Raw genomic sequence first — 57,671 nt, 5'->3', positions numbered from 1 at the left:
TCACATTGCCGCGCACGTCGAGCTCTGGATCGAGCTGCGGCTCCTGTGGCAGATAGCCCACGCGCGCCCCCTCGGCGACGAAGCCCTCGCCGGTGAACTCCTTGTCCGTGCCGGCCATGATGCGCAGCAGAGTCGATTTGCCGGCGCCGTTGACGCCGAGCACGCCGATCTTGGCGTCCGGGTAGAAGGAGAGATTGACGTTGTCGAGGACCTTCTTGCCGCCCGGATAGGTCTTGGTGAGACCTTGCATATGATAGATGAACTGCCGCGCCATGGGTGATCCGGTCCTGTTGGAGAAAGAAACTGGGCGCGATGTTTAGCGCCTTTTGGGCGGAAGTGAAAACCGGCAATTTGGGCCGGGCCGCCGCCGCCGCGGAAGCTCCGTAGGGGGCCGGAAGTTGACAGCGACGGGGCTTTTCCGTCAGAGCTTGCCCGTCTCCAACGAGAGCGGCCTCATGCGCGTCTTCGTGACCGGCACAGCCGGATTCATCGGCTTCCATCTCGCAAGGAAACTGCTCGAGCGCGGCCACAGCGTCGACGGCTTCGACGGGATGACCCCTTATTACGATGTGACGCTGAAAGAGGCGCGCCACGCCGCGCTGGCGCGTTCCCCCGGCTTTCGGCCCCATATCGCCATGCTCGAGGATATGGAGGCGCTGACCCGCGCCGTCACGGCGGCGGAACCCGAGGTCATCGTTCATCTCGCCGCGCAGGCCGGCGTTCGCTACAGCCTCGAGAATCCGCGCGCCTATGTCGACGCCAATCTCGTCGGCGGCTTCAATATTCTCGAGGTCGCGCGGATGCGGGGCGTCGCGCATCTGCTGATGGCGTCCACCAGCTCCGTCTATGGCGGCAATCAGGATGTGCCCTTTCTGGAGAGCGAGCGCGCCGATTTTCCCCTCACTCTATACGCCGCCACGAAAAAGGCCAATGAGGCCATGGCGCATTCCTATGCGCATCTATGGGCCATTCCGACGACCATGTTCCGCTTCTTCACCGTCTACGGCCCCTGGGGCCGGCCGGATATGGCGCTGTTCAAATTCGTCGACGCCATCGAGAAGGGCCGGCCGATCGACATCTACAATCACGGCGAGATGCAGCGCGATTTCACCTATGTCGGCGATCTCGTCGAGGCGATCACGCGCCTCGTGGACCGGGCGCCGGCGATCGGCGCCGACGCATCGGTCTCGCCGGTCGCGCCTTTCCGCGTCGTCAACATCGGGCGCGGCGAGCCGATCGGCCTGCTCGATTTCATCGAGGCGATCGAGCGCAAATTGGGCAAGACCGCGATCCGCAACTACCTCGAGATGCAGAAGGGCGACGCCCCCCGCACTTTCGCCGATTGCTCGCTGCTCGAGCAGCTCACCGGCTATCGGCCGCAAACCTCTGTGGAGGAAGGGGTTTCGGCTTTTGTCGACTGGTATCGCGACTATTATGGCGCCGCCTGACGGCGGAGCCGTGAGCAATCCTTAACCATCTGTCTGAGACAAGACCGCAACCGCCGCGCGGAGGCGATTCGCCTCGAAGGCGCGGCCGCCGGCCCCGTTTCGGAGAACGTTCCATGGCCTTGGCTTGCACTTCGGGTCTCGACACCGGCTTCGTCGAGCTCGGCTATGCGAAAGTGGCGGCGCTCGGCGTCGTGCAGGGCATTACCGAGCTGCTCCCGATCTCCTCCACCGCGCATATGCGCATCGTGCCCGCCCTGCTCGGCTGGAAGGATCCGGGCTCGGCCTTCTCGGCCGCCATGCAGCTCGCCGCGCTCGCCGCCGTGGTCAGCTATTTCTGGCAGGATATTCGCGCGCTGGCCTTCGGCTCCGTTCGCGCTGCGCTGCGGCGCGATTTCAGCGACTGGAGCTTCCGCTTCGTCGTCTGGATCGCCCTCGCCACGATCCCCATCGGCCTCGCCGGCGTGGCTTTGTCAAGCGTTCTCAACACTTGCGGCTCGCCGCTGCGCTCGCTGCCGGTCATCGGCATCTCCTGCATCGTCATGGCGGCGCTGCTCGCCATCGCCGAGCTCTATTGCAACCACACCCGCACGCTGGACCATGTGAGCCTGAAGGATGCGCTGGTCGTCGGCTTCGCCCAGGTGGGCGCGCTGGTGCCGGGCGTCTCGCGCTCCGGCTCCACCTTGACCGCGGCCCTGTTCCTGGACCTCAAGCGCGAGCAGGCGGCGCAATTCTCCTTCCTGCTCGGCCTGCCGGCCATCACTTTGGCGGGCCTCAAGGAGCTCTACGAGCTGCACAAGGCCCATCTCGACGGCCATGGCTGGTCGGTGCTGGCGGTCGGCCTCGTCGTCGCCTCCATTTCGGCCTTCGCGGCGATATGGGGGCTGATGCGCTTTCTGGAGCGTTTCTCCACATGGCCCTTCGTCGCCTACCGGGCCTTCATCGGCGTCGTTCTGCTCGCCGGAGCCGCCACCGGCCTGCTGTCCTGAGCGGCGAGGGACGGGGCGCCGATTCGGTCGTTTCGGCGCCGCGATCTTTTATTTTTGTTCGCTTTGTCGACGCCCGGCTCTTGCCCAAACAGGCCCTCGGGACCTAACATCGGAACCATGGTCGAGACCGCCACCCTCATTCGCCATGCTGGACCCGGCGACGCCGAGGCGATCACGCATGTGCACGACGCCTCCTGGCGGGACGCCTATCGCGGCGTCATCCCGGGCGGGGAGCTCGAGCGCATGATCGCCCGTCGCGGGCCGCAATGGTGGGCGCGGGCGATCGTGCGGGGCAGCGGCATTCTGGTGCTGGAATTCGACCAGGACGTCGTCGGCTATGTCACCTATGGGCGCAATCGCGTGCCCTCCATGCCCTATTCGGGCGAGATCTTCGAGATCTATCTTCTGCCCGAATATCAGGGCCTCGGCTTCGGCCGTCGCCTGTTCAACGCCGCGCGGCAAGAGCTCGCCGCGCATGGCTATCTCTCCACCATCGTCTGGGCCTTGGCCGATAACGACAAGGCTCTCGCCTTTTATCGGCGGCTCGGCGGCCTCACCGTCCGCCGCGCGGAGGAGCGCTTCGGCGACGACATGCTGGCGCGCGTCGCCTTCGGATTCGTCTCCGCGCCCGTCCGCTGACTTATCCCCACCCCCAGGAGCTGCTAGATGCGTCTCGACGCCATTGAAATCGGCGCGAATCCTCCATTCGAAGTCAATGTCGTGATCGAAGTGCCGCTCGGCGGCGAGCCGATCAAATATGAGCTCGACAAAGCCTCTGGAACGCTCGTCGTCGACCGTTTCCTCTATACGTCGATGCGCTATCCCGGCAATTACGGCTTCATTCCGCACACTCTGTCGGAAGACGGCGACCCCTGCGACGTGCTGGTCGCCAACACGCGGCCGATCGCGCCCGGCGCGCTGATCGCGGTGCGGCCGATCGGCGTGCTCTACATGCGCGACGAGGCCGGCGGCGACGAGAAGATCATCGCGGTCCCCGCGCCCAAGCTGACCAAGCGCTACGACAAAGTGGAGAACTACACAGACCTGCCCGACATCACGACGCGGCAGATCGAGCATTTCTTCGCCCATTATAAGGACCTCGAGCCCGGCAAATGGGTCGAGGCGGCCGGCTGGGGCGACGCGGACGCGGCCCGCAAGATCATCAACGAGGCGATCGAGCGGGCGAAAAAGGCCGAGTAGCAGAGAGCGAATAGAGAGTAGCGAGCAGCAAAAAACCATTCGCTACTCGCTATTTCGCTATTCGCTCACCCCTTCGGCGCCGGCGGCGTGCGCGAGATCACGCCCTTCCGCATCGCCTCCGGCCGATCCTTCTTCGGCACGAGGCCGGTTTCCGAAGCCGTATAGCGGCGCGCCGATTCGATGAGATCGTCCACATCGGCGGCATTGTCGAAATCGCCCAGCACATAGGTCCATTTGCCGCGGGCGGCCATGGCGACCGTGCAGGGGCGCGAGCAGACGCCGAGGCACTCCACCGGCTCGGCCGCCACGATTGCGCGATCCTCCGCGGACAGGCGCGCGTCGAAAGCCTCGAGCAGCGCCTTGCCCGGACGCGCCTCGGGATCGTCCTTGGCTCGGCAGACAGTGCACACATAGACAGTCGTTTTCGGGACAGTCGTTTCCGGCTGGCTCACATGACCTCCTTCACCGCCGCTCCGGCGGCTCACATTTTGGGCGGCTCATATTTGCATTGGGCCCCGCCGCCGGCCTTTTGCGCGATCTCGTCCGGGTCGATCGTGCAGTCGAGCGCGGAGACCGCAGCATAAATCGTTCCGGCGGCGCCTTCGGGCGGCGCGCCGACCTCGAGCAGCGTCGCGAAGATTTCATGCGCGAGGCGGCCGGCGACCCGGACCTTCTTGTCGCCGAAGGTCAATTCGCACGCGTGCTGCGTGATGTCCACATTGCTCGCGCGGCAGCTGATCGCGTCGACGGCGACCTCTATGGTCTTGCCCTTGGGAAAAGCGATTTTCGCATGGCCGTCGGCGAGCGCCGCCAGCGCCGTCTTCTCCTTCGGCGTGACGCCCGGCGCATATTTGCCGACGAGCGCGGCGAGCGACAAGGCGCCGGCTCCATCCGTCGTGGCGGCGCCGGCGAACGCCGCGCCATTGGCCGCGAGAACAAAAAGGGCCGTCGAGAAAATCCGTTTCATGCGCAATTCCTCCGTCTCGGCGCGTCGCGCGCGAGTGGTGGAGGATCATCGCGCGCCCCGCCGAAATCAAGGCGAGGACGCAACAGAAGTCAGGCGAGCGCGCCGCGGCTCTCGATCAGATCGCGCCGCTCGGAGGGCAGGCAAGGCTCGCGCTCGCCGCCACAACATTCGCTGGAGAGGCGCGCGACATTCTCGATCGACACATCGCGCGTCTCCGTGCGGACGCCGATCTCACGCAGCTTGGCGAAAGCGCGCGACAGCGTCTCCTGCTTGACGCCGAGCCGCGCGGCGATGAGGCGCTTGTCATAAGGCAAGCGCACGCTGCAGCTTTCGGCGTTCGGCGGACATAGCGACAAGAGAAAACGCGCCAGCCTCTGCTCGGCGGTCTGCCCTTTGAGCGATTCGATCTCGCCGATGAGGCCGCTCAATTTGCGCGCCGCTTCTTCGATCACCGCCGATGCGAGCGCGGGAGATTCGCGCAGCATGAAACGAAAGCGCGGCGCCGAGAGCTTCATGAGATGGGCCTGGCCGATCGCTTCCGCGCCGACGCGATAGCTTTCGCCGTCCGGCGTCAACGCCTCATAGAGACTCTCGCCGACATTGCAGATATTGATGAGAGTCTCGTCGCCGCAGACGGCGGTGCGCGTCAGCTTCACGAATCCGTCGAGCACGATCGCCACATGAAGCGCATGGTCGCCTTGACGAAAAATCGTCTGTCCGTCTTCGAATTGTTCTAATTTGGCGTCGCGCGTGAGCCGCTGCATCGACTGTGCGTCGACAGTCGCAAACATCGGCACGTCTCGTAGAGACGGCGGCTCCAGCATCAGCGCGCTCCCGCGGTCGCCGACGATGTTCAGCGCAAATCGGCGCTTGTCCGTCGGTCATTGCGAGCAATCTATCGTGAAGCTTCCCCTCGGGAAAGCGGTCGTTCTGGACAGGAGGTCGCACGCGGCGCGCGCCGCAGACCAACGCCCGCCGCATAAAAACGGCGATCTGCTTTGAATTTCTAGCGTTTTCGCAAATCGCGCGGCGCTGTGCGGCCAATCGCGCGCGCTTTGTCTCGGCAATATTGCGCAGCGGCGGAGCGCCGCGAAATTCAATCGCCTAAGTATTTTCAGCAGCTAATCATGATATTTTTTTCGGCGCATCGCGTTCGAGCAGGAAGATCGCCTGCGCGCCGAACAGATTCCACACCCACCAAGGCGCGTTCACGCGGATCGGCGCGCCGGCGTGATCGAGCGCGACGCCGCGCTCTATATGCGCGCCGAGCGCTTCGACGAGATCGACGAAATCTCTTATCGTGCAAAGATGTATGTTCGGCGTGTCGTACCAGGCGTGCGACAGCGTCGAGGTCTGCGGCATCCGGCCTTTGGCCAATAGCGACAGCCGCACTTTCCATTGGCCGAAATTGGGGAAGGACACGATCGCGCGCCGACCGATGCGCAGCATTTCGACCAGCACCTGACGCGGATGATGCGTCGCCTGCAGCGTCTGCGAGAGAATCACATAATCGAATCCGTCGGTCGGATAATCGCGCAGATCCGTGTCGGCGTCGCCTTGAATCACCGACAAGCCTTTGGCCACGCAATCATTGACGCCGCGCTGCGACAATTCCACGCCGCGCCCGTCCACTTGCTTGGTGTCGGCCAGCAATTGCAGCAGCGCGCCGTCGCCGCAGCCGACATCGAGCACGCGGCTGCCCGGCGCGACCATCGCCGCGACCGCGGCGAGATCGAGACGAACCGGGCGCTGCTGCTCGCTCTTCGGAAAAATGGGGGCGTTCATCGGCTAAGCCTCCTCGGCCCGCGGCAGGCCGCGCGCCGCGGCGGCGGCCTCCAGGAAACCGCGCGTCGTCGCAATGAAATCCGGCTCATAGACGAGAAAGGCGTCATGCCCCTTGTCGCTGTCGATCTCGACGAAAGAGACCGAGGCGCCGCCCGCGTTGAGCGCATGGACGATGGCGCGCGAGGCGGAGGTCGGATAGAGCCAATCGGTGTTGAAGGAGACGACGCAAAAGCGCGTCCTCGTGCCCTTGAACGCCTGCGCCAGCGAGCCGCCGTAATCGGCCGCGAGATCGAAATAATCGCAGGCGCGCGTGACATAGAGATAGGAATTGGCGTCGAAGCGATCGACGAAGGCCATGCCCTGATAACGCAGATAATTCTCGATCTGGAAATCCGCGTCGAAGGAGAATGTCGGCGCCGCGCGGTCCTGCAGCTTGCGGCCGAACTTGCGTTGCAGCGCCGGCTCCGAGAGATAGGTGATATGCGCCGCCATGCGCGCCACAGCGAGGCCTTTCTCCGGCCGCACGCCCTGCTCGAGATAACGCCCGCCGCGCCAATCGGGATCGGCCATCACCGCCTGCCGGCCGACCTCGTGAAACGCGATATTCTGCGACGAGTGCTTGGGCGCCGTCGCGATCGGCATGGCCGAAAAGACGCGCTCGGGATAGCTCGCGGCCCATTGCAGCACCTGCATTCCGCCCATGGAGCCGCCAGCGACGCAAAAGAGCTGGTCTATCCCCAAATGGTCGATCAGCATCGCCTGGGCGCGCACCATATCGCGAATGGTGACGACCGGAAAATCGAGCCCATAGGGCCGGCCGGTCGCGGGATTGATCGAGGACGGCCCGGAAGAGCCGAGACAACCGCCGACGACATTGGAGCTGACGATGAAAAAACGCTCCGTGTCGAAAGGCTTGCCGGGACCGACCATCACATCCCACCAGCCCGGCTTGCCGGTCAGCGGATGCACATTGGCGGCGTGCTGGTCGCCGGTCAGCGCATGGCACAGCAAAATGGCGTTGGAACGCTCTGCGTTCAATTCGCCATAGGCCTGATAGGCGATCGTCAAAGGCGTGACGCAGCCGCCGCCGTCGGTGACGAGCGGCCGGTCCGGCGGGAACTCGACGATGCGCCCATTGAGCGGGTCCGAAGAGGACAACGTCTCTATGGCGGGAAGCGCATTGGCCAAATTCTTCTCTCCTGTTCGATATGCCGAACAATTTGTTCGGCAGCATCGACGGCCGGGAGAAGAGTGTCAAGACCTCGGGTGTCGGGCGACCGGCCTCGCCGGAGCGGGGTCCTGGGCTCACCGCGCCCCAGATTTGGGCGGCCCGGCGAAAGCCTGCGGCGGCAGGCCGGGATCGAAGCCCGACGAAGCGGCGCGGATTTCGACCGGCTTCGGCGGCGTGCTGTAGCGGCGCACTTGGGTCGTCGTCTCCTCATGGATCGTCTCGCGAAGCGTCGGCCTCGACCGCGCCTTCAGGACGGGCGGCCGCTTCGCCGGACGTGCGATGCTCGCCACCGTCGTCGGCGACGCGAGCCGGTCGCCGACCGCCGGAGCCGGGAAAGGCGCGTCGCCGCCGCTGCGGGCGGCCTCGACCACTCGCTCGACAGTGGCGGCCTCGGCGGCGCGCAGCCGCGAGAACCAATCGGCGAATTGCCGTTCGGTGACGCCCTTGCGGCACAGACGCAGCCGGATTGAAGCGGGAATCTCATCGCCGCGGACGATCGTCGTCGCCGTGGCTTCGGGCCGGGCGACAGCGCGCAGATCGTCGACCCATTGCCAGGCGAAGGCGCAGCGCGTTCCTTCCGGCCCCGGCCCGACGGCGAGGCCGAAGGGTCCGAGATCATTGCGCAACGGCTTGGCGACGATGCGCATTCGCGTCGCCGGAAAGCGCAGCGACAGCTCTTGGCGCACGCCCTCCTCCGTGGGCTTGCCCATGGGAATCTCGCCCTCGCGGCCGCCGCCGGCCGGCGCCGTGCGAATGTCGACGGTCATCTCGTTCCAGCCCTTGCCCATCACGGCGCGGTCGAGCGCGACGCTCTGGCGCCAGCCGTTGGCGTAGCGGCGCTCCTCGAGGCCGCCGCGCACGCGCGCCTCGGCCGGCAGCGCCAGAATGGCGGCGGCGCCGCTGCGCGCCTCGACGCCCCGCGCCGGCGGCGCGCCGGCGGTGGCTCCGGTGGGCGTCGGATCGACGGCCAGAATGCCGCGCGTCGGCGAGCAGGCGGAAAGGCCGAGGGCGAGCAGAAAGAGCGGCGGCGAATGTCTGAAAAATTGTCTCATGACGAAATCTCCGAAAGGATCAACGAGTCTGGCTCTGCTTGGACGTCGGCAGCGAGAGGACGGCGGCGAGGTTCGGCGGCGGCGCGGCGCCGTAGCGGGTGCGCGGCGCCATTGCGGTGGCGACATGCTCGGCCGCGCCGGCCGTCAGCTTGGCGCCGGCGTCCGCCTTCTGCTGGCCGATCCAGGCCGGATCGGCCTCCTGATTGGCCCATTGCGTGCCGAGGGGGGCCACCTGCTCGGAGGCCGGCGGCCAAGTGGCGAGATCGACGGCGTTCCAGCTGGGCGAGAGTTGAAAGCCATAGCGCTCGGAGGGCATGGGCCCGACCCCTGGAACGCGCCGCGCCACAAGCGGCGCCTTGCCCGTCTGCGGCTCCGCCCTCAGGCCGACAGGCGCCGGCGAGCCCGCGGCCGAGCGCGCCTGCGCCAGCGGCTGGAAGCGCAGCGGATTCTCCGCCGCGACGGCGATGGGGAACTTGCCGCGCACGGCTTTCAGCACGCGCTCGCGCTGCTGCGCCTGCGCCGCCACTTTGGCGGCGTCGGGCGTCGTCGCCTCTTTCTTGTCGGCCTCGACGCGCAGGCGATCGCGCTCGGCGGCGAGCGCCGGGCCGGCCGGCCCCGGCACGACATAGCCGGCCATCTTCACCGCCGGCCCATGCGCCTTGGCGGCGATGCGCGAATCGCAGGGGAAAGGCGGATGATAATAATCATCCGGGAACAGCAGCTCGACGAGCTTGGGGAACAGCCCGTCATAGCGATTGATGAGCTCGAGCGCCTCCTTGTCCTGGCGCAGACGCTTCAACGTCAGCACATAGCCATAGACGGTCGCCTCTTTCGGAAACCAGGCGACCGCGCGCTCGAACCAGAAGCGCGCGACGTCGAACTGGCAGGAATTATAGGCGTACCAGCCGAGGCCCTGCGCGCCTTCGCCGGAGGCCGATTCGATCGTCACCGCCGCATAGCGGGCGAGGCGCGCCGGCTCGAGATAGGGCGGCGTCTCCTGGGTGAGATCGCGCTCCAGAAGATCGAGAAAGAGAATGCCATTGTTCACCAGCGGCGCGCGCCAGGCATAGGCCACCTCCTCCGCCTCGCGGCGCAGATCGAGCGCGCGCAGCGTATGGGCGAGCCCATGCGCGATCATGGCGTCGCCGCCATGCTCGATCGCCGCTTTGAAGGATTCGAGCGCGGCGCGAAAATCGCGGCGCTTATATTGCAGCCAGGCGACGAGGCCGAGCTGCTGCGGCTCGCGCGTCAGCTTGGCGAAGCTCTCGAAGCGTTGCAGCTCCTGCGGCGAAATCTCGTCCTTGCGCTCGTCGCGCAGCACGGCGACGATGCGCGCGCGGGTGATGTCGATCGCCACCGGGGCGAATTCGTCCTCTGGCTCTTTGGAGCTCTTGCGCGCTTCGACGAGCAGAGCCTCGACATCGCCCATATGCAGCGCGGCCATCGCCTTCTGCATGGTCGCGAGCCGAATATGCTTGTCCTCATTGGAGGCGAAGATCGATTTATACACATCGATCGCCTCGCTGATCTGACCTGTGCGGGCGAAGGCTTCGGCGATCGTCCATTGCGATTCGACATCGGCGTTGGCGGCGAAAAAGCGGCTGTCGCGCGCGAAGGAGGCGATGTCGAGCCAGCGCCCCTCGCGCCAGAAGGCGAATATTTTGTTGCGCTGCTCCTTCTGCTCGAGCTTGCGCATGAGATCGGCGGAAGGGCGCCAGCCGGGCATGTCCTTGCGGCGCGCCCCGATGATCTCGTGCAATTCGTCGAGCTTGTCGGCAGCGAACAGCTCCCACAGACCCGCCTCGTCGACGTCGCCGCGACGCGGGCCATAGAGATCGGCCGGCGGCTCGAAATTAGGATAGAGCCGACGCAGCCGCGAGAATTCGGCGCGCACGCGGGCGCGCTGATCGAGCGAAGCGTAATAGCGCAATGCGAGATCGTCGGGCTTTTCGCGCTCGGATGTCGCGCCGGCCGCGGCCGTCTGACGAACGATGAAAGGAGCGCGCTCACCCTCCCCTTTAGGGGGAGGGTCGGACCGCGAAGCGGTCCGGGGTGGGGTTCCACGAAGAAGACTCGGCGGAAGCACCCCCTCCCGAGCGCCTTCGGCGCTCGACCTCCCCCCTCGAGGGAGAGGTGGTGAAAACGCCTCTTCCGGCGCCTTTTCGACGACAAATTGCGGAGCGGCGCCCTCGGCGTGGAGCGCCGAAGGGGCCGCCGACGAAGTGGCGGCGCAGGCCGCGAGAAGGAGGGCTCTCAATTGGCGAGACACGACGAATACCTCATTTGCGCGGCAAGCAGCGCCAGCAGATGCAGAGTGGCGGGGTAATAGTCTTCATTGGCTCTCGGCGCGGCGAAATCGGCGGGCAGCTTGCCGCCGTCGACGACGCAGGAAACCAGCGCGGCGATCGACGCTATGCCGCCGCCGCCGAACTGGCCGACATCCTTGCCGGAAGCGACGTCGACGATCGGCGGCGCCTCCTTGGCGCGCTGCGCCCAGGCGAGAAAGGGCGCGTAATGGGCGCGCTCGCCGACGCCGGCCCAGGCGAGATAGAGCGGAATGCGCACGGCGTTATAGGCGAACTCCGGCGCGAAGCCCTCCGCCGGCCGCGCCCGCCAGCCCTCGAGCGCGATCCAATCGGCGGGCAGAGTCTGCGGCGTCGGCCGCGACGCCTCGAGCAGATCGAGACCGGTCTGCGTGAGGCCCGCCCAATCGACCTCCGGCGCGACGCTGTCGAGCCGCGCCAAGGCCGGGAAAACATAATAGGAGAGATTGACCACAGGCCCGTCGGAGCGATCCGAGGCGTTGAAGCCGGCGACCGCCGGCAGCAGCAGCGCCCCCATCTTGGTCTTGAACAGCACCACTTTGCGCGACAGCTCGACGGCGATGCGCCGCGCCGCCATGCGCAGCGGCAAATCGTCCCAATATTCCGCCGCCTCCGCGAGCGCCCAGGCGATCAGGAGATCGCCGTCCGAGGCGTTGTTCATGTCGCCGACGGCGGGACGATGCTGCGGATCGAAGCGCCAGGCGACGAGCTCGTCGTTGCGCACCATGAGATTGGCGCGCGTCCAGCCCCACAGGCGATCGAATGTGGCGCGATCATTGGCGGCGACGGCGAGCAGCATGGCGTAGCCCTGCCCCTCACTATGGCTCACATGGTCATTGGCCGTGTCTATGACGCGGCCCTGCTCGGCGATGAAGCGCTTTTTATACGCCATCCACGCCTCGGGCGATTTCAGCGCGCCGCCGAGCTTGATCTTATGCGCGTCGAGCGAGAGCGGAACGCCGATCGCGGCGGAGATTTCCGCGATCGGCTCGGCGCGCGTGACGGCCGGCGCGAGAGCGACGGCGAGGCCGAGAGCGACGGCGAGGCCGAGAGCGGCGACGGCGAGTGACGCAATTCTCATCTCGAGCTCCTTCCGATATTGCGCGTCAGCCATCGCGTGGAGGCGGCGAAGAGCGCGGCGACGAGAATTGCGAGGCCCACATAGACGCCGGGATGCAGCGACATCCATCCGGCGGCGATGAGCCGAAGATTGCCGAAGGACAAAGGCCGCGTGACGATGAAGCGCGGACTGTCGGCGCCGCTCGCCGCGACGGCGGCGTCCGTCATGTCGAGCATCGCGAGCTGGCCCTGCACGCGGCGCGAGACGCGCGGATCGACGAGACAGGCGGAGGCCTCCGCCAGAGTCGCAGCGTTGGGCGCGGTGACGATGGTCCAGACATCCTTGGCCGTGTCGCCGAGGATCGTCTGGCTCATCGCCAGCGAGGCGCGTTGCGGAGCGACGCGGTCGGCGGCCTCCGCCTCGAAGCCGGCGCGCAGCCATTGCGCGGCGTCGGCGACGCGCGCCGCGCTCCACACGCCGGCGACGCGCAGCCGCTCGACGACGCCATAACCCCAATGGCCCTCGCGGCGCAGATCGTCGCGCCAGGCCTCGAGCAGGTCCCGCTCGCCATCGGGGCGCTCCAGACGGCCGACGGGCGTCGTGCCGACGGGCGCGAAATCGACGCGCTCCGCCTCGCCGGAGGGAGGCGGCGGCGCGCTCGCTCCTCCCGACTGCGCGGTGATCGTCTTGTCGAGCATGTTGCGCGGCGCATAGCAGGCCATGGGAAAATTGCGCTGCAGGACGAAGCGATTGCGCGCCGCGATCTCGAGCGGCGACAGCCGCTTCTCCGACGCTTTGCGGCGATCGGCGGTCAGATGCGGCCCCCATGCCTCGCGCAATGTGTCGGCCGGCATGTCGAGACGTTGCAGCAGCGCGGCGTCGAAGGAATCGAGCGGCGCGACGGCGAGCGTCGGCCCCTGGCCTTCGCCGGGCGGCGTATCGACGATCTCGAAATCGATCGGCTTGCCGGCGGCGATGGCGAAATGCGCGACGATCGTCGCCGCCGCGCCCACAGCGTCGGAATCGAGCGACGGCATATAGAGCTTCGGCCGTCCCTTGGCGCCCGCATAAGGGAAGCCGCCGGACGCCGTCACCGCGAGATCGGGCATTTGCGCGATGCGGGCGATCGGCGGCAGCTCGATCTCCGTCTCGTCGAGGAAGAGAAAGCGCTTGGCCGCGCGCATCGCCGCCAGCGGATCGCAATCGGCGTCCTGACGCGTCGGCACATGCGCCTCGATCTCGATGCGATTGAGGCCGGGCTTCAGAAAGCCCAGCGGCAAGGGCAGCGGATTGTCGCGGAAGACGTCGCCCGACGCCTTCAGGAGATTGAGGCTCACCGCCGTGCGCTCGTCCACCTTGACGACGATCTGCGCATTGGAGTCGAGCCCCGCCGCATAGCCGCCGGCGAGGCGCAGCAGCGCATTTCCGTAATCGGCCGCATAGAAATCCGGCGGCATGACGATGTTGAAGGCGGCGCGATAGAGACGCCCGGTGAACTCCTCGCTGGCGACGCCGAGATCGCGCAGCTTCACCTTGCGGCCGCCGTCGAGCCGATAGCCCGGAAAGGCGGCGGACGCGCGCAGCCCCTGCGGCGATCCCTTGGGCGCGGCCGACACGAGGAGACGGCGGATCGCCTCATCCACTTCCGCGGATGTCGCGCCCGTCACCACAATGCCGGCGCGACGGCCGGGCGCGGCCGGCAGCACGAAAGCGCGCGGCTCGTCTATGGGGCCGGCGCGCGAAAGATCGACGCGGCCGGCGAGCTCGGCGGCGGCGCCGACGAAGAGATTGACGCCATAGCGTCCGCCCGCGGCGGGGCCGGCGTCGACGACCGGCTGCTCGAAACGGCCGGCGAGCGAAATCGCTTGCGCCGCGCGCAACATGCGCTCGATCTCGAGAGGCTTGGCGTTGGCGCCGAGCACGGCGCGGATCGGCAGCGCGCCCTGCTCGTCCGGCGGCAGCGCGCCGAGATCGGAGAGGCTGACGACGCCCGGATCGTCCTCCGGCAGCACCAGGCCGGTCTCGGTCGGATCGATCTGCGTCCACAATTCATAGGTCGCCTCGAGCGAGCAATCGACGCGATGGCGCTGGCTCGTCGCGATGCGCACCGAATTGAAGCCGGGACGCATCACGCCCGGCGGAATGTCGAAGACGATGGTCTCCACTTCCTGCACCGCGCGGATCGGCGTGTCGCCGATCGTCTGATCGTTGATCGTCAGAGTGAGCGCGGAGGCCTCCGGCATCACCGACACGGCGGCGAGATAGCCGATGCGAAATTGCAGACGGCGCGACGCCTGCGCCTCGGTGACATAGATCGGCCATTCGGACGAGCCGATCTCGCCGGCGAGGCGATAGCCTTGAATATTATTGGTGAGATGCCGCAGCATCGCGCCGGCGACGATCGGCCGCGGCGGCGCGACAGGCGCTGCGGCCGGCGTTTCCACCGCCGCGATGCGGGACGGCTCGCGCGCGGCGAAACGCGCGGGGATGATGGGCTGGAGGCGGGTCGCGGCCGGCTGCGGCCGCTCGACTTGCAGATGGAACAGCTGCTCTTGCGGCGCTGTCGTGAAGATCGCCTGGGCGGAGGCCGCGGCCGGCGTCAGCGCCGTCGTGGCCGCGAGCAGAGCGGCGAGGACTCGGAACTGCATTTTGGCGCTCATTTTTACGAGAATGGTCGTGTCGTCGAGAATGGACTTGCGAAAAGGATCAGACGCTTTCGTGTCTCACGGAGCGCTCGCGCTCTATCGCGGGCGGCGTTTTCACTTTCGACGGCGGCCGCAGGCGAGGCCGGCGACGGCCGAAGATCGACGGAAGCTCGGCGATGGGCGGCGGCTCGCTCCGCGCCGCCTCGCCTGCGCGGGGGCGCAGATAGGCGAAGGCGCGCAAGGGCTCGATCGCGCCCCACCAGAGAAATTGCGCCGTGCCGGCGACAATGCCCTTGTGCTTGCGCCGCGCGGCCTGGAAACGTTCGAGCGCCGTGGCGTCGCCATACATGAGATCGGCGAGCGCGAGATGATCCTGCGGCTGCGTGAGCGCGAAGACGATGTGGCGGCGCCCGTCAGCCGCGACGCCGACGATGCGCGCGGAAAGGCTCGGACGGCGCGCGGCGTCGACGACCGAGTCGATGAAGAGGCGCCCTTCCGTCTGTTTCGCCGCGGCGAGCGCTTCGGCGTCCGCCTCTGTCGCCGCGCGCAGGCGACAGCCGCCGGCGGAGACTTCCTCTATCGCGACGCGAACATGCTCCTCGCCGAGAGCGAGCGCGCCGCGCCGCTCGACGGGAAGGCTCGGATGCTTCTCGCGGCGGCGACGCTCCGCCACGGCGCCGAGCGCGACGCCGGCGGTGACGAGATTGAAGAAGTTCCATAGGCCGACGAAGACGATCAGCTGGCGCACGCCGGGCTCGGCCACGCAACGATAGACGGCGACGACAGCGCCGATGGCGAGCAGGCCATAAATGGCGAAGAAAGGCCAAGCGAGCTCCGAGAGACGATCCTGCGCTCGCGTCGCGCCTTTCTCCGTCACGCGGAAGGAGGGGCTGTGCGGCCGCAGAAGCACAGAGAGGATCGCTTTCGACAAAAACACGCCCTGGCAATATTCGTAGAGTTCCGACACCCAGGGCCAGCGCACGCGGCCGAAGAGATAATTCTGCAGCATCGCGTTCACGACGACATAGGTCGCCGTATAGGCGATCGCCTCTTCTATGTTGGAGACGAAAATCTTGACGTCGAAGAGAAGGAAGGCGAGCGGCGCCAGCATGAAGACCAGACGCGGGAAGGGAAAGAACCAGAAGCTCATGCTCGACAGATAGCCGAGCCGCTGCAAGGGCTCGAGGCCGCGCTTCAGCAGCGGATTGCGCAGCAGCAGAATTTGCAGCATTCCCTGGCACCAGCGCACGCGCTGGCCGATGAAGGCGGCGAAAGTCTGAGGCTGCAATCCCGCGACGAGCGGCTTGTCGACATAGACGCTGGTCCAGCCCTGCGCATGAAGCTCGAGCGCCGTCTCGCAATCTTCGGTGACGGAGACGCCGGAGAAGCCGCCGGCCTCGTCCAGCGCGGCGCGGCGCAGCAGAGCCGCCGAACCGCAGAAGAAGGCCGCGTTCCATTTGTCCAATCCGCGCTGCGTGACGCCATAGAACATCTCGTTCTCGGACGGCATATGGCGGAAGGTGCGCAGATTCTGCTCGATCGGATCGGGATTGAGGAAGACATGCGGCGTCTGCACGAGGAAGAGCCGATCATCCTCGAAGAAATAGCCGATCGTCTCACGCAGAAAGGAACGAAACGGCGCGTGATCGGCGTCCAGCACGACGACGATGTCGCCATCGATATGCTCGAGCGCCGCGTTGAGATTGCCGGCCTTGGCGCGCTCGTTATGCTCTCTGGTGAGATAATAGCAGCCGAGCGCAGCGCAGAGCTCCTGCAAGGATGCGCGGCGGGCGCGGGCGCGCTCGGCGATCTCGGGATCGGGATGCGCGCATTTTTGCTCCGTGCCGCCGTCGTCGAGCAGAAAGACATTCAGCCGGTCGGCAGGATAATCCATGGATTTCGCCGCGGCGAGAGTCGTCGCGAGAATGGAGGCGCTCTCGTCATAGCTCGGGACCAGCACATCGACCGCCGGCAGAGCCTCGTCCTCTATCTGCGGCGCCGGCTCGCGCTTCAGCGGCTCGGCGTTGACGACGAGGGTGAGGAGCAGCATCGCCACGCAATAGAGCTCGGCGGCGAGCAATATGGAGCCGCAAGTGAAGCCGACAGGATCGGAGAGCGGCGGCAGGGTGGAGGTGACGCGCCAATAGACATAGCGCAGCACCACGAACAGCGCGAGCGCGATAAACAGCTGGCGCGCTTCCGCGCCGCGCGCGAACTTCCACACAAAGGCCAGCAGCATGATGACAGAAAGGCTCGTCGCCAGCTGCGCCTGCACGCTGACCGGCTGTGTGGCGAGCGCGACGGCGACGGCGCCGAGAAGGAGAAAGGAGAGGAAGCGCAAGAGAGACATGGCGACGCCTTCGAGCAAAGACGAACAATGAAAAGGTACGGCCGTGAAATCTGCGGCCGTCGATTTTAGAAAGCGATATGCGTGTCCAGAATTCCATAGGCGCCGCCGCCGCGCACGCGATCGCGCAGATAGCCGCTGGAGAGGCCGATCTGCAGCGCGCCGAATTTCAATCCGGTGAGATGCGCGCCGGCGCGCCATTGCGCGAAATAATCATCGCCGAGCGCCAGCGCCTCCGGTCCGACATAGACGTAATCGGCGAGCTCCACGCCGAATTTCAGCCGCGTGTAATAGGAATTATGCACGGTCGAATAATAGGCGATGAGCGCGACCATGGTGGATTCGGTCGGCCGCGCGAAGGCCTCGACGCCGACCTTGGCGCCGACGGAAACGCCGCGCACCTGATTGCCCGGATCGAAAGGCGACAGGCTGTGATTCATCACATCCGGGCCGACATAGAAAGCGACGCCGCCCTGATTGGAGACGACCTCGTAGCCGACCATGAAGGAGCCGTCCTCCAGCGTTCCATTCACGCGGCCATAGCCGGAATTGCTGGGAATGAAAGCGGCGCCGACGGGGATGTAGACCGGAAGATCGCTGGCGTCATAAGCATATTTGCCGATGACGGTGGAGACGCGAATGCGTGGGCCGCTTTCGACGAGCGATCCGAAAGGCGCGATCTTGCCGATGGCGGCGCCGGCGATCGAATTGCGCGACGTTCCGTCGACGGAAAGGTCGATGGAGACCGTCGGCCGAGGCGTCGCCGGCGGCGGCGCCTCGGCGGGAACGCCCGTATACCAATCGGCGGCGCGCGCCGTCGAGCAGAGCGCCGCGCACAATGCGAGCGGCAGAGCCGTTTTCGAGAGCATCATGACTCTTCATTCCCAGGCCCGATCGAACGGCGCGCGCGGGAACGACCGCGTTACATTCGCGTCTCTCGATCAAGAGCGCCTGACATGGCGCCTTCCTTAAGAATGGAGGTTAATGGGACAATGTTTATTGAATGCTTTCGCGCTTCGCAAAGAAGCCGTTATGCCTAATGCGCGGTACTGCTCAGCTCGCGCACGCGCTTCAGAGCGCCTCTATCGTAGCTGTGAGATGGGCGAGATCCTCGCTGCGCGAGAGGCGATGATCGCCTTCCATCACCAAGGTCAGCACGACGGGATCGCTCGCGAGACAATCCATCAGCCGCAGCGCATGGCGATAGGGCACATCCTCGTCGCGCATCCCCTGCAAGATATGCACGGGCGCATTCACACGGATGACGTCGTCCAGCATGAGATGCGCGCGACCGTCCTCGATGAGCCGGCGCGTGATCGGCGTCGGCTCCGGCGAATAGGGCGAAGGCCGCAACCATGCGCCGTCTTCGAGAATCGCGCGGCGAATATCGTCGTCGGCGTTGTTCCAGACGAGCTCTTGCGTGAAATCGACGGCGGGCGCGATCAGCACGAGAGCGTGCAGGCGGCGGCCCTGCTCGGCGAGTCGACGCGCCATCAGCAGAGCGAGCCAGCCGCCCATGGAGCTGCCGACGAGAATTTGCGGGCCGCGCGTCGAAGCGTCGAAGACGGCGAGACTCTGCGCCAGCCAATCGCCGATCGTTCCATCCTCGAAGCGTCCGCTCGATTCGCCATGGCCGGAATAATCGAAGCGCAGAAAAGCGCGCCCCTCGCGCTCCGCCCATGCGTCGAGATGCGCGGCCTTTGAGCCCAGCATGTCGGATTTGAAACCACCGAGCAGCATGACGCCGGGACGCTCCGCCCCAGCCCCGCGCGCGGCGCGAAAACGCCGGGCGATGCGCCAGGGCTCCCGCCCCTCGAGGGCGAGTTCGATGAAGCTCAGCCCCTCCTCGACGCCGTCCACAGCCATCGTCTCCCCGCCGGGCGAATGCGCCCGCTCTCGCTATTAACGAAAAATGTGCATTTCTTCAAAGTCATGCTCCGGCGGCCGGGCCTTATTGCTGGCTCATTTCTACGGCGAAGAGGGCCTCGGCCTCTCTCGACCGCGGCGAGGTTCTCGTTTACTGGGCAAGATCGCTCCATGCTAGAGAATTTCCACGCCTTCCCTTCGACCAGCCGCCCTCTCGCCGGGCGGACGATCTTGCAGATCGTGCCCGATCTCCAATCGGGCGGCGCGGAGCGCACGACCATCGACATCGCCGAGGCGCTGCATATGGCGGGCGCGCGGGCGCTCGTCGCCTCGGAGGGCGGCCGCATGGTCAGCGAGCTGCAGGCCAAGGGCGGCGTGTGGCTGCCCTTTCCCGCCGCGACCAAAAACCCGCTCGCCATGGCGCTGAATTCCTTCCGCCTCGCCCGCATTCTGCGCGAGGAGGGCGTGGATATCGTCCATGCGCGCTCGCGCGCCTGCGCCTGGGTCGCGCATCACGCGGCGCGGCGCGCGGGCGCGCGCTTCGCCACCACCTTCCACAGCATCTACGGCGGCGCCTCCGCCATCAAGCAGCGCTATAATTCCATCATGGCGGCGGGCGATCTCGTCATCGCCAATTCGCATTTCACCGCCCGCCATATCGCCGAGCTCTATCCGCAGGCGACGCACCGCATCGTCGTCATTGCGCGCGGGCTCGATCTGCGCGCCTTCTCGCCCTCCGCCGTCGAGCCCGCCCGCGTCGAGCGCGTGCGCGCCTCATGGGGCGTCGCGCGACACGAGCGCGTCGTGCTGTTGCCGGCGCGGCTCTCGGCGCGCAAGGGCCATCTCGTGCTCATCGACGCGGCGAAGCTGCTCCTCGCCGAAGGATTTTCCGATGTGCGCTTCGTGCTGGCGGGCGATGCGCCCAACGCCGCGTTTCGCGCCAATGTGGAGGCGCATATCGCGCGCGCCGGGCTCGGGGGAATCATGCGCGCGCCGGGCTATTGCGCCGATATGCCGGCCGCCTATCTCGCCGCCGCCGTCGCCGTCGCGCCCTCGACGACGCCCGAGGCTTTCGGCCGCGTCGCCATAGAGGCGCAGGCGATGGGCGCGCCGGTCATCGTCTCCGATCTCGGCGCGGCGATCGAAACCGTGCTCGCCCCGCCGCAGGTCGATGCGACGCAGGCGACCGGCTGGCGCACGCCGGCCGGCGACGCCGCCGCTCTGGCGCAGGCGATTCGCGAGGCGCTGGAGCTGCGCCCCTCCGCCCGCGAGGCGCTGACGGCGCGCGCGCGGCGGCATGTGCAGACGCATTTTTCCGTCGAGCGCATGCGCGCTGCGACGCTCGACGCCTATGAGCGGCTGCTCATCGGACGCGCACCGTGACGCGGCTGCGGAAGAAATGGTTCGACCTCACCCCCATGAAGCGGATATTCTCCTTTCATAAAAACATTCTAGGGATCGATCGCAGCGCGACAAAGGAGTTGGCGGATGGCATATGATCTCATCGTCATCGGTACGGGCCCGGGCGGCTATGTCTGCGCGATTCGCGCGGCGCAGCTCGGCCTCAAGACCGCCGTCGTCGAGAAGCGCGCCACCCATGGCGGCACTTGCGGCAATGTCGGCTGCATTCCCTCCAAGGCGCTGCTGCACGCCTCTCATATGTTCAAGGAGGCAGGCCACGGCCTTTCCGATCTCGGCGTGATCGTCGAGCCGCCGCGGCTCGATCTCGAGAAGATGATGAAGCACAAGGCCGACACGGTCGCCGCCAATGTCGGCGGCGTCGCCTTTCTGTTCAAGAAGAACAAGATCGATTCGTTCCATGGCGTCGGCCGCATTCTCGGCGCCGGGCGCGTCGAGGTGACTGGCGAGAATGGCGCGACGCAAATTCTCGAAGGCGCGAATATCGTCATAGCGACAGGCTCCGCCGTGGCGCCGCTGCGCGATGTCGACGGCAAGGAGATCGCCTTCGACGAGAAGCAGATTCTCTCCTCCACCGGGGCGCTGGAGCTCGAATCGGTCCCCAAGCATCTCGTCGTCGTCGGCGCGGGGGTCATAGGCCTCGAGCTCGGCTCGGTCTGGCGCCGGCTCGGCGCGCAGGTGACGGTGATCGAATATCTCGATCGCATATTGCCGGGCGCCGACGCCGAGGTCGCGACCCGCTTCCAGAAGATTCTCGAGAAGGAGGGCTTCGCCTTCCATCTCGCCGCCAAGGTCACGAAGATCGACAAGACGCCGGAGGGCGTCTCGGTCTCCTACGCCTCCACCAAGGGCGGCGGCGGCACACCGATAACGGCCGACGCCGTGCTGATCGCCACAGGGCGCATTCCCTATACGGCGGGCCTCGGCCTCGAGGAGGCGGGCGTCGCCACCGAGCGCGGGCGAATCGTCATCGACGAGCATTTCCGCACCAATGTGGCGGGCATTTTCGCCATCGGCGATGTGGTGCGCGGCGCCATGCTCGCCCATAAGGCCGAGGAGGAGGGCGTCGCCGTGGCGGAAATCCTCGCCGGCCAGGCGGGACATGTGAATTACGGGGTCATTCCGTCTGTGGTCTATACGATGCCGGAGGTCGCCTGGGTGGGCCTGACCGAGGAAGAGGCGAAATCGGCGGGAATCGCCTATAATGTCGGCAAATTCCCCTTCTCCGCCAATGGCCGCGCGCGCGCCAGTCGGCAGACGGAGGGATTCGTCAAAGTGCTGGCCGACGCCGCCACCGATCGCGTGATCGGCGTGCATATTCTCGGCTCGGACGCCGGCGAGTTGATCGCCGAAGGCGGCGTGCTGATGGAATTCTCCGGCGCGGCGGAAGACCTCGCCCGCACCTGCCATGCGCATCCGACGCTGTCGGAAGCGATCAAGGAAGCGGCGCTCGGCGTCGCCAAGCGCTCGATCCATTTGTGAAGAGCGCGCACTCCTTCTCCCGCCTGCGGGAGAAGGAGTTGCGCCCTCAGTGCAGACGGAACTCCTTGTCCACCAAGGAGATTTCCGCCGGGCGAATGAGCCCGCTATGCGCCACCTGCACCGAATGGAGCCGGCCGTCGAGGCTCCTCTGCCAAAAATCCAGAAACTTCCGCAATTGCGGAAATTCGGGCTGCAAATCGTATTCCTGCCAGATGTACGATTGCATGATCGCGGGGTGATCAGGCAGTCGATAGAAAATATTGGCCGTCGTCAGCCCATAGCCTTCGAGCATACGGCGAAATTCGCGCGACGCCATGAGACGCCTCCTCTTCGATCGCGTGAGAACGATAGGTTCGACCACGACAAAGATGCAAGGCCAATGCCGAATAAACTTTTAAAAACAATATGCTAGCAGCAAGCGTGAGCGAGTGCTGATCGATCGGCCGGCTCTTTGTGGCGAAACCTACCGAGACGGCATATTTCTGTCGCGATCTCAGGAGACGCCGACATGCGCGCTGTTCGGGATGTGAAGGACATCGTCGGCCTGCTGATGCGCATCGTCGACGGCGGCGAAACGAGCGTCGAGGAAGTGGAAGCGCTATGCTTCGACGCCGAGGGAGCGCTCGGCGCCGCCTTGAACGGCGCTTATATTCTGCTTCTCGAATTCGCTTTCGACCGCGAAGCGCGTCAGCGGGACGCAGCGCTCGACGCGCGAATGCGGCTTCGTCTCGGGGAATCGCTGGCCGAGGCGGCGAGGATCGCAGAAACGGCCGGCGCGCGATAATGGCGCTCGAGGCCCAATAGGAGAAGAATGCCCGATGGAATCCGTCAAGCAACGCCTCATTCGCGCCTTCTGGTTCACGCTCGCGGTTCTCTTCCTCATCGAGAGCTGGCTGTGGGACCATGTGAAACTATGGATCCTGCGGCTCGCGGCCGCGCTCGGCGTGAAGGAGCTGGAGGCGCGGCTGCGCGAATTCATCGCCAGCCTATCGCCCATCGCCACGCTCGCCGTCTTCGCCCTTCCGGCGATCACGATTTTTCCGTTGAAGCTGCTCGCGGTCGCCGCCATCGCCCATGGCCATGTGGTGACGGGGATCACGGTGATCCTCGCCGCCAAGACGCTGGCGCTCGGCGTCACATCCTTCCTCTTCGACGCCAGCCGCGAGAAGCTCTTGCAAATCGGCTGGTTCGCGAAGCTCTATGCGGCCGTGCTGCGCGTCAGCCGCTGGGCGCATGAGCGGGTCGAGCCGTTCAAGCAGAAAATTCGCGAGTCGAAGGATTATTTGAAGGCGCGGCTGTCCCGCGCTCTGGGCGAGGAGGGCCGCTCGCTGTTCCTGCGCAAGCTGGCCCTGCTGCGCGCTCTCGTCCGCCGCCGCGGCGCGGCATGACGATCTCGCTCCGCCGCTCGACATTTCGCTCCGCCGCTCAGCGGCAGAGCGCATAGCCGAGACAGGCGTCGGCCGAAGCCGCCTGCCCAGATGTGACGATGATCCAGACGCCATAGGCGAAAGCCATGACGAGAACGACTCCGAGCAGCGACAATCTCGGCGTATGACCCATTTTCCCCTCCTGCCGATCGCCGGCGCCCGTCCCCTCAACGGACGCCGCAACCTGCCCGAGCCCGAAAAACGTCCGCGTGCGCGGGCGCACGAAGCGAAAAGGCGGCAGGTTCGCTAGGAAGGAAGGGCGGGGACGAGAAAAGGCGAGACCTCGCTCGAGATCAAAATTTCGGCGAGGAAGCGCTTGACGAGATCGATTGCAATCGAAGCAAAATCAATTCGATTTCGTCGAAACATGGGCGCCGCGCGGATGCGCCGAGCGCCAGGCGTCGAGAAGCCGCGCTTTATCGACGGCGGCGTAGATCTGCGTCGTCGAGAGCGAGGCGTGGCCGAGCAGCTCCTGAATGCTGCGCAGATCGCCGCCACGGCCGAGCAGATGCGTCGCGAAGGAATGGCGCAGCGCATGGGGCGTGGCGCTCGCGGGCAGGCCCAACGCGCCGCGCATTCGCTCCACGGCGAGCTGCAATATGCGCGGCGACAGCGGCCCGCCGCGCGCGCCGACGAAGAGCGGCCCGCCGGCGAGCTGATAGGGACACAGCGAAATATAGTCTTCTATGGCCCGCCGCACGGGCTCGATGACCGGGACCACGCGGGTCTTGCCGCCCTTGCCGGTGATGGAGACGCGATCGACGGCGCCGATGGGCGCGCGGTCGCGCTCGATCGACAGCGCCTCCGAAATGCGCAAGCCGGCGCCATAGAGCAGCGCCAGAGCGGCGGCGTCGCGGGCCAAAATCCAGGGCTCGCGGGCCTCGCCGGCGCGGGTCTCGGCGCGGGTGAGATCGCGCGCGTCGGCGACGCTCAGCGCCTTGGGAAGGCTATGCGGCTTTTTCGGCGCATGGACGGCGCCGAAGACATCGGTCTTGGCGAGGCCCTTTTTCTCGAGGAAGCGCATGAGCGAGCGCACCGCGGCCAGCGCCCGCAGCAGCGAGCGATTTTCCAGCCCCTCGGTCCGCCGCTGCGCCATGAAGGCGCGTATGTCGGCGGGAGCGAGCGCGCTCAATGTGGCGGCGTCGGCGGGCGCGCCGCGACGCTCGGCGAGAAAGGCGAGAAAAAACCGGGTGTCGCGCGCATAGGCGTCGAGCGTGTGGCGCGAGCAGCGCCGCTCGCCGGAGAGATACTCCAGCCAAGATTCGGCCGCCGAGACGATATCGGGCGCCGCCAGAAAGGCGGCGCCCGATCTTTTGGTTGCGGCTCTTGGGGAATCGCGCATGGCATAAGTGGTGGCGCGCGCCGATAAAGGAAGGGTAAAGGGTCAGCCCTTCGTCAGCTCTCGCCGCGCCGTCTCCAGCAATTCGTCGAGCGTGCGCCGCAGCTGATGGTCGGACTGCTCGACGCCGGCGGCGGCGAAATCGTCCTTCACCTTGGAAAAAACCAGCTCATCGGCATTGGCGGACGTCTCGGCGGTCACCAGGGCCTCGGCGTAGGCCTCCGCTTCCGGCCCTGATTTGCCGAGCTTTTCGGCCGCCCACAGGCCGAATAATTTGTTTCGCCGCGCCGCCGCGCGGAATTCCATTTCCTGATCATGGACGTAGCGCTTCTCGAAAGCTTCTTCCCGATTGTCGAACGTGCTCATTGCAACCCTCGGATGTTTCGTCGGCCTCGTTCGGCCCGGCGCAAGTCTGGATGTAGGCGATTCGGTCGAAAATCCAGTGACGTTCACGCAATTAACGAAAATTTCAGTCAAGTTGTGTCGGCCACTCGATTCGGCTAGTCTCGCTTCGCGGGTTGTAACGACCGCCGGAACAGGATAGGACCCGGTTCCATCCGCGGCCGTCACCAACGCCGCTTCGGACGAACGTCCCTTTTCCCGAGCTCCCGCTCTGGCCGAGGCGGCGGCCGCCGGAGCCGAACCGAGGAGCCACGGGCCCGTAATGGATTTTCTCAAGCCCCGGTTGATCCCGATGAATCGCCGCCGCCGCATCTACGAAGGCAAGGCCAAGGTCCTCTATGAGGGCCCGGAGCCCGGGACGTTGATCCAACACTTCAAGGACGACGCCACCGCGTTCAACGCCAAGAAGCACGAGGTCATCGACGGGAAGGGCGTCCTCAACAATCGGATCTCGGAATTCGTTTTCCAGCATCTGAACGATATCGGCGTGCCGACGCATTTCATCCGCAGGCTGAACATGCGCGAGCAGCTGATTCGCGAGGTCGAGATCGTTCCGCTCGAGATCGTGGTGCGCAATGTCGCCGCCGGCTCGCTGTCCAAGCGCCTCGGCATGGAGGAAGGCACGCAGCTGCCGCGCTCCATTATCGAATTCTATTACAAGAACGACGCGCTCGACGACCCGATGGTCTCCGAGGAGCACATCACCGCTTTCGGCTGGGCGAGCCCGCAGGAGATCGACGACATCATGGCCTTGGCCATTCGCGTCAATGATTTCCTCTCCGGCCTCTTCCTCGGCGTCGGCATCCGCCTCGTCGACTTCAAGATGGAATGCGGACGGCTGTGGGAAGGCGACATGATGCGCATAGTCGTCGCCGACGAGATTTCCCCCGACTCCTGCCGGCTGTGGGACATCAAATCCAACGACAAGCTGGACAAGGACCGCTTCCGCCGCGACATGGGCGGCCTCGTCGAGGCCTATACGGAAGTCGCGCGCCGTCTCGGCATTCTGCAAGAGAACGAGACGCCCCGCCCGAGCCAGCCCAAGCTGGTGCAGTAAGGCGCAATCATTCGGCGCGATCATTCTCCCACTCGTGGGAGAAGGCGCCCCTCGCGTCAGCGAGGGCCGGATGAGGGCTTACGCGTCGCGAGGCGACCTCTTCGAAAACTGTCTTCGCGCCTGAGAGCCCTCATCCGACCCGACTTCGTCGGGCCACCTTCTCCCGCAAGCGGGAGAAGGAAAGCGCGAACCTTCCTAAAATCTCGATCGATCTGTCCCGAGAGAGCTCGCCGCTCACTGCGCGGCGAGCTTGATCTCGGGATAGGTACAGCGCTCGCGGCTCTCCTGATCGACATGCAGATGCTGCGGCGGCTCGACGAAGGGAATGCCGAGCGTCTGCCACACATCCGCCACCGCCTCCACCAGAGCGACGATATGCTCCGGCGTATGGCGCGGCGTCGGCGTGATGCGCAGACGCTCCGAGCCGCGCGCGACGGTCGGATAATTGATCGGCTGAATGTAGATGTCGTGGCGCTCGAGCAGCATGTCGCTCGCCGCCTTGCACAGCTCGGCGTCGCGCACCATCACCGGCACGATATGCGAGCCATTCTCCAGCACCGGCAGGCCGGCCGCCGCCAGCGCATGTTTGGTGATATGCGAGGCGCGCTGATGCGCAGCGCGCAAATCGGAGCGCGCCTTGAGCACACGAACGGCGGCCGTCGCCGCGGCGGCGACGGCGGGCGGCAGAGCGGTGGTGAAGATGAAGGAAGCCGCATAGCTGCGAATGGCGTCGATGACGACGCGATCGCCCGCCACATAGCCGCCCAGCGTGCCGAAGCCCTTGGCCAGCGTGCCCTCGATGACGTCGATGCGATGCATCACGCCCTCGCGCTCGCAGATGCCGCCGCCGCGCGCGCCATACATGCCGACGGCATGGACCTCGTCGATATAGGTCATCGCGCCATAGCGCTCGGCGAGCGCCGCGATCTCGGCGACCGGAGCGATATTGCCGTTCATCGAATAAAGGCTCTCGAAGACGATGAGCTTGGGCCGCGCGCCGGCCTCGATCAGCAGCTCCTCGAGATGAGCGAGATCATTGTGGCGGAAGATCTTGCGCTCGGCGCGCGAGCGCTTCACGCCCTCGATCATCGAATTGTGATTGGAGGCGTCCGAGAGAATGACGCAATCGGGCAGAAGATCGGCGATCGTCGATATAGCGGCGAGATTGGAGATCCAGCCCGAGGTGAAGACCAGCGCGGCCTCCTTGCCATGAAGATCGGCGAGCTCGCTCTCGAGCTCCACGATCGCGTGGCTGGTGCCGGAAATGTTGCGCGTGCCGCCGGCGCCGGCGCCGACGCGCGAGGCGGTCTCCACCATTGCGGCGATCACCTCGGGGTGCTGGCCCATGCCGAGATAATCATTGGAGCACCAGATCGTCACATCGCGGGTGGAGCCGTCGTCCCGGTGCCAGACCGCCTGCGGAAAGGTTTCGACGCAGCGTTCGAGATGGGCGAAGACCCGATATCGGCGTTCCTCCTGGAGACGAGTGACCGCCGTCTCGAAAAAGCGCCGATAGTTCATGTGACGACCCTTCATACCACGATAGGGGGACCGATACTCTTGGCCCCGCGGGACTGCCGCGCGATCGGACCGCGCTGCTCCCGCTTTGTGCGTTTTGCTACATAAACTATCCGAAGAGGCTTGGCGAGAGGCAGAACGTCGCGCCGAGACAAAGTCACGAAATGGCCACGAATGCTTTTCTCTCCGCGAGCGTGAGCGCGAAATAAAACGACTGCTGCGCCGCGCAATCCTATTTTGCGTCGCACAATGTTTCGAGCGACGCCCCGGTCGGCAGAGGAAGACGCGCTTGCAGCGCGGCGCCGCGCGGCGATGTCGATTCGAGCGTCAGTCGGCCGCCCAACGCGGCGACGCGCTCGCCCATTCCACGCAGGCCGATGCCTTCGCGCACGCCTGCCGAAACGCCGGCGCCGTCGTCGCGCACGAGGATGCGCAATTCGCTCTCTGCGCCTGCGACGATGCGCTCGACCGTCACATCGACCCGCGCGGCGCTCGCATGGCGAAACACATTGGTCAGCCCCTCCTGCACGATTCGATAGGCGGTGAGCGCGATGGTCTCGTCGAGCGGCTCGCCGGTCTCGGCGACATGCAGACCGACGGCGACCTCGGGCTCGAGATCGCGCCAGCCCTGGGCCAGCGCCTGCAACGCCCCCTCGAGACCCATTTCGTCCAGCGCAGCCGGCCGCAGCCGGCCGAGGATGCGGCGATTGACCTGCTGCAATGCGCCGAGCTGCGCGTCGATGGTCAGGCAATCTTCCCGACGCGCGCCCTCGAGCTTGCGCGCGAGCGCGCCGAGCCCGGCGCGAATGCTGAACAAAAACGGCCCGATCTCGTCATGCAGATCGCGGGCGATGTCGCGCCGCTCCGCATCCTGCACATGGATGATGCGCTCGACGAGCGCGCGATTCTCCGCGTCCAGACGCGCGAGCGTCTGCGCCAGCGCATCCACTCGGGAGGCGATGGCGACGAACTCCGGCGCATCGCCCGCCGCCATGCGCACGCTGCGATCGCCGCGCTCGAGCCGATGCAGCGCCTCGGCGAGCGTCGAAACGGGCGCGAGCGCGCGCGAGACGACGATCGACACAACGCCGAAGCCGGCGAGCGCGAGCGCCGCCGCGCCCAGCGCCAGCAGCCATGCCTCCTCCCATATCTCGTCGATCTCGTCGCCCGGATCGGCGGCCAGCGCCAGCTCGCCGCGCAGGCGGCCGCGGCCGTCCAGGGCGATGCGCGTCTCGCTCGGCGGCCCGGCGACGAGCGCCGCGAACCAGGCCGGCGCGCGCCGCCCCTCCCCCGCGGGCGCGCCCGCCGCGCCGGAGCCGGCCATGAAAATATGAATGTGCCGCAGCCGCTCCACCTCGGCGAGCCGGACGCGAAGGGCGGACAGCGGATCGTCGCTCTCCGCCACGCTGGCCAGCGCCGTCGCCACGAATTCCCGCGCGAGGCGGGCGGTGCTGTCCGATTCGGCCCGCACGCGCGAGGCGGCGTGCAGCATCAGCAGGCCGACGCCGAGGGCGAGACCGGTCGCGAGCGTCGCGCCGAGCAGCGCCAACAGCCTGGCGCGCAAGGATAAACTTTCCAGCATGGGGACCCGCCTTTGCAATGCGCGGCGACTTTACGTAAGGGTAGCGCTTGGTCAATCCGTCCCGACGCTTCCGGCCGTAGCGTCCTCGAAACACTGCGTCGCGAGTTCGAAAAAAAGATGCGTGTCCTGATCGTCGACGATCATCCGATCATCGTCTCCGGCTGCGCGGCGATGCTCGCCGGCGAGGGCGACATCGAAGCGCGCGACGCCGGCGACGCCGAGACGGCCCTGACGCTCTTCGTGGAATGGCGGCCGGATGTCGCCGTCGTGGACATTAATCTGCCCGGCGCCTCGGGCTTCGAGCTGACGCGCCGAATGCTGCGTCACGACGAGGAGGCGCGCATCGTCATTTTTTCGATGAATGACGATCCGATCTTCGCCGCGCGGGCGATAGAGGCCGGCGCGCGCGGCTATGTGACGAAGAACGACGATCCGTTTCTGCTGCTGCGCGCGGTGCGCGAGGTGGCGGCGGGCGGCGTGTTCCTGATGCCGAAGCTCGCCAATCGCCTCGCCTTCGACAAAACCTCCGCGCTCGCCAATCCGCTGGCGGAGCTGAGCTCGCGCGAGATCGAGATTTTGCGCCTGCTCGGCAAGGGCTCGAGCATGACCGAAATCGCCGATGCTGTGCATGTGTCCTACAAGACGATCGCCAACAGCTGCTCGCTGCTCAAGCGCAAGCTCGGCGCGCGCACGCCGATGGATCTGGTGCGCATAGCGATAGAGCAGCGATTGGCGTGAAGGAGAGGGGCTCTTCCTTCTCCCGCCTTCGGGAGAAGGCGGGGTCGGATGAGGGTCCGCGGATTTTTCTTTCTAAATTTTCCAGCACGAAATGTCTAAAAATTCCCGGATAAATCGGCAATTCTGAACACGCAGAGCCCTCATCCGACCCTCGCTGACGCGAGGGCCACCTTCTCCCGCGAGCGGGAGAAGGAGCTCACACCGAGATTCAGACCAATTCTTTCGCGAGCTTATTTTCGACGGCGATGCGGATGAGATCGGCGCGCGAGCGGGCGCCGAGCTTGCGCTTGAGCAGAGAGCAGCTGTTCGCCACCGTCTTGTAGGAGACGCGCATGATGTGCGCGATCTCGGCCATGCCCTTGCCTTCCGCGAGCAGGCGCAAAATCTCCAGCTCGCGGCCGTTGAGCCCTTCGAGCGGATTGGCGCCGTGCTTCTGATCGAAAAAAGCGAGCTTTTGCGCCACTTGGTTGGAGAGATAGCGCTCTCCGGCGGCGACCATGCGCACCGCCTTGAGGAATTGCGCGGGGTCTTCGTTTTTCGCGAGATAGCCCTTGGCGCCATGTTCTATGGAGCGCGCAGCGAAGACGGGGTCGTCATTCATCGTGAAGACGATCGCCTTGGTGTCCGGCTTGCGCTTGAGCATTCGTCGCAGCAGCTCGAATCCGGAAAGCCCCGGCAGATTTATATCCAGCACGATGACGTCCGGCTGCGCGGAAGCGTGCGCCTCGAGCGCGGCGTCGGCGTCGCGCGCCTCCAGCACTTCAATGTCCGATTGGCCGGACAACATGCCGCGGCACCCGGCAATCACCATGGGATGGTCGTCGACGATCAGCACGCGCATCGGGCATAGCCACTCTTGGTAAGCGAGATTACTATGGGAATACAAAATCTTCTTTGTCAATCGCCGGCCCGCGCGCCGGCCCGCGCGGGGTCCGCGGCGAAACCGGGAGCATTCCATGTCGTTGAAGGCGAGGCTCGGCTGGCTCATCGCCATCGTCCTCACCGCCATGCTGGCGGTCAATGTCGCGATCATGATCGGCCATGCCGGCCCGCGCGTGCGCGCCGAGGCGGAGAGCATAGAGCATTTGTCGCATGAGCTGGTCGAGACGGCGCTCGCGAGCGTACAGGAGACGAAGAACCCGATCCCATCGCTGCGGCGGCTCTTCGACAGTCTGCGCAATCTGCGCCACATCGAAATCGAGATTCTGCCGAATGACGACACGGCGCCGAATTTCGACTCGCAATTGCGCTCCGAAATCAAGACCGGCGTGCCGGATTGGTTCGTCAGCCTCGTCGCGCCGGCGCCGAAAGTGGACATTATTCCAGCGCGCGTCGGCGACGTGCAATACGGCAATATCGCCATTATTTTCAATCCGGTCGACGAGCTCGCCGAAATCTGGTCGGATCTTTTGTGGCTCGGCGCGATCAGCCTCGCCGTCACGCTGCTGATGCTGGCGCTGGTGCTGGCGCTGCTGCGCCGAACGCTCGCTCCCTTCGATTCGCTCGGACGTGGATTGGCGCGGCTCGAGGCGGGCGAGACGGCGGTGCGACTCGATCTGCGCGGCGCGTCCGAATTCAGGGATATTTCCCAAAAGCTCAATTCGCTGGCGTCGACGCTCGATCGCGTGCAGGAGGAGAATCACTCGCTCATCGAGCGCCTCTTCGCCGTGCAGGATTCCGAGCGCCGCGACATCGCCCGCGATCTGCATGACGAAGCCGGCCCCTGCCTCTTCTCCATCCGCGCCGGCGCGGCGACGCTCGCCGCCGCGGCTTCGGGAAATTTTCCTGATCGCGATCTGTTGCAGCGAAGCTGCGCCAATATAGACGCCGCAGGGCAGGCGTTGCAGACGCTGCTGCGGCGTATGCTCGAGCGACTGCGCCCGCCGGCGATGAGCGAGCTCGGCCTCGAGACCGCCTTGCGCGGACTCGTCGCCTCCTGGAGCGACGGCCGCGCCGATGTGCGGCTGTCGCTGCGCATCGCCCATGATCTCTCCTGCCTCGACGAGAGATCGGCGCTCACCGCCTATCGCGTGGTGCAAGAGGCGCTCACCAATATTTTCCGCCACTCTTCCGCCGCCAACGCCGAAGCGCGTCTCGAATTCGTCGAGGCGCCGCCCGAGCTCGCCGGCGCAGCCGAAGCACTGCGCGTGGTGGTGGAGGACGATGGCGTCGGCCTGCCGGAAGAGCACAGATTCGGCCTCGGCCTCATCGGCATGAGCGAGCGCGTCCATACGCTCGGCGGGGTGATGCGCATGGAGCGCCGGCCGGAGGGCGGCACGCGCATAGAGGTGCTGCTGCCGCTTCCCGAGGTGGAGGAGCTTCCCGAGGCCGAGGAGCGCGAGGGCGACGATCTGTAGCGCAGCCTCGTCGTCGGGCCCCTTTGTGCGAAGCGCCGGGCCTGTCTATATTGGGAAAAATCGGAGATTCTGATTTCCGATTTGTCGCGATTTGCGACAGGACAAGGAGGCGCATATGGTTTCGAAATTTCAAATGATCGCCCTCGGCGCAGGTCTCTGCCTCGCCGCGCCCATCGCCGCGCAGCCGGCCATCGCCGCGCCCTCGCCCATAAAGACTTTCGATACGGACAATGACGGCACGCTCGACATCGCCGAAGTGAGCAAGGCTGCCGCGGCCGTCTTCGACAAGCTCGAGAAGGACAATGACGGCACCGTCGATCGCAAGGAGGTCGGCGCGCGCATCGGCAAGAAAGAATTTTCCGCCGCCGATCCGGACGATGACAAAACGCTCACGAAAGAGGAATATCTCGCCCTCGTCGGCAAGCTGTTCAAAGCGGCGGACAAGGACGATGAAGGCACGCTCGACGCCAAGGAGCTGAAGTCCAAGGCAGGCAAGGCGCTGCTGAAGCTGATTCGCTGAGCGAAAAAAGGAGCGGCCGACTAGCGTCATGATCAAGCGTTGCGTCATCGGCGTTTCGGTCGCCGCCGTCCTCTCCATACTGCCCGCCGCGGCCGAGCCGCTGCGGGTGAAATTCGGCGTGCTGCGCCAGCAACATTCGAGCGAAACTCTGTCGATCCTCGACCTGCCGGCCGAGGACGACACGCTCGCCGGCGCGCTGATCGGCGTCGCCGACGACAACACCACCGGCCGCTTCACGGGCCAGAGCTATGAGGCCATCGACGAGAAGCTCGCGCCCGGCGATGACGCCGTCGCCGCCGCGCAAAAGCTGCTCGACCAGGGCGCCGTCGCCATTCTCGCCGATCTTCCCGCCGATGACCTCCTGCATGTCGCCGATACGCTGAAATCGCGCGAGACGCTGCTTTTCAATGTGAGCGCGACCGACGAGCGGCTGCGCGAGGCGGACTGCCGCGCCAATGTGATTCATGTCGCGCCGACGCGCTCCATGCTGACCGACGGCCTCGCGCAATATCTCGTCTGGAAGCAATGGCGCCGCTGGCTCATCATCAAGGGCTCGCATCCGCAGGACGAGCTGCTCGCCGCCGCCTATCGCGCCAGCGCCAAGAAATTCGGCGCGAAGATCGTGGACGAACGCGTCTATGTCGACACGGAGGGCGGACGCCGCTCCGATTCGGGCAGCGTGCAGACGCAGCGGCTGATTCCGCCGCTGACGCAAGGCGCGAATTATGACGTGCTGATCGCCGCTGACGAGAGCGAGGTGTTCGGCAATTATCTGCCCTATCGCACTTTCGATCCGCGCCCGGTCGTCGGCTCTGCCGGCCTCGTTCCGACGAGCTGGGACGCCTCGCATGAGCAATGGGGCGCGGTGCAGCTGCAAAATCGCTTCCGCGCGCAGTTTCATCGCGGCATGAACGCCCGCGATCACCAGGCCTGGATCGCCGCCCGCATGATCGGCGAAGCCGTCACGCGCGCCTCCTCCGCCGATCCGAAGACGCTGGCCGCCTATCTCACCGGGCCGGATTTCAACATAGCGGCCTTCAAGGGCGTGCGCCTGTCGCTGCGGCCCTGGAATCTTCAGCTGCGCCAGCCTATCCTGCTCGGCGACGGCCGCATGATTGTTTCGGTGTCGCCGCAGGACGGCTTCCTGCATCAGACCTCCGAGCTCGACACATTGGGCGTCGACAAGCCCGAAACCAAATGCAGGCTGAAATGAAAATGACGACGCTGCCCAATAGCCTTCGTGCGCGACTCCTTCTCCCGCTCGCGGGAGAAGGTGGCCCCACGAAACGGGGTCGGATGAGGGCCCTCGAAGCTTCCCCGAACGTCGCGCATTCGCACGCCTTCTCCCTCGAGTGGGAGCGAGCGCGCGCGTTCCGCTCGGCTGCGATCGCGGCGCTGCTTCTCGCCTCGCCCGCTCACGCCTTCACCGCCTATGTCAGCAATGAGAAAGGCAATAGCGTCACCATCATCGACACCGACAAGATGGAGGCGATCAAAACCGTGAAAGTCGGCCGCCGGCCGCGCGGCATCGAAATCTCGAAAGACAATTCCGAGGTCTATATCTGCGCAGGCGACGACGACACGATTCAAGTGCTCGACACCAGGACGCTCAAGATAACCGGCAATCTGCCCTCGGGCCCCGATCCCGAGCTGATGATATTGAGCCCCGACGGCAAGACCGTCTATGTGTCGAATGAGAACGACAATCTCGTCACCATGATCGACACCAAGACCAAGCGCCAGATCGGCGACGTGCCTGTCGGCGTCGAGCCGGAAGGCATGGCGGTGAGCCCGGACGGACGCATTCTCGTCAATACGTCCGAGACCACCAATATGGCGCATCTCATCGACACGCAGACGAAGCAGATCATCGCCAATGTGCTCGTCGATGCGCGTCCGCGCTTCGCCGCCTTCAAGCCGGACGCCTCCGAGCTGTGGGTGTCGTCGGAGATCGGCGGCACGGTCGCGATCATCGATCCGCAGAGCCATAAGGTGACGCAGAAAATCCGCTTCGAGATTCCGGGCCTCTCCAAGGAGGCGATCCAGCCGATCGGCATCGCCTTCACCAATGACGGCAAGCGCGCCTTTGTCGCTCTCGGCCCCGCCAATCGCGTCGCCGTCATCGACACGGCGACGAAGAAAATCGAAAAATATCTGCTCGTCGGCCAGCGCGTCTGGCATCTCGCCTTCACGCCGGACGAGAAATATCTTTTGACCGCCAATGGCGTCTCCAATGATATTTCCATCGTCGACGCCGCCAGCCTGAAAGTGTTGAAGTCGATCCCCGTGGGAGCCTTCCCCTGGGGCATTGCGGTGGCGACGAAGTGAGCGACGAACCGCTCGCGCTCGACGTCGCGCATATCGGCCATAGCTATGGCGCGCGGCGCGCGCTGGACGATGTGAGCTTCTCCGTCGCGGCGGGGAGCTTCACCGTCCTGCTCGGCCTCAATGGCGCCGGCAAGAGCACGCTGTTCTCGCTCATCACGCGCCTCTACGCCGCGCGCGAAGGCAAAATCGAGATCTTCGGCCATGACGTCGCGCGCGAGAGCGGCGCGGCGCTGCGCTGGCTCGGCGTCGTCTTCCAGGCGCGCACGCTCGATCTCGAATTGAGCGTGATGCAGAATTTCATCTATCACGCGGCGCTGCACGGCATCGGCCCCGCGGAGGCGAAGCAGCGCGGCGCCGCGCTGCTGGAGCGCGCCGGCCTCGCCGATCGCGCCAAGGACAAGGCGCGCGATCTCTCCGGCGGGCAGATGCGCCGCGTCGAAATATTGCGCGCGCTGCTGCATGAGCCGCGCCTGCTGCTGCTCGACGAGCCGACCGTCGGCCTCGACATAAAGGCGCGCGCCGATATTCTCGCGCAAGTGCGTGCGCTCGTCGCCGAACGCAGGCTCGCCGTGCTATGGACCACGCATCTCATCGACGAGGTGACGCCGAGCGATGATGTCGTCGTGCTGCATCAGGGCAAGGTTCTCGCCGCCGACACATCGGCGAATATAATGGCGGCGACATCGACAGAGTCGATCGGCGCCGCATTCGAGCTATTGACCGGCGCCAAGGCGCGGGACGCGGCATGACGCCCTTGCGATGCGAGCCTGACGGCTCGCTCTCAGAATGGAATCTCGATGACGACCGAAACCAGCGGCTTCACCGCGCGCCAATACGCCATCTGCCTCACCGGCGTGATCTGGCGCGAGGCTCTGCGCTTCCTGCATCAGCGCGAGCGCTTCGTCTCCGCTCTGGTGCGTCCCTTGGTGTGGCTGCTGATCTTCGCCGCCGGCTTTCGCCAAGTGCTCGGCGTGTCCATCATCCCGCCCTATGAGACCTATGTTCTCTACGAGGTCTATATCACGCCCGGCCTGATGGCGATGATCCAGCTCTTCAATGGAATGCAATCCTCTCTGTCGATGGTCTATGACCGCGAGATGGGCAATATGCGCACGCTGCTGGTCTCGCCCTTTCCGCGCTGGTTCCTGCTCGGCGCCAAGCTCTTCGCCGGCGTCGCCGTCTCGATATTGCAAGTCTACGCCTATCTCGTCATCGCCTATTTCTGGGAGATCGAGCCGCCGACGCCGTTCGGCTATCTCACCGTTCTTCCTGCGCTCATGCTCGCGGGGCTGATGTTCGGCGCGCTCGGAATGCTGCTCTCCTCCGCGATCAAGCAGCTCGAGAATTTCGCCGGCGTGATGAATTTCGTTATCTTCCCGATGTTCTTCGCCTCTTCCGCTCTCTATCCGCTGTGGCGCGTGCAGGAGTCGAGCCCGGTTCTCTATTGGCTCTGCGTCGTCAATCCTTTCACCCATGCGGTGGAGCTGATCCGCTTCGCCTTCTATGAAAAAATCTCCTGGGAATCGCTCGCGGCGGTCGCCGCCTATACGATTCTCTTCTCCGCCGGCGCGCTCATCGCCTATGATCCCGCCAAAGGAATGCTGATGCGCAAGGGCGGCTGAGCCGTCCCGCTCATTCCGCCGCCTCGAAGACGCGCTCGCCGCGACGCGCTGCGACGGTCCCGGGCGTCGTCTCGATCCAATCGACCGCGACGGGCTTGCGCGTTCGGAACATCTCGGGCGCCGGCGGCGCGTCGTCGGCCTCATAGCCGATCAATATGGAGGCGACGATATCGACATCCGCGCCGAGGCCGAGATAGCGTCGAAGATCGCGCTGCACATTGAGATAATTGGATTGAATGCAGGTCGAAAGTCCGCGCGAATGGGCGGCGAGCGTGAGCGCGTAAGTGAAATTGGCCAGTCCGAAAGTGCGTGTCAGCGCATTGACGCGCAAAAGCACGGGAATGTCGCGCAAAGCTGCGAAAAAGCAGCGCATCGCTCCGAGTGGCGAAGGCTTGCCAAGGGATCGTCGGATCAGCGCCGACAAAGACAGAAAGGCGAGATCGACATATCGCTTTCGATCGGCGACGCGATAGACGAAGACCAGCCTCGGCGAGCCGCGCACCTCGAAGCGCTGCCGATACATGGCGATCACGCGCCGGCCCCATTCGTCGGCCGTCGCCGGGCTCACATCGTCCAAATCGCTTTTCGGCGCGATCGAGGCGCGCTCCGCCGCACCATTGCGCAGCACCTGTTCCAGCACCGGAAAAACGGATTCCCATCCGGCCAGCTCGAAACGCGCGATCACATCCTTCGAGGCGTCGTGACCGAGCGCGATCACTTTCCACGCTTGCGTGTTGCCGGGCGAGGGAGCCCATGACGCGAGCTCGATAATTTCCGCGAGCAGAGCGTCGTCGACCCGCGAATCGCTGTAATGTCGTATCGCCCTTCGCTCGCGCAATCCTCGTTCGAGGCCGATCGCCTCCATTGCGATTCTCCTCTTCGTCTCACCGGCGATCGAGCAGCCGCGGCGCGTCAATCGGACAAGGACAATGTGATTTCGTCGCCGCCCGGCTCCTCGGAGGCGAGGCTGGCGCCGATGGCTTTCGAAAAATGGCGATTGAGGCGCTTCGGCGTTTGTCGATGCGCCGCGATCGACTCGGCCAGCCGGCCTTCGGCGCTCGAGGAGGCGCGCAGGCGCGGCGCGTCTATGATCTCGCTCAGCGCATCGGGCAGCGCATCCATCTCGCCGGCAAAGGCGATATGCGACAATATCTGCATCAGATGCGCTTCGGCGATATGGCGCGTCCTTCCGGTGCGATCTTGCACGGCGAAAAAGGCGTCGCCGATTCGCGCAGGCCGGCCGTGAAACACCGCCGCCATTCGCTGGAGCGCGATTTTCGCGTCGGCGATGCGCTCGGCGGGCGTTGCCCCTTCAACCTTGCCGCGATCGGCGAGAACGTCGGACAGCAAAATCGGAATCGCATCCGTCACCATCGCGCGCGACATCACGTCCCAGCCGATGACGCCGGCCATATGGCAGAGGCCGGAAGTATGATAGGGAACGCCGATCCGCAAATGCGGCAGCAGAATTTTGGCGTCTGCCCGCGCGCAGACGATCTCGCCGCAGCTGAGCGCCAATTCGACGCCAGCGCCGACGAGGTGCCCGCGGACGACGGCGCGCGTCGGAACCGTCTCGCCCAGGCCGCGCAGAGCCGCGGCGGCGCGAACGAAATAATTGTCAGCTCCGAGCAGATCGTCGCCGGGACGCAATCGGCGGGCGGCCGCTTCGAAATCCTCGAGATTGAGGCCGGCGCAGGCGACCGAGCCCGAGGCCGTATCGAAATCGATCTCCAGCCTATCGAAAGGAAGCGCGCGAAAGCGGCGAAGCGTCTCATAGAGACCGTCCATCGCGGATTTCGTCAACGCATTGTGATTGGATGGATCGGATATTGTGACGCGCAGCGTCTCGTCGATGGTTTCGTATCGCAGTCCCGGAACATCGACGAGGCCGAGCGCCTCGCGCGCCTTTTGCTGAAACTCGGTATCGTGCCGCATATCGAAAATCTCTCCTCCGCCGTCTGAAGCTCGGCGACGTCGACCTGGCGGAGAAATCAGCTGGGCTCGACGGCGCGATAAGGATATTCGATGCGCACGGCGCCGACGGCGCGTCGCCTGTCGGCGCGGGCGGCCTCCTCGCGCCGGCGGCGATCCCGCGGGGCTTCGCCCATCGTGACGGCGTCGCGGCTCGGCGCTTCGAATTCCCGTCGATACCAGCTGAGCGCGTGATCGACCGCGCGCCCATTCAGGCGCTCCCCCGTCAGCGCCACGAGGATCGTGCTGACGATGATTTCGAGATCGAGGCGCAGGCACGCGTGCCTGATGTACCAGAGGTCGAGCGCGTTTTTTTCCTCCGGCGAGACGCTGGTGCCGCCATTGATCTGCGCCCATCCGGTCACGCCCGGGCGCACGCTGAGGCGCGGCCCCGGATCGTCCGGCTGATCTTGCGGCAAAAGAGGCCGTGGACCGATCAGCGACATATGCCCGACGATCACATTATAGAGCTGCGGAATCTCGTCGAGACGGCTCGCGCGGATCAAGCGCCCGACGCGCGAGAGTCGCGTGTTCTCCGGCGCCGGCCGGCCATGTGCGTCGAAAGGCGCGCGATAGGTGCGGAATTTGTAGAGCAGGAACTTCTGGCCGTTCCTCCCCAGGCGCTGCTGCCAGAACAGCAGAGGCGCGCCGACATCGAGATAGACGACATAGGCGACGCAGAGCGCGAGAGGAAGCATGGCGACGAGCAGCACGCTCGCCGCACAGAACTCGATGAGCCGCTTCGCTTTGAAGTAGGCCGGCGTCTCATAGCTCTCGATCGTCGCGGCGGCCGCATCGTCCTGCGGCGAAGCGATGAAATTCAACGCTTGCGAAATTCCGATGGCGACGACCCCGCGCGCCGCGCATTGCGACTCGATCGCAGCGAGGCGATCGGCGGGCGAGGAGGCCGGATCTTCGGCGAGCCAGACCTCGTCGACTTCGACGCCATGAATGGCGTATTCGTCGATGACGGCGCCGATGTCGCGCGGATCGCCGACGATGGAGACGCCGGCGATCTTGCGGCCGCGGAGACGCGGACGCGCATCGAGCGCCGCCACGACCTGCGCCTTTCGCGGCCGCAGCTCATCCGTCAATTTGATCGCGGCCGAGGCGAGACGATCGACGCCGACGACGATCACGCGCCGCGGATCGGCCTTCGCCACGTCGCGGTCGGCCCCACGCCCGGGCCAGAGATCCTTGTGAAAGGCGCGCGCCCCGATGCGTATCGCGATCATGCCGGCGCTCAGCACGAGGCCGAAGATCACGGGCGTCGAACGCGGCACGCCCTCGATGCGCATGACTCCGAAAAGGAGCAGGCAGCCGAGCGCGACCGCGCAAACCGAAGCGCCGCAGACGGCGAAGGCGTCGCGCAGCGAGAAGAACTGCCCCATGTGATCGCCGAGCCGAAAGGCGAGAATCAGAAGAATGGCGCAAGCTGCGGAAACGAAGCCATATTGATAGGGCGCCGGAATGGTCGCTGGAAAATCGCCCGGATCGAGCAATACGGGATCGCGCAGAGCGAGCGCGACGAAAGGCGCCGTGATCGCCAACAGCAAATCCGCCGTCTCGATTCGAAAATGATTGCGATCTCTCGATGCTGGGGAAGCCAATCGCATGGCGCAGATTCTCCGAATGCGATCGAAAACTGGCCCGCAATTTTCGAAAAGTCACTCCGGGCCGGCGTCTAAGGCCAAAGACGGACGCTCGCGCCGATCACGATCGCAACGCCGAAGCCGGAGCCCGCGCATGGCCGCGCAATATCGTGGTATCGCTCGGAAAATGATTGCAGCGCACAATGAAAGGCGGTCCGATCGGACGATGCGGGAGGCGCATCGCCGTGATCGGCGCAGCGTGGCCAAATCGGAGCGCGATGACGCGCCGCCGCAATCGGCGCCGATTCGCAGAGCGTTGTTTGTGGATAAGTCCGCGAGCGTCGCCGGCGCGAGGATCGAATGGAATCATTCGAGCCGAGACAATCGAGACGGCGATTCCCGAATCACGTCCCGCTGTCTGCGCCCGGCGCTCGCTCTCCGGGCGATCGTCTAGCGCGCCTCGCCGGCGCCGACGATCTGCCGGCTCTTCTCCGACATTTCGCGATAGCGCTCCTGCCATTCATTGGGGCCGTTGGAGGGCGAGACCTGCACCGCAGTCACCTTATACTCCGGGCAATTGGTCGCCCAATCGGAATTGTCGGTGGTGACGACATTGGTTTGGCACAGAGGATGGTGGAAGGTCGTGTAGACGACGCCCGGCGCGACGCGATCGGTGATCTTGGCGTGCAGCGTCGTCTCGCCGGCTCGGCTCTGCACGCGTACCCAATCGCCCTCGCGCACGCCCCGCACTTCCGCATCATGCGGATGGATTTCCAACACGTCCTCTGGATGCCATTGGCTGTTCTCCGTGCGGCGCGTCTGCGCGCCGACATTATACTGCGAGAGAATGCGCCCCGTCGTCAGCAGCAGCGGGAAACGCGGCCCGGCGCGCTCCTCCGTCGGCACATATTCGGTGATGACGAATTTGCCCTTGCCGCGCGCGAAGCCGTCGATATGCATGATCGGCATACCCTCCGGCGTCGCATCGTTGCAGGGCCATTGCACCGAGCCGTCCCGCTCGAGCTTCTCATAGGAGACGCCTTTGAACGTCGGGGTCAGCCGTGCGATCTCGTCCATGATCTGGCTCGGATGCGTATAGGTCCAATTGCAGCCGAGCGCATTGGCGAGAAGCTGCGTCACCTCCCAATCCGCATAGCCGGCCTTGGGGCTCATCACGCGCCGCACGCGCTGGATGCGCCGCTCGGCGTTGATGAAGACGCCGTCCTTCTCGAGGAAGCTCGCGCCCGGCAGCAGCACATGGGCGTAATTGGCCGTCTCATTGAGGAAGAGGTCCTGCACGACGAGACATTCCAGCGCGCCGAGGCCGGCGGAGACATGCTTGATGTCGGGGTCGGATTGGAGAATATCCTCGCCTTGCACATACATGCCTTTGAACACGCCATCGACGGCGGCGTCGAACATGTTGGGAATGCGCAGCCCCGGCTCGCCGTCCAATGGAACGCCCCACGCCTCCTCGAACAGCTCGCGCACATTGTCGTCGGAGACATGGCGATAGCCGGGGAACTCATGCGGGAAGGAGCCCATGTCGCAGGAGCCCTGCACATTGTTCTGCCCACGCAGCGGATTGACGCCGACGCCAGGGCGGCCGAGATTGCCGGTCGCCATAGCGAGATTGGCGATCGCCATCACTGTGGTCGAGCCCTGGCTGTGCTCGGTCACGCCGAGACCATAATAGATAGTGGCGTTGCCGCCGGTGGCGTAGAGACGCGCCGCGCCGCGCACCAGATGCGCCGGAACGCCGGTGAATTTCTCGATCTGCTCCGGGCTGTTGCGCTCCTCGGCGACGAAGGCGGCCCATTCGAGATATTCGTCGAAATCGCAGCGCTCACGCACAAAGGCCTCGTTGACGAGCCCCTCTTTCACGATCACATGCGCCAGTGCGGTGACGATGGCGACATTGGTGCCCGGCCGCAGCGGCAGATGGAAGGCCGCGCGGATGTGAGGCGAGCGCACCAGCTCGGTGCGGCGCGGATCGACGACGATGAGCTTGGCGCCCTCGCGTATCCGTCGCTTGATCTGCGAGCCGACGACCGGATGCGCGTCGGTCGGATTGCAGCCGATGATGAGAATGACGTCGGCCTCGGAGACCGAGTCGAAATCCTGCGTGCCGGCGGAGGCGCCGAAGGCCTGGCTGAGGCCATAGCCGGTCGGCGAATGGCAGACGCGCGCGCAAGTGTCGACATTATTATTGCCGAAGCCGCTGCGAATGAGCTTTTGCACGAGGAAGGTCTCCTCGCTGGTGCAGCGCGAGGAGGTGATGCCGCCGACGGCGAGCCGGCCGTATTTCGCCTGAATGCGCTTGAACTCGGAGGCGGCGTGCGAGATCGCCTCCTCCCAGGACACTTCGCGCCAGGGGTCGGTGATCTTCTCGCGGATCATCGGGCTGGTCACGCGGTCACGATGCAGCGCATAGCCATAGGCGAAACGGCCCTTGATGCAGCTATGGCCATGATTGGCCTTGCCGTCCTTCCACGGGACCATGCGCACGATCTCCTCGCCGCGCATCTCCGCCTTGAAGGCGCAGCCGACGCCGCAATAGGCGCAAGTGGTGACGGCCGAATGCTCCGGCTGGCCGATGGCGATGACGGAGTTTTCGGTGAGCGTCGCGGTCGGGCAGGCCTGCACGCAGGCGCCGCAGGAGACGCACTCCGATTCCATATAGGCCTCGCCCGCGCCCGGGGCGACGCGGCTGTCGAAGCCGCGGCCTTCGATCGTCAGCGCGAATGTGCCCTGCACTTCCTGGCAGGCGCGCACGCAGCGATTGCAGACGATGCATTTGGACGGATCATAGGTGAAATAGGGATTGGATTTGTCCTTGGGCTTCCAATCCTCGTTGCGGCGGCCCTCGCGACGCGCCGTCACATGATTGCGCCCGCTATAGCCATAGCGCACCTCGCGCAAGCTCACCGCGCCGGCCATGGATTGCAACTCGCAATCGCCATTGGCTGGGCAGGTGAGGCAGTCGAGCGGATGGTCGGAGATATAGAGCTCCATTATGCCGCGACGGATGGAGTCGAGCCGCGGCGAGAATGTCTTCACCGCAATGCCGGGCATGACCGGCGTCGTGCAGGAGGCGGAGAGATTGCCGCGTCCCTCTATTTCTATGAGGCAGAGACGGCAGGAGCCGAAGGAATGGAGATTGTCCGAGGCGCAGAGCTTCGGGATTTCTATTCCGATTTCCATCGCTGCGCGCATGATGGACGTGCCTTCGGGAACAGTGGTCTCCTTCCCGTCGATCGTCAGCGTGACGTCCTTCTGCGAGCGGGACGCCGGCGTGCCATAGTCGATTTCCTTGATCAGGCTCATTTTTTCGGTTCCCCGCGGCCGGAAGGATTAGATGTAATCTAATTACATAACGATATGCGGGATGGGTTTTGTCAATATCTGCGAATCGTCGATCGATAGGCGAAGCCTATAAGCTCTCGCCGAAAGGCGCGGATACGTAGCCGCGCGCCCTACTGTCCAAAATATATGCAGGGAATATATCGAACTGGGACGAACAAGGGCGCGATCGGCCGCGACGTCGCCTGCGCCTCCAAAGCCTGCATGGCAATTATCTGCTGGACAAAAAAAGAAAAGCGCCGGCTAGAATTTGGCCTTGCGCGGCGGAGCCTTCGGTCTCTATGGTCGCTACCTATATAAGGCGCATACATATCGTTGGCGTCTCCTCACCTTCGCCGAAGGTCGAAAGGCCTCGTCCATGCCCTCGAAGTTTTTGCCATCGAAATTCCCGCCTTCGAAGTCCGGGCTCTCGGCGCGCCTCGTCTTCGTCCTGCTGGCGCTGCTCGCGCTCGCGCATCCGGCGCGCGCCGGGGAGATGCGCGAGGTCATCGATATGGCCGGCCGCAAGGTCGCGATTCCGGCCGACCCCAAGCGGATTTTCGGCGCCGCGCCGCCGGTGGCGGTGACGCTCTACGCCATCGCGCCGGAGCGGATGATCGGCATCAATGTGCCGATGCGCGGCGACGAGAAATCGCTCTATCGCAAGGAAGCGCTCGATCTGCCCGTGCTCGGCAGCAATGCGGGCATGGGGCGCCAGCTCAATCTCGAGGAGATCGCGGCGATGCGTCCCGATCTCGTCATCGCCTGGCTCGGCTTCTATCAGGAGAAGAGCCAGGTCGAGGCGAGCTTCGCCAAGATCAAAGTTCCGGTGATATTCCTGAAGCTCGATACGCTCGACGATTATGCGGAGGCCTTCGCCTTTCTCGGCCGCGTGTTCGGACGCGAGGCGCAGGCGAATGAGATGGCCGCCTATATTCGCGACGCGCTCGCCCGCGTGCGCAAGGCGACCGCCGATATTCCCCCGGCCGAGAAGCTGCGCGTCTATTACGCCGAATCCGCGGACGGGCTCGCGACCGATTGCGACAAGAGCTTCCATACCGAGCCGATCCTCATCGCCGGCGGCGACAATGTCTATCATTGCGAGCAGACCTCGCATGTCGGCATGGAGAAGATCAGCGTCGAGCAGATCGTCGCGCTGAAGCCGTCGCTGATATTGACGCAGGACAAGAGCTTCCCCGCCCTCGCCAAGAGCAGCGCGCTGTGGCGCAATGTGGAGGCCGTCAAAAGCGGCCGCATCGTGAATGTCCCGCACGCGCCCTTCAACTGGCTCGATCGTCCGCCGAGCTATATGCGCGCGCTCGGCGTCCAATGGCTCGCCAATCTCTTCTATCCGGCGCGCTTTCCGCTCGATCTGAAGGCCGAGACGAAGAAATTCTACCGGCTCTTCCTCGGCGTCGATATTTCCGACGCCGATTTCTCGCGCATAATGGAGTGAGCGGCGATCTCGATGCGCCTCGCTCTCCTCCCTTTCCTTCTGCTGGCGGTCGTTCTCATCGCTCTGTCGGTCGGGCGCTATCCGCTCGCGCCGAGCGATATTCTCGGCTTTCTCGGCGCCTGCCTCGGCCTCGTCGATCTGCCGCCCGAGCGCTTCGACCTCTTGCGCAATCTCATCGTCGAGATCCGCCTGCCGCGCGTGCTGGCGGCGGGGCTCATCGGCGCGGCGCTCTCGGCCTCGGGCGCGTCGTTTCAGGCGGTGTTCCGCAATCCGCTGGTGTCGCCGGGCATTCTCGGCGTGCTGGGAGGGGCCGGCTTCGGCGCGGCGCTCGGCATTCTGCTCTCCGGCGATTTTCTCACCATTCAGCTCTCCGCCTTCGCCATGGGGCTGGTCGCGGTGGGCGTCGGCGTCATCGTCGCCAATCTCTTCGGCGCGGCGTCGATGGTGACGCTGGTGCTCGGCGGCATGATCTCCGGCGCTCTGTTCACTTCGGCGCTGTCGCTGGTCAAATATGCCGCCGACCCTTACGACCAGCTTCCGGCGATCGTCTATTGGATGATGGGGAGCCTCGGCGCCGTCGATCTTAAGCAATTGCGCGGCGCTGCTCCGCCCATCCTCGCCGGCGTCGGCGCGCTGGCGCTGGCGGGCCGCGCGCTGGACGCGCTCTCCATGGGCGACGACGAGGCGCGCTCGCTCGGCGTGCCCGTGCACCTGACGCGCTATGGCGTGATCGCCGCCGCGACGCTGGTCTCCTCGCTGTCCGTCTCGCTCGCCGGCATGATCGGCTGGGTGGGGCTGGTCGTGCCGCATGTGGCGCGGCTCGCCATAGGGCCGACCAACAGCCGGCTGCTGCCGGCGAGCGCGCTGCTCGGCGCGACCTTTCTCATCGCCGCCGATTGCGTGGCCCGCAACATCACCCGCGCCGAGATCCCGATCGGCGTCGTCACTGAATTGCTCGGCATACCGGCCTTCATCCTCGTGCTCGGCCGGGCGCGGAGGGCCTGGGCGTGAGGCGGGAGGCAGTGGAGCGCCCTCTCCTTCGCCCTCGCCCGCAGCGCGGGAGAGGGGGCGCCAGCGATCGGCGCGCGCGCCGTCTCGAAAAGGCGCGACGCCTGCCCCCTCTCCCGCATCGCTGCGAGGCCCAGTCGTGAGAGAGCCCCGCGCGACCGCGCAACTGCAAGGCGTCGATCTGCATTTTTCGCGCGGCAAGCGCAGCGTGCTCAATGGCGCGACGCTCGGCTTCGGGACCGGCGAGATCGTCGCCCTGCTCGGCGCCAATGGCGCCGGCAAGAGCACATTGTTCCGCCTGCTGCTCGGCTTTCTGACGGCGAGCAGCGGCGAGGTTCGGCTCGACGGCCTCCCACTCGCGTCCTTTTCGCGACGCGAGATCGCCAAGCGCGTCGCCTATGTGCCGCAAGGCCATGTCACGCCTTTTCCCTATACGGTGCGCGAGGTGGTCACGCTCGGCCGCCTGCCGGAGACGGGGCTTTTGCACGCGCCCCGCGCCGAGGATCGCGAAATCGTCGAAAGCGTCATCGCCCGGCTCGGCATGGAGCGGCTGATCGACCGGCCCTATACGGAGATTTCCGGCGGCGAGCGGCAGCTCACGCTCATCGCCCGCGCGCTGGCGCAAGGCGCACGCCTTTTGGTGATGGACGAGCCGGCGACGGGGCTCGACTATGGCTATCAGCTGCGGCTGATGCGACATTTGTCCGATCTTTCCGCGGACGGGCATGGCGTGCTGGTCAGCACCCATCATCCCGAACATGCGATGCAGCTGGCGACGCGCATCGCCGTATTGAACGAAGGCCGCATCGAGGCCGATGGCGCGCCGCAAGCCGTGGTGACGGCGGAGCGCATCTCGCGCCTCTATGGCGTCGAGGTGGCGGTGTTCGACGATCCTTTCGGCGCGCGGCGGCTCGCGCCCGTCGCCGGGCGCAATGGAAGGGCCGAAGGATGAAGCTCTATATGGGCTTCGACGACACTGACGTCGCCGGAGCGAAGATCGGCACCGGGCGGCTGGTGCGCATGTTCGAGCGCAAGCTTCCCGAAGGCGCGCGGCTCTGGGGCGCGCTGCGGCATCAATTGCTCGTCGATCCGCGCATTCCCTTCACCTCGCACAACAGCCCGGCCTGCGCCGTGGTGGAGATAGAGGACGAGGCGCTGATCCCTTCCCTCACCGCCCGCGCCATCGCCCATATCGCCGAGCTGGCCAGCGACGGCTCCGACCCTGGCCTCTGCATCGCGCGGGAGACCGACGATCTTTCCGAGATCATCGCATTCGGCCTCTCCTGCACGCATGAGATCGAGACGCAGGATCATGCGAGTGCAGTGGCGGCCCGCGCCGGCGTCGAGCTGCTCGGCCTCGGCGGAACCAATGACGGAATCATCGGCGCGCTGGCCGCCGTCGGCCTCTCCGCCTATGGCTGGTGCGGCCGCTTTCTGGAATATGGAAGGCTGCGCCGCCTACCCGATCCGATCTCCGTGGCGGCGCTGGCCGAGGCCGGCATAGAAGCGGCCGCGATCGACAAATATGCGCGCGCGCTCGATCCAGAGGCGCTAATTCATACGGGCGGCTGGCTGTCGCCGCGGCTCTGGGGCGGGCGCGCCGTCGCGCCGGTGGAGGAGAAGGACGGCCGCCTCATCGCCATAGGCAAGCGCCCGCGCGACGCCGAGGTCGCCGACTGATGCGCCTCCTCATCGGCATAGACGACACCGACGGCGCCGGCTGGGCGGCTAGCACGGCGCGGCTGGCGCGTGAATTCGGCGACACGCTCGCGGGCGAGACACGCTTCATCGGCTCGGTCGGCCATATTCTCTTTTCCGGCGTGACGGCGACGACCAATAACAAGGCCTCCTGCCTCGTCGTCGAGAGCGAGCGCGCCGATGCGGCGGATTTTCTGCTCGCCCAGGCCGCCGCCTATGTGGAAGCCAATGCGGCGCCCTCCAGCGCGCCGGGAATCCTCGTGGCCGGCGCCGAGGCGGAAGCGCTCATCGACTTCGGCCGCGCCGCCAGCCGGCGCGAGATTCGCCCCGAGGAGCTGCCGCCTTTGATCGAAGGTCTGCGCGTCGCCTGCCTGCGCGGGGGCCGCGGCCTCATCGGCGCGGCGGCGGCGGTGGGGCTGACGGCGCGCGGATGGTCCGGCCGCTGGCTCGAATTCGGCGTGCTGCGCCGGCTCGACCGCGCCGTGCAGGCGCGAGAGCTGAGAGCGCTCGGCATTTTCCTCGTCTCGCTGGAAACGGACGCCGAGGCGCCCGCGCCCGACGATTGGATCGACACCCATGGGCGGCTACGGCTGCAGCTCGCGGCCGGCCGCGCCGTTCTGCCCTTGCGCCGCATCGGCGAGGGCATGTGGGAGGCCGCCGGCGGGGAGCCAAAGGGGAAATCTCGTTAGCGAGCGGAACTACATGCTTTCTATATGACGCGTGATGACGCGATATGCGTCGTTTTGCCGTCAGAATAGACTTGCCGCCATGCCTACGCCTATTTATGTAATTGAGTTACATTACGAATCGAGCGGCGGGCGAGCGGCGCGTCGGCCGGGGCGGTGAAAGGCTGACAGCAATGACGATGTTCGCGCGCAAAAGACGCGGCTCCTCCCTCCTTCTCGGCGGCGCATCCTTGGCCGCGCTGCTCGGCGCCGCCCAGGGCGCCGGCGCGCAGAGCTTCACCCCGCTACCGGAAATCTCGATCGGCCCGGCGCCCGCCGCGCCGAAGAAAAAGCCGGAGACCTCCATTCTCGGCTCGGCCTCCGATAGCTCGACCGCCTATGCCGCGGATGCGCGCGGGCTCGATCTCGCCAGCGGCGGCGGCGGCTCAAATCCCATCCGCGGCATCTCCTGGCTGCCCTCCGTCGATGCGCCGGCCATAGACCCTTATGGCCTCGCCAATCTTCCCGGCGGCAATAAGGGCATTCGCATTCGCGGCGAGGTCAGCCAGCACGGCAACAGCATCGGCACGGTGGAAGGACTGCCGCTCTCCGGCATTAATCCCGGCCCCGGCGCCACCTGGCTCATCGACAATGAGAATCTGAGCAAGATCGTGCTGCGGCAGGGTCCCATGCCCTCCGATGTGAACTCCTATTTCACCGTCGGCGGCAATTTCGACAGCCGCCTGCGCTGGCCGGCGGAGAAATTCGGCGGCGAGATTTCGCAGAGCGTCGGCTCCTTCTCCTTCCTGCGCACTTTCGCCCGCATCGACTCGGGCGAGATTTTGAACGGCACGACCAAGCTCTTCGTCTCCGGCTCCTTCACCGACGCCGACAAATGGCGCGGCTCCGGCAAGGACCCGCAGGGCAAATCGGGCTTCGCGGTCGGCATAGACGCCAAGCCCATCGATGGGCTGGAAGCGAAATTCTTCGTCGCCAAGAGCAGCTTCGACCAGCACAGCTATCAGGGACTGAATTATCAGCAGGCGAGCAATCTCGGCGCCTTCCGCCGCTATGATTTCGCCGCCTATCCAGGCCCGACGACGGCCAGCCAGATCAATTACTACGGCTATAATCTCCAGCATTTCGACTCTTGGACCGCATTCGGCGATATCGCCATAGAGGTCGACAAGACGACGCGCTTCGTCTTCAAGCCCTATTATTTCCGCGAAGACGGCTATTATCTCGACGGTCAGGCCAATGGCCGCATCCGCAAATGGATCATCGACCACGACATGTGGGGCGTGGTGAGCGAATTGCAGACCCGCGTGCTGGATACGGACGCCAAGCTCGGCTTCTGGCATGGCGTGCAAAATCCCCCCGGACCGCCGACGGCCTGGGAAGTCTTCGCCCCCAATGCGGGCGGCGGCCTCATCAATCCGAGCTGGGCGATCCTCGGCAAGCAGACCGCGCCGCATGTGTTCGATTCCGCCTATGGAATCGCGAGCCGCGACTTCGGTCCGCTGCATGTGGAGGCGGGCGCGCGCTATATTTGGGAACGCATGGCGGGCATAGACGCCTATAATTCGACCGGCATAGGCGACGTCCCCTATGACACGGCGCTGGCGCTCTCGTCCGGAGTCATCGCCAATCGCAGCGTCAAGCCCTTCACCATCGGCACTTTTCTGCCCTTCGGCGCGCTCACCTATCGGCTGACCGACGATCTATTGCTGAAACTCAGCGGCGGCGGCGGCTATGGCGGACCGGGCTATGACGCCTGGCCGGTGTTCCAGCAGAATTCGGCGACCTTCCTCGCCAAGGGAATCACCGCCGATCAATTCTGGCATTCGATGAAGCCGGAGACCTCGACGCAGCTCGATCTCGGCCTGCGCTGGTCCTTCGACGGCGCCTATGGCTCGGGCTATGTGGAGCCGACGATCTATTACTCCCGCAATCACAACAAGCTCGTCTCTTACGATCCCGGCATCGGCACGCAATATGGCGCCAATGTCGGCGAGAGCCAGAATTACGGCGCGCAGGCCGTCGTCCATTATTCCCCGCTCGAGAGCGTGTCGCTCTTCGCTTCGCTCGGCTATCAGCGCGCCGAATTCGTCGAAGACCTGCCGCTGCTGCCCGGCGCCTCCGCGGCCAATTATTGGTCGACGCGGGTGAAGGGCAAGCAATTGCCGGACGTGCCCTATTTCATCTCGACGATCGGCGGCGATCTGCGCATAGAGGAATTCACCGTCACGCCGATCCTGCATATCGTCGGCTCGCGCGCCGGCGACACATCCGGCTATCAGCCGCTCGCCGGCTATTCCACCTTCGATCTCACCGTGAAATACGAGCACGAGATCGACTGGGGAACGGTCACCGCCAGCGTCACCTGCATGAATATGTTCGACACCGCCTATATCGGCCAGATCAGCAGCGGCTATTATCAGCAGACCTCCGCCAACGGCATTTATTATCCGGGCGCGCCGCGCACCGTGCTCGCCAAGGTCGGCTTCAAATTCTGAGATGCGCGAGGAGGCGCATTAAGACAGGCTTAACCATAGGTTGCGCTGTTAAGCTTAACGCGATGGACCGCTTGCAAAGCTCCGCTTATGGTGCGGCAATCCTCGGTTCGGGTCGTTGGCGAAGTGAAATATGTGAAGCGTTTTCTGGGCGTGACGGCGCTCCTGGCTTTGAGCGCCCCGCAGGCGGCCTCGCCCGCCCGCGCATTCGATTTTTTCGGCCTCTTCGGCGCCGCCGAGGAGACGCCGGAGCCGAGCCGCGACGCGCTGCCCTACACTCTGGAATTCGCCGGCCTCGATGAGGCCGAGGGCCTCGCGCGCAATCTGCAGGACGTCTCCACCACATGGCGGCTGCGGCTGCAGGCTCCGCCCACGGGGGCCGGCGTCGCGCGGCGCGTCGTCGCCGATTTCCCGCGCCTCGCCGAGGCGCTGTGGGCGAGCGGCTATTATGACGCGGAGATAAGGGCGACGGTCGCCGGCGTCCCGGTGCAGCCGGACGGGCATGGCGCCGACGCCGCCGCCGCAGCGGCCGAGCGGCTGCGCGGCCAAGCGCTCGCGCCGATCCGCATAGAGATCGTCCCCGGCCCACTCTTCCGCCTGCGCAATGTCGCGCTTTTTGACGCCCGCAGCGGCAAGCCGCTCGACGAAGCGCTGCTCTCCAAAAAATCGCTGGAGCGCAACAAGGACGAGCCGGCGCGCGCCGCCGCCCTGCAATCCATGCAGGCGGCCTGGATCGACGCGCTGCGCGCCAATTCCTATCCGCTCGCCAAAGTGACGACCGCGAAGCCGACGATCATCCATCCCGAGAAGGCGATGGATGTGGTGGTGACGATCGACCCCGGCCCGCGCGCCGGCATTGGCGAGGTGAGGACCCGCGGCTCGCCGGGCATAGACGATGAGGTCATTCGCTCCTACATCTATCTCGAGCAGGGCGAGCCCTATAGTCCGAAGAAGCTCGCCGAGCTGCGCAAATCCATCGGCCGCCTCGAGGCGGTCGGCTCCGTGAAGGCGGATGATGGCGAGAAGCTCGACGCCAATGGCAATCTGCCGATCTTCGTGCAGACCGCCGAGCGCAAGCGCCATGCGGTGGGCGCCGACGCCTTCTTCTCCAATGTCGACGGGCCGGGCCTGCGCGCCTATTGGACCGATCGCAATCTCTTCGGCGGCGCCGAGCGGCTGCGCTTCGATGTCGAAGGCGGCCTCGCGCCCTTCGGCGGCGCGGCGAGCTACAAGGGCCTCTCCTCTATCCGCCTGAGAGACGTCATCGGCCGCGCCAAGGCGAGCTTCGTGAAGCCTGCTCTGTTCGGATCGCGCGACGATCTGCTGCTCGATTTGAGCTTCGTGCGCGAGAGGACCGACTATTATGGGGCAGCGTTCGGAAACGCCACGGCGGCGATCCGCCATCGCTTCAGCGATACGGCGTCCGTGCAGGCGGGGCTCGAGTTCGAGCGCGGGCATACGTTCGACGCCTTCGGCCCGCACGACTATTCGCTGCTCGGCTTTCCGCTTTCGGCCAATTACGACGGAACCGACGATCTTCTCGCGCCCACCAACGGCTTTCGCGCCATCGCCAATGTCACGCCCTATGTGAAGGCTTTCGGCGACAGCGTCGGCATGGTGCAATCGAAGACGCAGATCTCCGGCTATCAGGCGCTGGACGAGGACGGCTGGTATGTGCTCGCCGGCCGCGTGGCGGCGGGCTCCATCGTCGGCGCGAGCATAGAGGATATTCCGGCGAGCCATCGCTTCTTCGCCGGCGGCGGCGGCTCGGTGCGCGGCTATCGCTATCGCTCGCTGAGCCCGGACGCCGGCCTCGGCTTTCCCGTCGGCGGACGCAGCCTGCTCGAAGGCTCGGCCGAGGCGCGCATAAAGGTCACGCGCGACATTGGGATCGTGCCCTTCTACGATATCGGCTCCGCCTTTTCGTCGCCGTTCCCCGACTTCCAATCGTCCATGCGCTCCTCCGTCGGCATAGGCCTGCGCTATTACACCGGCATCGGCCCCGTGCGCCTCGATCTCGCGACGCCGCTCGGCCGGCGTCCCGGCGAGAATAAATTCGCGATCTTCATCGGCGTCGGGGAGTCGTTCTGATGCGCTTTCGCCGCGTTCTCGCCTATGGATTCGGCGCTCTGGCGCTGCTCGCCGTCGCCGGAACGCTCGCGCTGCGTATGCAGACGCGCGAGGGCAAGAGCTTCCTCGCCGATCTCGTCTCGCGCGCCGCCTCCTCGCCCGATATGAAGGTCGACATAGGCGCTTTCGAGGACCCGCTGTCGGCGCATCCGCTGCTGCGCGATATTTCCATCGCCGATAGAGACGGCTCCTATCTGAAGATCGACCAGATCGCGCTAGACTGGTCGCCTTCCGCGCTCTTCTCGCTGCGCCTGGATATAGAGAAGCTCGCCATCGGCGCGATCGACATCGCCCGCCTGCCAGCGCCCGCACAGGCTACGACGACGAAGCCGAAAAGCGGCGGCGGCTTCGCGCTCCCCGATCTCCCCATTCGCATCCGCCTCGGCCGGCTGGTGCTGGAAACGCTGTCGCTCGGCGCGCCCGTTCTCGGAACCGCGGCGCAATTCACCGCGACCGGCGAGGCGGCGCTCGACAAAGGCGCGCATGTTTCGCTCGACATTCGCCGGCTCGACGCGCCAGGCGCCATTACGGCGAAAGCCGATGTCGCGGCGGGCGGCCAAAAGATCGCGCTCGCCCTCACGGCGCAGGAGCCCGAGGGCGGCGCCATCGCCCGCCTCGCGGCGCTGCCCGGCCTGCCGCCCGTCGATATTTCGCTGACCGGCGAAGGAACGCTCGACGATTTCGCCGCGCATCTCGCCGCCGAGGCCGGAGAGACGATCGGCGCCGAAGGCGTGGCGCGCGTCACGCGCAAGGATGCGGCGCGGCGGCTCGATTTCGATTTGGGCGTCCGCCTCGCCCCGCTGCTGCCGCCGGCCGCCGTTCCGCTGCTCGACGGCGTGACGCAGCTCGCCGGCGCCGCGACATTGCGCGACGATGGCGCGCTCGAGGGCGATATCGCCATTCGCAGCCGCTCCGACAATGCTCCGCGGCCGCTCGATCTCTCCATTGCGCTGAAAGGCGTTCCGAAAGACGAGCGCATCAGCGCGACTCTGAGCGGAACGCTCGCCGCCCCGGCGCTCTCCGCGCCTGCGCTCGAGAAGCTGCTCGGAAAACGTCTCGCGCTCGGCGGCGCCGTCGCCTCGCTTCCCGGCGGGGGGCTGCGCTTCGACGGCCTTTCGCTGCGCGGCGCGCATCTCTCCGCGAAGATCGACGGCGCCGCGATGCGCGACGCGCTCGACGTCGGCGCGAAGCTCAACATCGCCGACCTTCGCCCAGCCGATCCGCGCCTCTCCGGCCGCGCGGAAATCTCGGTGAAGGCGACCGGCTCCGCCGACAAGCCCAACGCCGATTTCGAGGCGCTGCTCGAAGGCGCGCTCGACGGCCATGCGATTCAAAAGCTCGCGCTGCATGGCGCCGCGCGCGATCTCACCGGCGCGCTCGCCGCGACCGCGACGCTGGACGGCGCCATAGACGGCAGCCCTGCGCGCGGCAAGCTGAATGCGCGCAAGGACGCCGGCTGGACGATCGACAATCTCGATCTTTCCGTCGGCCGCGCGGCGCTCCACGGCGCGCTCACGCTCGACGCGCAAAGCCTCGCCAGCGGGCGCCTCTCTCTCGCGGCGCCCGATCTCGACGATCTCTCGGCGCTCGCTCTGCGCAAGCTCTCCGGCGCGCTGAAGGCCGATATCATCCTCGACGCGGCGCAAGGCGCGCAGAACATATTGATCGACGCGCAGGGCGCGCGCATCCGCGCCGCCGACACGACGATCGAGAAGCTCAGCGCCAAGCTCTCCGGCCATGATCTGCTGCGCCGACCGGCGCTCGACGGAAACATCGCCGTGGATGCGCTCCATGTCGGCGGCAAGACCATTTCCAAAGCGCGTCTCACCGCGACGCCCGCCGGCGCCGCCACGGCGCTCGATCTCGCTGTAGATGCGGAAGGCTTCGCCATTGCGAGCCGCGCCGCGCTGACGCCGGGCGAAAAGACGCGGCTCGACATCAAAACGCTCTCGGCGCAACGCGCCGGCAAGCGCATCGCCCTCGCCGCTCCGGCGAGCGTCACCCTCGGCGGCGGCGCGGTGGAGCTGAAAGGCGTCGCCCTCGCTGTCGGCGCAGGCCGGCTCGACATAGACGGAACCATCGGCGAGCGTCTCGATCTCACCGCGCGCGCGCGGAGCGTTCCGCTCTCCATCGCCGCAATCGCCGACGCCAGCCTCGCGCTCGAGGGCGCGTTGGACGCCGAGGCGCGCATCACCGGCGACAAGAAAGCGCCGAGCGGCGATTGGAAGATAAAGATCGCCAAGCTCTCCGCGCCGCAATTGCGCAGCAATGGCCTGCCGCCGCTGGACATAGACGCGCGTGGCGCGCTCGCCGGCGCGCGCACGAGCCTCGACGCGACGATCACGCTCGGCGCCGGCGGGCGCTTCGCCATCACCGGCTCGGCGCCGATCGACGCCGCCGGCGCGCTCGATCTGAAAGTGAAAGGCGAGGCGGACGCCAAGCTCGCCGACACGGCGCTCTCCGTCAACGGCCAGAGCCTGCGCGGCAAGGCCAATGTCGATCTGCGCATCGCCGGCTCCGTCGCTGCGCCGGCGATCGAAGGCGGCGTCACGCTGGCCAATGGCTCCTTCTCCGATCCGCTGAACGGCGTCTATCTCGATCACATAGACGCCAAGCTCGACGGACATGGCCGCGAGATCGCCATCACGCGCCTGACCACGCTCACCAAGAATGGCGGGCAGATCGCCGCGACCGGCCGTATCGCCGTCGAGCCGCAGGCGGGAATGCCCGGCGCCATTCGCATCAAGGCCAAGAATGCGCAGCTCGTCAGCAGCGATCTCGTCTCCGCCACCGCCGATCTCGATCTCGACATAGGCGGCCCGCTCGCACGTTCGCCGAAAGTCTCCGGCCGCGTGACGCTGACGACGATGGAGGTGAATGTTCCCGATCGCCTGCCGGCCTCCTTCCAGGCGCCGCGCGGCGCCGTGCATATTTCGCCGCGCGCTTTCGCCAAGGAGATGCTGGCGCTGGAAGCCAAGGAGAAAGCGCGCGCGGCAAAACACTCGCCTTTCGACGCGACGATCGACCTCACGCTCGCCGCGCCCAATCGCATCTTCGTGCGCGGACGCGGCATAGACGCCGAATTCGGCGGCGAGCTGAAACTGAACGGCACGATCCAAAAGCCCGCCGTCAATGGCGCTTTCGAACTGCGCCGCGGCAAGCTGCAATTGCTGACCCAGCGTATCGATCTCACGCGCGGTAAATTGAGTTTCGCGGGCGGCCTCGTCCCGCAGCTCGATTTTGCCGCCGAGACGACGGCGAGCGACGTCACCGCCAAGATCACAGTGTCCGGCCCCGCCTCGCTGCCGAATTTCTCCTTCTCGTCCTCGCCGGAGCTGCCGCAGGACGAGGTTCTCTCGCGCCTGCTCTTCGCCAAGGCGTCGGGCTCGCTGTCGGCCTTTCAGGCGGTGCAGCTCGCCACCGCTCTGGCGCAATTCTCCGGCGCCGGAACCGGCGTCGACGCCTTCGAGAAAATGCGCAAGGCGCTCGGCGTCGATTCGCTCGATCTCGAGGCCGGCGGCTCCAGCGGGCCGACGGTCGGCGCCTCGCGCTATATCTCCGACAATATCAGCGTCGGCGTGCGCACGGGCGCCAAGCCGGAGCAGACCGCCGTCAGCGTCGGCGTGGACGTCACCAAGAATGTCCGCGTGAAGGGCGAAACCAAGGTCGACGGCAAATCCTCGCTCGGCGTCGGCGTCGAATGGGAATATTGACGGGCGAACGCCTCGCCGAAGCGCGACGACGATCCGGATTTTTCTGGAATCGCCAAAAACTCGTTCTATATCGAGGGCGAGGCGCGGCGCGCCCATCCGTTCGTCGGCGCCGCGGGCGTGACCATATTGTCGAAGCGAGGAGGCCGGCGCGCCGATGGCGGGAGAGAATGTCTTGATCTATCGCCCCTGGCTTTCCATCCCGCGCGCTTGCGGCCTCGCGGCCGTGGTTCTCGCTCTGGCGCTCGATCAGGCGCATAAATTCTGGATGCTGCATGTCTTCGACATCGGCCTGCGCCAGCCGATCCACGTCACCTCCTTTCTCGATCTGGTGCTGTCGTGGAATTTCGGCGTCTCCTATTCGCTGCTCTCCTCGCAGACGGAGCCGACGCGGGCGCTGCTCATCGCCTTTCAATTGTCGATCGTCGCCTGTCTCGCCTATTGGCTGTGGCGGGCGCCGCGGCGGCTGACGGCGGCGGCGCTCGGCCTCGTCGTCGGCGGGGCGCTCGGCAATGTCGCGGATCGGCTGACGCGCGGCGCGGTGGCCGATTTCTTCTTCTTTCACACGGCCTTGCCGGTGGGGCCGCTGGCCAATTACGTCTTCAATGTCGCCGATGCGGCGATTTTTATCGGGGTGCTGCTGCTGTTGCTCGAGAGCCTTCGCGCCGATGCGGCGCGGCCCACCCCGATCGCTGGTTGATCCGCAGCGACGATTTCGGCTGGCCCGGAGGCGCGCGCGCCTCTAAAATGCCGTTAAGCGGGCCGTAACAATGCGGCTCTTTCAGAATCGCGCGCGCTTCGTCCCGGGGCGCGCACAAGGGAGGAGTTCTGGGCGATGAAACGGGCGACAGCCTCTCTGCGTCGGGCGCCGACATGCGTCGGTC

Annotated in this window: 50 protein-coding genes (2 of these 50 running past the window's edge); 26 read left to right on the top strand and 24 right to left on the bottom strand. The window is 65.7% G+C overall.

Annotation, left to right across the window (positions count from 1 at the left end; translation table 11 throughout):
• Positions 1-274 carry the start of an energy-dependent translational throttle protein EttA gene (gene ettA / locus FMZ75_RS02360; protein WP_166141169.1) on the bottom strand. Its footprint begins 1,379 nt before the window's first position, so 274 of the gene's 1,653 nt are visible here — the first part of the coding sequence; its start codon is at positions 272-274; its stop codon lies beyond the left edge, outside the window.
• 181 nt (positions 275-455) lie between these two features.
• Here ettA and FMZ75_RS02355 point away from each other — a divergent pair, with 181 nt between their 5' ends.
• The 4 genes from FMZ75_RS02355 to ppa all read left to right on the top strand — a co-directional run bounded on the left by FMZ75_RS02355 (position 456) and on the right by ppa (position 3,634).
• Entirely contained in the window at positions 456-1,448 is a 993-nt protein-coding gene (locus FMZ75_RS02355; RefSeq protein ID WP_166141168.1) for an NAD-dependent epimerase/dehydratase family protein, read from the top strand.
• A 113-nt stretch (positions 1,449-1,561) separates the two neighbouring features.
• Positions 1,562-2,434 carry an undecaprenyl-diphosphatase UppP gene (gene uppP / locus FMZ75_RS02350; RefSeq protein WP_142863533.1) on the top strand — a complete coding sequence of 291 codons (873 nt, stop codon included), beginning with the start codon at positions 1,562-1,564 and terminating at the stop codon, positions 2,432-2,434.
• Between the two features lie 117 nt (positions 2,435-2,551).
• A complete protein-coding gene (locus FMZ75_RS02345; protein WP_036293876.1) occupies positions 2,552-3,073 on the top strand; it encodes a GNAT family N-acetyltransferase in 522 nt (173 codons plus the stop codon).
• A 27-nt stretch (positions 3,074-3,100) separates the two neighbouring features.
• Positions 3,101-3,634: an inorganic diphosphatase gene (gene ppa, locus FMZ75_RS02340; RefSeq protein ID WP_108915689.1), complete on the top strand. Its 534-nt coding sequence runs from the start codon at positions 3,101-3,103 to the stop codon at positions 3,632-3,634.
• A gap of 65 nt (positions 3,635-3,699) precedes the next feature.
• Here the strand turns inward: ppa and FMZ75_RS02335 are convergent, their stop codons facing one another.
• The 12 genes from FMZ75_RS02335 to FMZ75_RS02280 all read right to left on the bottom strand — a co-directional run bounded on the left by FMZ75_RS02335 (position 3,700) and on the right by FMZ75_RS02280 (position 18,911).
• Complete coding sequence (locus tag FMZ75_RS02335) at positions 3,700-4,086, bottom strand: DUF1636 domain-containing protein (RefSeq protein WP_166141167.1); 387 nt, start codon at positions 4,084-4,086, stop codon at positions 3,700-3,702.
• Positions 4,087-4,115: 29 nt separating this feature from the next.
• Positions 4,116-4,601: a hypothetical protein gene (locus FMZ75_RS02330; protein ID WP_166141166.1), complete on the bottom strand. Its 486-nt coding sequence runs from the start codon at positions 4,599-4,601 to the stop codon at positions 4,116-4,118.
• Between the two features lie 89 nt (positions 4,602-4,690).
• Positions 4,691-5,392 (bottom strand): Crp/Fnr family transcriptional regulator, encoded by a 702-nt coding sequence (locus FMZ75_RS02325; RefSeq protein WP_166141165.1) that lies wholly within the window; start codon positions 5,390-5,392, stop codon positions 4,691-4,693.
• A gap of 334 nt (positions 5,393-5,726) precedes the next feature.
• Positions 5,727-6,386 carry a methionine biosynthesis protein MetW gene (metW, locus tag FMZ75_RS02320; RefSeq protein WP_166141164.1) on the bottom strand — a complete coding sequence of 220 codons (660 nt, stop codon included), beginning with the start codon at positions 6,384-6,386 and terminating at the stop codon, positions 5,727-5,729.
• A gap of 3 nt (positions 6,387-6,389) precedes the next feature.
• Positions 6,390-7,553, bottom strand: coding sequence for a homoserine O-acetyltransferase (locus FMZ75_RS02315; protein WP_370464660.1), 1,164 nt, complete (start codon positions 7,551-7,553; stop codon positions 6,390-6,392).
• Positions 7,554-7,691: 138 nt separating this feature from the next.
• Positions 7,692-8,669, bottom strand: a complete 978-nt coding sequence (gene bcsN / locus FMZ75_RS02310) for a cellulose biosynthesis protein BcsN (RefSeq protein ID WP_166141163.1) — start codon at positions 8,667-8,669, stop codon at positions 7,692-7,694.
• Between the two features lie 19 nt (positions 8,670-8,688).
• Positions 8,689-10,599, bottom strand: coding sequence for a hypothetical protein (locus tag FMZ75_RS02305; RefSeq protein ID WP_166141162.1), 1,911 nt, complete (start codon positions 10,597-10,599; stop codon positions 8,689-8,691).
• 323 nt (positions 10,600-10,922) lie between these two features.
• Entirely contained in the window at positions 10,923-12,074 is a 1,152-nt protein-coding gene (locus FMZ75_RS02300) for a glycosyl hydrolase family 8 (protein ID WP_244594549.1), read from the bottom strand.
• A complete protein-coding gene (locus FMZ75_RS02295; protein WP_166141161.1) occupies positions 12,071-14,701 on the bottom strand; it encodes a cellulose biosynthesis cyclic di-GMP-binding regulatory protein BcsB in 2,631 nt (876 codons plus the stop codon). Before FMZ75_RS02295 ends, FMZ75_RS02300 begins: the two co-directional genes overlap by 4 nt.
• 58 nt (positions 14,702-14,759) lie before the next feature.
• Entirely contained in the window at positions 14,760-17,048 is a 2,289-nt protein-coding gene (gene bcsA / locus FMZ75_RS02290) for a UDP-forming cellulose synthase catalytic subunit (RefSeq protein ID WP_166141160.1), read from the bottom strand.
• A 65-nt stretch (positions 17,049-17,113) separates the two neighbouring features.
• The gene (bcsS, locus tag FMZ75_RS02285; protein WP_142863526.1) at positions 17,114-17,917 is read right to left on the bottom strand and encodes a cellulose biosynthesis protein BcsS; all 804 of its coding nucleotides are present in this window, start codon (positions 17,915-17,917) and stop codon (positions 17,114-17,116) included.
• A gap of 199 nt (positions 17,918-18,116) precedes the next feature.
• A complete protein-coding gene (locus tag FMZ75_RS02280; RefSeq protein WP_166141159.1) occupies positions 18,117-18,911 on the bottom strand; it encodes a carboxylesterase in 795 nt (264 codons plus the stop codon).
• 171 nt (positions 18,912-19,082) lie between these two features.
• Here FMZ75_RS02280 and FMZ75_RS02275 point away from each other — a divergent pair, with 171 nt between their 5' ends.
• Together FMZ75_RS02275 and lpdA are read left to right on the top strand one after the other, a co-directional pair.
• Positions 19,083-20,294: a glycosyltransferase gene (locus FMZ75_RS02275; protein ID WP_166141158.1), complete on the top strand. Its 1,212-nt coding sequence runs from the start codon at positions 19,083-19,085 to the stop codon at positions 20,292-20,294.
• 105 nt (positions 20,295-20,399) lie between these two features.
• On the top strand, positions 20,400-21,812 hold the full coding sequence (gene lpdA / locus FMZ75_RS02270) for a dihydrolipoyl dehydrogenase (protein WP_166141157.1): 1,413 nt from the start codon (positions 20,400-20,402) through the stop codon (positions 21,810-21,812).
• Positions 21,813-21,858: 46 nt separating this feature from the next.
• Here lpdA and FMZ75_RS02265 read toward each other — a convergent pair whose 3' ends face one another.
• On the bottom strand, positions 21,859-22,128 hold the full coding sequence (locus FMZ75_RS02265) for an usg protein (RefSeq protein WP_108915676.1): 270 nt from the start codon (positions 22,126-22,128) through the stop codon (positions 21,859-21,861).
• A 192-nt stretch (positions 22,129-22,320) separates the two neighbouring features.
• Here FMZ75_RS02265 and FMZ75_RS02260 point away from each other — a divergent pair, with 192 nt between their 5' ends.
• On the top strand, positions 22,321-22,596 hold the full coding sequence (locus tag FMZ75_RS02260) for a hypothetical protein (protein ID WP_166141156.1): 276 nt from the start codon (positions 22,321-22,323) through the stop codon (positions 22,594-22,596).
• 34 nt (positions 22,597-22,630) lie between these two features.
• Complete coding sequence (locus FMZ75_RS02255) at positions 22,631-23,200, top strand: hypothetical protein (protein WP_166141155.1); 570 nt, start codon at positions 22,631-22,633, stop codon at positions 23,198-23,200.
• 37 nt (positions 23,201-23,237) lie between these two features.
• Here FMZ75_RS02255 and FMZ75_RS21855 read toward each other — a convergent pair whose 3' ends face one another.
• From FMZ75_RS21855 to FMZ75_RS02245, 3 genes are all read right to left on the bottom strand, one after another.
• A complete protein-coding gene (locus FMZ75_RS21855; protein ID WP_255461765.1) occupies positions 23,238-23,372 on the bottom strand; it encodes a hypothetical protein in 135 nt (44 codons plus the stop codon).
• A gap of 213 nt (positions 23,373-23,585) precedes the next feature.
• Positions 23,586-24,581 carry a tyrosine recombinase XerC gene (locus FMZ75_RS02250; protein WP_166141154.1) on the bottom strand — a complete coding sequence of 332 codons (996 nt, stop codon included), beginning with the start codon at positions 24,579-24,581 and terminating at the stop codon, positions 23,586-23,588.
• 42 nt (positions 24,582-24,623) lie between these two features.
• Positions 24,624-24,944, bottom strand: a complete 321-nt coding sequence (locus FMZ75_RS02245; protein WP_108915671.1) for a DUF1476 domain-containing protein — start codon at positions 24,942-24,944, stop codon at positions 24,624-24,626.
• 298 nt (positions 24,945-25,242) lie between these two features.
• Here FMZ75_RS02245 and purC point away from each other — a divergent pair, with 298 nt between their 5' ends.
• Positions 25,243-26,037, top strand: coding sequence for a phosphoribosylaminoimidazolesuccinocarboxamide synthase (gene purC, locus FMZ75_RS02240; RefSeq protein ID WP_018267133.1), 795 nt, complete (start codon positions 25,243-25,245; stop codon positions 26,035-26,037).
• A 234-nt stretch (positions 26,038-26,271) separates the two neighbouring features.
• Here the strand turns inward: purC and hemA are convergent, their stop codons facing one another.
• Positions 26,272-27,558: a 5-aminolevulinate synthase gene (gene hemA, locus FMZ75_RS02235; RefSeq protein WP_142863519.1), complete on the bottom strand. Its 1,287-nt coding sequence runs from the start codon at positions 27,556-27,558 to the stop codon at positions 26,272-26,274.
• 229 nt (positions 27,559-27,787) lie between these two features.
• Positions 27,788-29,137, bottom strand: coding sequence for a histidine kinase (locus FMZ75_RS02230; protein ID WP_166141153.1), 1,350 nt, complete (start codon positions 29,135-29,137; stop codon positions 27,788-27,790).
• A 117-nt stretch (positions 29,138-29,254) separates the two neighbouring features.
• Between FMZ75_RS02230 and FMZ75_RS02225 the strand changes: the two genes are divergently transcribed.
• Entirely contained in the window at positions 29,255-29,875 is a 621-nt protein-coding gene (locus FMZ75_RS02225; protein WP_166141152.1) for a response regulator transcription factor, read from the top strand.
• 208 nt (positions 29,876-30,083) lie between these two features.
• Here FMZ75_RS02225 and FMZ75_RS02220 read toward each other — a convergent pair whose 3' ends face one another.
• Complete coding sequence (locus FMZ75_RS02220) at positions 30,084-30,716, bottom strand: response regulator transcription factor (RefSeq protein WP_108915667.1); 633 nt, start codon at positions 30,714-30,716, stop codon at positions 30,084-30,086.
• Positions 30,717-30,831: 115 nt separating this feature from the next.
• Between FMZ75_RS02220 and FMZ75_RS02215 the strand changes: the two genes are divergently transcribed.
• The 6 genes from FMZ75_RS02215 (at position 30,832) to FMZ75_RS02190 (ending at position 36,702) form a co-directional block, all read left to right on the top strand.
• A complete protein-coding gene (locus tag FMZ75_RS02215) occupies positions 30,832-32,232 on the top strand; it encodes an ATP-binding protein (protein WP_166141151.1) in 1,401 nt (466 codons plus the stop codon).
• A 115-nt stretch (positions 32,233-32,347) separates the two neighbouring features.
• Positions 32,348-32,752, top strand: coding sequence for a calcium-binding protein (locus FMZ75_RS02210; protein ID WP_166141150.1), 405 nt, complete (start codon positions 32,348-32,350; stop codon positions 32,750-32,752).
• Between the two features lie 28 nt (positions 32,753-32,780).
• The gene (locus tag FMZ75_RS02205) at positions 32,781-33,965 is read left to right on the top strand and encodes an ABC transporter substrate-binding protein (protein ID WP_166141149.1); all 1,185 of its coding nucleotides are present in this window, start codon (positions 32,781-32,783) and stop codon (positions 33,963-33,965) included.
• A gap of 83 nt (positions 33,966-34,048) precedes the next feature.
• Positions 34,049-35,080, top strand: a complete 1,032-nt coding sequence (locus FMZ75_RS02200) for a YVTN family beta-propeller repeat protein (RefSeq protein WP_246728723.1) — start codon at positions 34,049-34,051, stop codon at positions 35,078-35,080.
• On the top strand, positions 35,077-35,829 hold the full coding sequence (locus FMZ75_RS02195; RefSeq protein ID WP_166141148.1) for an ATP-binding cassette domain-containing protein: 753 nt from the start codon (positions 35,077-35,079) through the stop codon (positions 35,827-35,829). The genes FMZ75_RS02200 and FMZ75_RS02195 overlap by 4 nt, the downstream gene beginning before the upstream one ends.
• A 48-nt stretch (positions 35,830-35,877) precedes the next feature.
• Entirely contained in the window at positions 35,878-36,702 is an 825-nt protein-coding gene (locus FMZ75_RS02190; RefSeq protein ID WP_166141147.1) for an ABC transporter permease, read from the top strand.
• 10 nt (positions 36,703-36,712) lie between these two features.
• Here the strand turns inward: FMZ75_RS02190 and FMZ75_RS02185 are convergent, their stop codons facing one another.
• The 4 genes from FMZ75_RS02185 to fdhF all read right to left on the bottom strand — a co-directional run bounded on the left by FMZ75_RS02185 (position 36,713) and on the right by fdhF (position 43,592).
• Positions 36,713-37,567, bottom strand: a complete 855-nt coding sequence (locus FMZ75_RS02185) for a nitroreductase family protein (protein WP_166141146.1) — start codon at positions 37,565-37,567, stop codon at positions 36,713-36,715.
• Positions 37,568-37,614: 47 nt separating this feature from the next.
• The gene (locus FMZ75_RS02180; RefSeq protein WP_108915660.1) at positions 37,615-38,637 is read right to left on the bottom strand and encodes an enoyl-CoA hydratase/isomerase family protein; all 1,023 of its coding nucleotides are present in this window, start codon (positions 38,635-38,637) and stop codon (positions 37,615-37,617) included.
• Between the two features lie 56 nt (positions 38,638-38,693).
• Entirely contained in the window at positions 38,694-40,229 is a 1,536-nt protein-coding gene (locus FMZ75_RS02175; protein WP_246728722.1) for a sugar transferase, read from the bottom strand.
• A gap of 486 nt (positions 40,230-40,715) precedes the next feature.
• Positions 40,716-43,592, bottom strand: coding sequence for a formate dehydrogenase subunit alpha (gene fdhF / locus FMZ75_RS02170; protein ID WP_166141144.1), 2,877 nt, complete (start codon positions 43,590-43,592; stop codon positions 40,716-40,718).
• 394 nt (positions 43,593-43,986) lie between these two features.
• Here fdhF and FMZ75_RS02165 point away from each other — a divergent pair, with 394 nt between their 5' ends.
• The 10 genes from FMZ75_RS02165 to FMZ75_RS02120 form a co-directional block, all read left to right on the top strand.
• A complete protein-coding gene (locus FMZ75_RS02165) occupies positions 43,987-45,063 on the top strand; it encodes an ABC transporter substrate-binding protein (RefSeq protein WP_166141143.1) in 1,077 nt (358 codons plus the stop codon).
• Between the two features lie 12 nt (positions 45,064-45,075).
• Complete coding sequence (locus FMZ75_RS02160; RefSeq protein WP_166141142.1) at positions 45,076-46,074, top strand: iron ABC transporter permease; 999 nt, start codon at positions 45,076-45,078, stop codon at positions 46,072-46,074.
• A gap of 136 nt (positions 46,075-46,210) precedes the next feature.
• Positions 46,211-47,023, top strand: a complete 813-nt coding sequence (locus tag FMZ75_RS02155) for an ABC transporter ATP-binding protein (protein WP_166141141.1) — start codon at positions 46,211-46,213, stop codon at positions 47,021-47,023.
• On the top strand, positions 47,020-47,751 hold the full coding sequence (locus FMZ75_RS02150) for a hypothetical protein (RefSeq protein ID WP_166141140.1): 732 nt from the start codon (positions 47,020-47,022) through the stop codon (positions 47,749-47,751). The genes FMZ75_RS02155 and FMZ75_RS02150 overlap by 4 nt, the downstream gene beginning before the upstream one ends.
• Entirely contained in the window at positions 47,751-48,458 is a 708-nt protein-coding gene (locus FMZ75_RS02145) for a hypothetical protein (protein WP_166141139.1), read from the top strand. The genes FMZ75_RS02150 and FMZ75_RS02145 overlap by 1 nt, the downstream gene beginning before the upstream one ends.
• Before the next feature lie 170 nt (positions 48,459-48,628).
• Positions 48,629-50,950: a TonB-dependent receptor gene (locus FMZ75_RS02140; RefSeq protein WP_166141138.1), complete on the top strand. Its 2,322-nt coding sequence runs from the start codon at positions 48,629-48,631 to the stop codon at positions 50,948-50,950.
• A 132-nt stretch (positions 50,951-51,082) separates the two neighbouring features.
• On the top strand, positions 51,083-53,038 hold the full coding sequence (locus FMZ75_RS02135; protein WP_370464658.1) for an autotransporter assembly complex family protein: 1,956 nt from the start codon (positions 51,083-51,085) through the stop codon (positions 53,036-53,038).
• Entirely contained in the window at positions 53,038-56,790 is a 3,753-nt protein-coding gene (locus FMZ75_RS02130; RefSeq protein WP_166141136.1) for a translocation/assembly module TamB domain-containing protein, read from the top strand. The genes FMZ75_RS02135 and FMZ75_RS02130 overlap by 1 nt, the downstream gene beginning before the upstream one ends.
• Before the next feature lie 154 nt (positions 56,791-56,944).
• A complete protein-coding gene (gene lspA, locus FMZ75_RS02125; protein ID WP_244594545.1) occupies positions 56,945-57,487 on the top strand; it encodes a signal peptidase II in 543 nt (180 codons plus the stop codon).
• A gap of 135 nt (positions 57,488-57,622) precedes the next feature.
• A protein-coding gene (locus tag FMZ75_RS02120; RefSeq protein WP_142863338.1) for a hypothetical protein crosses the window boundary here: on the top strand, positions 57,623-57,671 show its 5' end (the start). It continues 575 nt past the right edge of the window; the window shows 49 of its 624 coding nt (coding positions 1-49); it begins with the start codon at positions 57,623-57,625; its stop codon lies beyond the right edge, outside the window.

This window comes from Methylosinus sp. RM1 (genome assembly GCF_011378635.1).
In the GTDB taxonomy this organism is placed as follows: domain Bacteria; phylum Pseudomonadota; class Alphaproteobacteria; order Rhizobiales; family Beijerinckiaceae; genus Methylosinus; species Methylosinus sporium.
This window is presented reverse-complemented; position numbering and strand designations above follow the sequence as displayed.

Coding starts and splice junctions, on each gene's coding strand:
- FMZ75_RS02355 (WP_166141168.1), top strand. CDS start 456: ATGCGCGTCTTCGTGACCGGCACAGCCGGATTCATCGGCTTCCATCTC.
- uppP (WP_142863533.1), top strand. CDS start 1,562: ATGGCCTTGGCTTGCACTTCGGGTCTCGACACCGGCTTCGTCGAGCTC.
- FMZ75_RS02345 (WP_036293876.1), top strand. CDS start 2,552: ATGGTCGAGACCGCCACCCTCATTCGCCATGCTGGACCCGGCGACGCC.
- ppa (WP_108915689.1), top strand. CDS start 3,101: ATGCGTCTCGACGCCATTGAAATCGGCGCGAATCCTCCATTCGAAGTC.
- FMZ75_RS02330 (WP_166141166.1), bottom strand. CDS start 4,601: ATGAAACGGATTTTCTCGACGGCCCTTTTTGTTCTCGCGGCCAATGGC.
- FMZ75_RS02325 (WP_166141165.1), bottom strand. CDS start 5,392: ATGTTTGCGACTGTCGACGCACAGTCGATGCAGCGGCTCACGCGCGAC.
- metW (WP_166141164.1), bottom strand. CDS start 6,386: ATGAACGCCCCCATTTTTCCGAAGAGCGAGCAGCAGCGCCCGGTTCGT.
- bcsN (WP_166141163.1), bottom strand. CDS start 8,669: ATGAGACAATTTTTCAGACATTCGCCGCCGCTCTTTCTGCTCGCCCTC.
- FMZ75_RS02300 (WP_244594549.1), bottom strand. CDS start 12,074: ATGAGAATTGCGTCACTCGCCGTCGCCGCTCTCGGCCTCGCCGTCGCT.
- FMZ75_RS02295 (WP_166141161.1), bottom strand. CDS start 14,701: ATGCAGTTCCGAGTCCTCGCCGCTCTGCTCGCGGCCACGACGGCGCTG.
- bcsA (WP_166141160.1), bottom strand. CDS start 17,048: ATGTCTCTCTTGCGCTTCCTCTCCTTTCTCCTTCTCGGCGCCGTCGCC.
- bcsS (WP_142863526.1), bottom strand. CDS start 17,917: ATGATGCTCTCGAAAACGGCTCTGCCGCTCGCATTGTGCGCGGCGCTC.
- FMZ75_RS02280 (WP_166141159.1), bottom strand. CDS start 18,911: ATGGCTGTGGACGGCGTCGAGGAGGGGCTGAGCTTCATCGAACTCGCC.
- FMZ75_RS02275 (WP_166141158.1), top strand. CDS start 19,083: ATGCTAGAGAATTTCCACGCCTTCCCTTCGACCAGCCGCCCTCTCGCC.
- lpdA (WP_166141157.1), top strand. CDS start 20,400: ATGGCATATGATCTCATCGTCATCGGTACGGGCCCGGGCGGCTATGTC.
- FMZ75_RS02265 (WP_108915676.1), bottom strand. CDS start 22,128: ATGGCGTCGCGCGAATTTCGCCGTATGCTCGAAGGCTATGGGCTGACG.
- FMZ75_RS02260 (WP_166141156.1), top strand. CDS start 22,321: ATGCGCGCTGTTCGGGATGTGAAGGACATCGTCGGCCTGCTGATGCGC.
- FMZ75_RS02255 (WP_166141155.1), top strand. CDS start 22,631: ATGGAATCCGTCAAGCAACGCCTCATTCGCGCCTTCTGGTTCACGCTC.
- FMZ75_RS21855 (WP_255461765.1), bottom strand. CDS start 23,372: ATGGGTCATACGCCGAGATTGTCGCTGCTCGGAGTCGTTCTCGTCATG.
- FMZ75_RS02250 (WP_166141154.1), bottom strand. CDS start 24,581: ATGCGCGATTCCCCAAGAGCCGCAACCAAAAGATCGGGCGCCGCCTTT.
- FMZ75_RS02245 (WP_108915671.1), bottom strand. CDS start 24,944: ATGAGCACGTTCGACAATCGGGAAGAAGCTTTCGAGAAGCGCTACGTC.
- purC (WP_018267133.1), top strand. CDS start 25,243: ATGGATTTTCTCAAGCCCCGGTTGATCCCGATGAATCGCCGCCGCCGC.
- hemA (WP_142863519.1), bottom strand. CDS start 27,558: ATGAACTATCGGCGCTTTTTCGAGACGGCGGTCACTCGTCTCCAGGAG.
- FMZ75_RS02230 (WP_166141153.1), bottom strand. CDS start 29,137: ATGCTGGAAAGTTTATCCTTGCGCGCCAGGCTGTTGGCGCTGCTCGGC.
- FMZ75_RS02225 (WP_166141152.1), top strand. CDS start 29,255: ATGCGTGTCCTGATCGTCGACGATCATCCGATCATCGTCTCCGGCTGC.
- FMZ75_RS02220 (WP_108915667.1), bottom strand. CDS start 30,716: ATGCGCGTGCTGATCGTCGACGACCATCCCATGGTGATTGCCGGGTGC.
- FMZ75_RS02215 (WP_166141151.1), top strand. CDS start 30,832: ATGTCGTTGAAGGCGAGGCTCGGCTGGCTCATCGCCATCGTCCTCACC.
- FMZ75_RS02210 (WP_166141150.1), top strand. CDS start 32,348: ATGGTTTCGAAATTTCAAATGATCGCCCTCGGCGCAGGTCTCTGCCTC.
- FMZ75_RS02205 (WP_166141149.1), top strand. CDS start 32,781: ATGATCAAGCGTTGCGTCATCGGCGTTTCGGTCGCCGCCGTCCTCTCC.
- FMZ75_RS02200 (WP_246728723.1), top strand. CDS start 34,049: ATGAGGGCCCTCGAAGCTTCCCCGAACGTCGCGCATTCGCACGCCTTC.
- FMZ75_RS02190 (WP_166141147.1), top strand. CDS start 35,878: ATGACGACCGAAACCAGCGGCTTCACCGCGCGCCAATACGCCATCTGC.
- FMZ75_RS02185 (WP_166141146.1), bottom strand. CDS start 37,567: ATGGAGGCGATCGGCCTCGAACGAGGATTGCGCGAGCGAAGGGCGATA.
- FMZ75_RS02180 (WP_108915660.1), bottom strand. CDS start 38,637: ATGCGGCACGATACCGAGTTTCAGCAAAAGGCGCGCGAGGCGCTCGGC.
- fdhF (WP_166141144.1), bottom strand. CDS start 43,592: ATGAGCCTGATCAAGGAAATCGACTATGGCACGCCGGCGTCCCGCTCG.
- FMZ75_RS02165 (WP_166141143.1), top strand. CDS start 43,987: ATGCCCTCGAAGTTTTTGCCATCGAAATTCCCGCCTTCGAAGTCCGGG.
- FMZ75_RS02160 (WP_166141142.1), top strand. CDS start 45,076: ATGCGCCTCGCTCTCCTCCCTTTCCTTCTGCTGGCGGTCGTTCTCATC.
- FMZ75_RS02150 (WP_166141140.1), top strand. CDS start 47,020: ATGAAGCTCTATATGGGCTTCGACGACACTGACGTCGCCGGAGCGAAG.
- FMZ75_RS02145 (WP_166141139.1), top strand. CDS start 47,751: ATGCGCCTCCTCATCGGCATAGACGACACCGACGGCGCCGGCTGGGCG.
- FMZ75_RS02140 (WP_166141138.1), top strand. CDS start 48,629: ATGACGATGTTCGCGCGCAAAAGACGCGGCTCCTCCCTCCTTCTCGGC.
- FMZ75_RS02130 (WP_166141136.1), top strand. CDS start 53,038: ATGCGCTTTCGCCGCGTTCTCGCCTATGGATTCGGCGCTCTGGCGCTG.
- lspA (WP_244594545.1), top strand. CDS start 56,945: ATGGCGGGAGAGAATGTCTTGATCTATCGCCCCTGGCTTTCCATCCCG.